The 57671-nt window shown below is 42.5% G+C and carries 32 protein-coding genes (2 of these 32 running past the window's edge); 17 read left to right on the forward strand and 15 right to left on the reverse strand.

The features are described 5' to 3' along the window. Nucleotides 1-132, forward strand: partial view of a LytR/AlgR family response regulator transcription factor gene (locus HWV58_RS09840; protein ID WP_175633942.1) — the 3' portion only. The gene continues 564 nt to the left of window position 1, outside the view; the window shows 132 of its 696 coding nt (coding positions 565-696); the start codon falls outside the window, past its left edge; the stop codon is at nt 130-132. Nucleotides 133-142: 10 nt separating this feature from the next. Then, complete coding sequence (locus tag HWV58_RS09845; RefSeq protein WP_175633943.1) at nt 143-916, forward strand: response regulator; 774 nt, start codon at nt 143-145, stop codon at nt 914-916. A 35-nt stretch (nt 917-951) separates the two neighbouring features. Here the strand turns inward: HWV58_RS09845 and HWV58_RS09850 are convergent, their stop codons facing one another. Beyond that, nucleotides 952-1785, reverse strand: a complete 834-nt coding sequence (locus tag HWV58_RS09850; protein ID WP_175633944.1) for an alpha/beta fold hydrolase — start codon at nt 1783-1785, stop codon at nt 952-954. Nucleotides 1786-1938: 153 nt separating this feature from the next. Here HWV58_RS09850 and HWV58_RS09855 point away from each other — a divergent pair, with 153 nt between their 5' ends. Then, on the forward strand, nt 1939-4017 hold the full coding sequence (locus tag HWV58_RS09855) for a CehA/McbA family metallohydrolase domain-containing protein (protein ID WP_175633945.1): 2079 nt from the start codon (nt 1939-1941) through the stop codon (nt 4015-4017). A gap of 233 nt (nt 4018-4250) precedes the next feature. Here HWV58_RS09855 and HWV58_RS09860 read toward each other — a convergent pair whose 3' ends face one another. The 9 genes from HWV58_RS09860 to HWV58_RS09900 form a co-directional block, all read right to left on the reverse strand. Next, nucleotides 4251-4757: a hypothetical protein gene (locus HWV58_RS09860; protein ID WP_175633946.1), complete on the reverse strand. Its 507-nt coding sequence runs from the start codon at nt 4755-4757 to the stop codon at nt 4251-4253. Then, nucleotides 4750-6018: a condensation domain-containing protein gene (locus HWV58_RS09865; protein ID WP_175633947.1), complete on the reverse strand. Its 1269-nt coding sequence runs from the start codon at nt 6016-6018 to the stop codon at nt 4750-4752. The genes HWV58_RS09860 and HWV58_RS09865 overlap by 8 nt, the downstream gene beginning before the upstream one ends. Beyond that, a complete protein-coding gene (locus HWV58_RS09870) occupies nt 6015-7304 on the reverse strand; it encodes a condensation domain-containing protein (protein ID WP_175633948.1) in 1290 nt (429 codons plus the stop codon). Before HWV58_RS09870 ends, HWV58_RS09865 begins: the two co-directional genes overlap by 4 nt. Before the next feature lie 136 nt (nt 7305-7440). After that, a complete protein-coding gene (locus tag HWV58_RS09875) occupies nt 7441-8655 on the reverse strand; it encodes a glycosyltransferase (protein WP_175633949.1) in 1215 nt (404 codons plus the stop codon). A 10-nt stretch (nt 8656-8665) separates the two neighbouring features. Next, nucleotides 8666-9868: a glycosyltransferase gene (locus HWV58_RS09880; RefSeq protein WP_175633950.1), complete on the reverse strand. Its 1203-nt coding sequence runs from the start codon at nt 9866-9868 to the stop codon at nt 8666-8668. Further along, nucleotides 9847-10644, reverse strand: a complete 798-nt coding sequence (locus tag HWV58_RS09885; protein WP_175633951.1) for an alpha/beta fold hydrolase — start codon at nt 10642-10644, stop codon at nt 9847-9849. Before HWV58_RS09885 ends, HWV58_RS09880 begins: the two co-directional genes overlap by 22 nt. After that, nucleotides 10632-10931, reverse strand: a complete 300-nt coding sequence (locus HWV58_RS09890; protein WP_124560137.1) for an acyl carrier protein — start codon at nt 10929-10931, stop codon at nt 10632-10634. The genes HWV58_RS09885 and HWV58_RS09890 overlap by 13 nt, the downstream gene beginning before the upstream one ends. Beyond that, nucleotides 10919-15154, reverse strand: coding sequence for a type I polyketide synthase (locus tag HWV58_RS09895; RefSeq protein ID WP_175633952.1), 4236 nt, complete (start codon nt 15152-15154; stop codon nt 10919-10921). Before HWV58_RS09895 ends, HWV58_RS09890 begins: the two co-directional genes overlap by 13 nt. Nucleotides 15155-15176: 22 nt before the next feature. Then, complete coding sequence (locus HWV58_RS09900) at nt 15177-22211, reverse strand: type I polyketide synthase (RefSeq protein ID WP_175633953.1); 7035 nt, start codon at nt 22209-22211, stop codon at nt 15177-15179. A gap of 784 nt (nt 22212-22995) precedes the next feature. Between HWV58_RS09900 and HWV58_RS09905 the strand changes: the two genes are divergently transcribed. Next, nucleotides 22996-24324: a rhamnogalacturonan acetylesterase gene (locus HWV58_RS09905; RefSeq protein ID WP_175633954.1), complete on the forward strand. Its 1329-nt coding sequence runs from the start codon at nt 22996-22998 to the stop codon at nt 24322-24324. A gap of 12 nt (nt 24325-24336) precedes the next feature. Next, nucleotides 24337-26679, forward strand: a complete 2343-nt coding sequence (locus tag HWV58_RS09910; protein ID WP_217706970.1) for a glycoside hydrolase family 127 protein — start codon at nt 24337-24339, stop codon at nt 26677-26679. Between the two features lie 297 nt (nt 26680-26976). Here HWV58_RS09910 and HWV58_RS09915 read toward each other — a convergent pair whose 3' ends face one another. The 5 genes from HWV58_RS09915 to HWV58_RS09935 are packed head-to-tail and all read right to left on the reverse strand — an operon-like array spanning nt 26977 to nt 34397. Continuing rightward, the gene (locus HWV58_RS09915) at nt 26977-27951 is read right to left on the reverse strand and encodes a glycoside hydrolase family 43 protein (RefSeq protein ID WP_235972693.1); all 975 of its coding nucleotides are present in this window, start codon (nt 27949-27951) and stop codon (nt 26977-26979) included. A 2-nt stretch (nt 27952-27953) separates the two neighbouring features. After that, entirely contained in the window at nt 27954-28889 is a 936-nt protein-coding gene (locus HWV58_RS09920; protein WP_175633956.1) for a glycoside hydrolase family 43 protein, read from the reverse strand. Between the two features lie 4 nt (nt 28890-28893). Continuing rightward, nucleotides 28894-30831, reverse strand: coding sequence for a glycoside hydrolase family 97 protein (locus tag HWV58_RS09925; protein WP_217706971.1), 1938 nt, complete (start codon nt 30829-30831; stop codon nt 28894-28896). A gap of 6 nt (nt 30832-30837) precedes the next feature. Beyond that, nucleotides 30838-32382 (reverse strand): alpha-N-arabinofuranosidase, encoded by a 1545-nt coding sequence (locus HWV58_RS09930; RefSeq protein WP_175633957.1) that lies wholly within the window; start codon nt 32380-32382, stop codon nt 30838-30840. Between the two features lie 14 nt (nt 32383-32396). Next, complete coding sequence (locus tag HWV58_RS09935) at nt 32397-34397, reverse strand: alpha-L-arabinofuranosidase C-terminal domain-containing protein (protein WP_235972694.1); 2001 nt, start codon at nt 34395-34397, stop codon at nt 32397-32399. 370 nt (nt 34398-34767) lie between these two features. Between HWV58_RS09935 and HWV58_RS09940 the strand changes: the two genes are divergently transcribed. The 12 genes from HWV58_RS09940 to HWV58_RS09995 all read left to right on the forward strand — a co-directional run. After that, a complete protein-coding gene (locus tag HWV58_RS09940) occupies nt 34768-37284 on the forward strand; it encodes a hypothetical protein (protein ID WP_175633958.1) in 2517 nt (838 codons plus the stop codon). A 48-nt stretch (nt 37285-37332) separates the two neighbouring features. Then, nucleotides 37333-39177: a rhamnogalacturonan lyase gene (locus HWV58_RS09945; RefSeq protein WP_175633959.1), complete on the forward strand. Its 1845-nt coding sequence runs from the start codon at nt 37333-37335 to the stop codon at nt 39175-39177. 1 nt (nt 39178) lies between these two features. Continuing rightward, entirely contained in the window at nt 39179-41077 is a 1899-nt protein-coding gene (locus HWV58_RS09950; protein WP_317174792.1) for a rhamnogalacturonan lyase, read from the forward strand. 6 nt (nt 41078-41083) lie between these two features. Continuing rightward, on the forward strand, nt 41084-41848 hold the full coding sequence (locus tag HWV58_RS09955; RefSeq protein WP_175633960.1) for a rhamnogalacturonan acetylesterase: 765 nt from the start codon (nt 41084-41086) through the stop codon (nt 41846-41848). A gap of 162 nt (nt 41849-42010) precedes the next feature. After that, nucleotides 42011-42802 carry a rhamnogalacturonan acetylesterase gene (locus HWV58_RS09960; protein WP_175633961.1) on the forward strand — a complete coding sequence of 264 codons (792 nt, stop codon included), beginning with the start codon at nt 42011-42013 and terminating at the stop codon, nt 42800-42802. Between the two features lie 94 nt (nt 42803-42896). Further along, complete coding sequence (locus tag HWV58_RS09965) at nt 42897-45800, forward strand: exo-beta-1,4-galactosidase (RefSeq protein WP_175633962.1); 2904 nt, start codon at nt 42897-42899, stop codon at nt 45798-45800. Nucleotides 45801-45819: 19 nt separating this feature from the next. Further along, nucleotides 45820-46947 (forward strand): glycoside hydrolase family 88/105 protein, encoded by a 1128-nt coding sequence (locus HWV58_RS09970; RefSeq protein ID WP_175633963.1) that lies wholly within the window; start codon nt 45820-45822, stop codon nt 46945-46947. Nucleotides 46948-46952: 5 nt separating this feature from the next. Beyond that, nucleotides 46953-49454 carry a glycosyl hydrolase 115 family protein gene (locus HWV58_RS09975; protein WP_175633964.1) on the forward strand — a complete coding sequence of 834 codons (2502 nt, stop codon included), beginning with the start codon at nt 46953-46955 and terminating at the stop codon, nt 49452-49454. A 4-nt stretch (nt 49455-49458) separates the two neighbouring features. Then, nucleotides 49459-51909, forward strand: a complete 2451-nt coding sequence (locus HWV58_RS09980) for a glycoside hydrolase family 31 protein (RefSeq protein WP_175633965.1) — start codon at nt 49459-49461, stop codon at nt 51907-51909. Nucleotides 51910-52096: 187 nt separating this feature from the next. After that, nucleotides 52097-52405, forward strand: a complete 309-nt coding sequence (gene rhaM, locus HWV58_RS09985) for an L-rhamnose mutarotase (RefSeq protein WP_175633966.1) — start codon at nt 52097-52099, stop codon at nt 52403-52405. A 1-nt stretch (nt 52406) separates the two neighbouring features. Continuing rightward, nucleotides 52407-55181, forward strand: a complete 2775-nt coding sequence (locus tag HWV58_RS09990; protein ID WP_235972695.1) for a glycosyl hydrolase — start codon at nt 52407-52409, stop codon at nt 55179-55181. Between the two features lie 689 nt (nt 55182-55870). Continuing rightward, on the forward strand, nt 55871-57671 hold the 5' portion of the coding sequence (locus tag HWV58_RS09995) for a fasciclin domain-containing protein (RefSeq protein ID WP_175633967.1). The gene runs 392 nt beyond the window's last position; 1801 of the gene's 2193 nt are visible here — the first part of the coding sequence; it begins with the start codon at nt 55871-55873; its stop codon lies beyond the right edge, outside the window.

Raw genomic sequence — 57671 nt, forward strand, 5'->3', positions numbered from 1 at the left:
CACCGCTCATTTATTGTTAACATTGGAAGAATAGACACGATGGAGGGCAATACTTTGGTTATGCATAAAAATTTTGTGCCGATAGCTGATGCTTATAAAACCATTTTGAATAATAGAATGCAAATACTTTAAAAAGCCATTGATGACAGCTAATCGTGATAAAGATAAGATGACGCATACCAGCATTGATGTTTTAATTATTTGCAGGGAGGTTGCCGGGCAAAAAGAACTTACTAATTGCCTTAGCGAATTTGATGTGAGTTTTAAAGTAGTCACGAGCGAAAATACTGCTTTGCTTAATTTAAACGATTGTATTTTTAAACTGGTAATGGCAGACGTGGAAATACTTGAAAGTGGTGAATTTAACCTGCTACATAAAATACGCCAAAATTTACTGCTGAACATACCTGTTGTAGCCATTCTTCCGCACCATGCAGAAGCCCTACAAGCAAAATGTTTTAATGCGGGCATCAGCGGTTGCTTTACCAGGCCCATTTCAAAAATAGAAGTAATGGGAATATTAACCCAGTTTTTATCGAAAGAAACAGACCTGATTAATGGGGACAGGCGCAAGACTGAGTTTGAAATGATTGATTTAACTTACCTGAAAGAGGTGAGCATGGGAGATGCAGGTTTTGAACAGGAGATGGCCACTAAGTTTATTGCCATAATTGCGGATGATTTGAAAGCATTAAAGGAGGCTCTGGCTGCAAGTAATTACAAACAGCTTAGGCGGGTAGCCCATCAAATGCTCACTACCATTTCAGTAATGGGGCTGGGTTCTAAAATAAGTAGCAACCTTCGTTCTATCGAATTTGATGATTTAAGTGAAGAGCAGTTAAGCCAGCAAGTACAATTTGTTAGTGCAATCTGCACAAAGGCCAAAGAAGAAGTGCTGACATTTTTAAAGACTTAAAATACCGCTAATCTTTTCTCTGGCCCTTCTCTTAATTAAGCATATTGATGATCAGGATTTAATCTGAACCTTTTGTCGCCAATAAAGTCTTTTATTTCCCTGATTGTTTCTTCTGGCTCGCTGATGTGCGGGAAATGGCCTGTAGCTTTCATTACCACCAAAAAGTTATCAGGCGTATTTTTATGGATATATTCACCGGCAGTTAGCGGGGCCATTATATCGTGCGAACTTTGTAATGTAAGGCTCGGGATTTTTAGTTTTCTCAAATTATCCCGGCAATCGGTTTTAAAGGTAGCCATGGCAAAGGCTAAAGCTACGCTGGGTTCGGTAGATTCAAAACACTCCTGTAAAAACTCGGCAAGCTCAGGCTGCGATGGCTTATCCATTACCACTGGTGCGAGTGCTTTGCTCCACCCCACATAATCTGCGGCAATGTGTTCGAAAATCGTTTCAATATCTTCGGTGTTAAACCCACCGATGTAATCCCTGTCATTCAGGTACCTGGGTGATGGGCCAATAAATACCAGTTTTTTAAAGGCTTCGGGCATTTGTAAGGCAGCAATCATACCAATCATGCTGCTAACTGAATGGCCAATAAAGATAATATCTCTCAATTCGAGTGCTTCAATGATATCAATCACATCACAGGCATAGCCTTCTAAAGTGGCATATTTTCGCTTGTCGTATTGGCTCATATCTGAATCGCCTGAGCCTACATAATCGAATAATACAACTTTATAGTCGTTAAGGAATGCATCGGTTACGAATTTCCAGGAACTTTGGTCGCAACCAAATCCGTGGGCAAATATGATCACCTGGCTACCTTCGCCAAGGATTTTTACGTTATTTCTGATGAGCGTGGGATGCAAAATAGTTTGGTTTTTAATGTTTCATTAAGATAAACAATGTTATCTGATTTTTCCAAAAAAAAGAAATAATGAACAATATGTAACGATAATGCATGAACATGCTATAATTTATTTGTAATCATTATCTTGCCTTACTAAAACGATTAACCAAATATGAAGAATAATATTGTTATCTTGCTTACGCTCTGCTTTTCAGCTTTTTATGCGAAAGGACAGGTTAGTTTTAAATCATTCAAAAATAACGGAGCTACGGCTGTTTCCAATAAAAAGGAGCTGGTTTTAACCTGGCCGGTTGGAAAAGGAGATATAGGAAAAATAGTTTTAAACCTCGAGAATACCCAACCGTTGTTTAGCAGTTTGCAGTTGGGGAAAAGGGGAGCTTTAAAAGAAATTGCAGCGAACCTCGATCCGGCATTTGTATTGAGGGTAGGCAAACGTACTTTAAGCCCTTCGAGCGGGGGCTGGGATGTGTTTTTTGACCGCGTACCTACACGACCATATACTACCAACGCTGTAAAATTTGAAAAGGGAGCAGCCAGCGTCAGCACTCAGGGTAGCCAAACCATAATTAAAATAGCGGGCCTAAGTGCCGAAACTTTTAGGGGTGCTTTAGAAATTACGTTATATAATGGGAGTCCGTTGTTTAATGTTGCTGCGGTAGTTTCTACTGCAAAAGATTCTACAGCAATTCTGTACGATGCGGGTCTGGTTAATAAAAAAGACATATGGGCTAATATTGCGTGGTCGGATGTGAAAGGACAGCTTCAGGCTGAGAAAGCCGTTGAAGCAGATGCAGCTAAAAATTTAGAAGTAAAATACCGTACGGTAATCGGAGAAAATAAGGCTGGCAGTTTGGCTTTGTTTCCGGCCCCACACCAATATTTTTATCCCCTGGATGAAGCCTTCAATCTTAAATTTACCTGGAAGGGCAGTAATTATTTAAATCTGATTCCATGTTTTGGTATTGGTATTCGTCAGGATCCTTTGGGGGATAAGCGTTATGTGCCCTGGTTTAATGCGCCACCAAATACACAACAGCGCCTTAATTTTTTCTGTTTATTGAGCACTGGCAAAGCAGGTGCGGTTTTGGATGAAGTTAAAAAGTTTACACATAACGATTCCTATGTTCCGTTGGCAGGTTACAAAACCATGGCCAGTCATTTTCACAATGAATTTATTTCGGATGTGGTACTTAGCGGGAAACCTGTACCAGAAAAACCTGAATTTGTTGAGGTGCTTAAAAAATCGGGATTAAATATTGTTAAGCTGGCCGAGTTTCACGGACCAGGCCACCCAAAAGGACCAGATTCTATCCGTTTAAAAGAACTGGATGCGTTGTTTAAACAAACCAAACGATTATCTGATCCCAATTTTTTACTGTTACCTGGCGAAGAAGCCAATAATTTTTATGGCGGGCATTGGCTGGCCTTTTTCCCTAAGCCGGTTTATTGGATCATGTCGAGGAAAAGCGATAAACCTTTCGAGAGCAACGATCCAACCTATGGAAAAGTTTACCGGATTAATGATAAAGCCGAAATGCTGAAACTGCTGGAACAGGAAAAGGGTTTAGCCTGGACGGCGCATGCCAGAACGAAAGCATCAACAGGTTATCCGGATAAATATAAGGAGGAAGATTTTTTTAAGTCAGAAACCTTTTTGGGCGCTGCATGGAAAGCTATTCCTGCTGATCTTTCATTGCCAACATTAAGTAAAAGGGTATTGAACCTGATGGATGATATGGCTAACTGGGGACTGAAGAAACATGTAATTTCTGAAGCTGATATATTTACCATTACTGAGCAAAACGAAATGTATGCGCATTTAAACGTGAATTATTTACAGCTGGATAAGGTGCCGAATTACGCCGATGGATGGCAGCCGGTATTGGATGTGATGCGACAGGGGAAGTTTTTTGTTTCTTCGGGAGAAGTATTAATCCCGGCATTCAACATTAATGGGAAGGGTGCGGGAGAAATCTTGAAAACTGATGCTACCGGTAAAGCCAGCGTTAATATGCAGTTGAAATGGACTTTTCCTTTAAGCTTTGTAGAGATTGTATCGGGCGATGGGCAAAAGGTTTACCGTAACCGGATTAATTTAAATACTACGCAGGCATTTGGTCAAAAAGATTTCAAATGGCCGGTTAACTTAAAAGGCCGTAAATGGGTAAGGGTAGAAGCCTGGGATATTGCAACAAACGGAGCTTTTACACAGATGGTGTGGTTGGAGTAACAATTATTATCGTCCCGATTTGTAATCGGGATGTATGAGCATGGCAATTTTATCGCCGGTTGATGATCTAATTTGCATTAGAAATGCATTTCTCGTTAATCCTGGTTACAAACGAGGACTAGATTGTGGTAATTGATTAAATATTTTAGAAAGGATACACAGATGGGAAAAATACTCGATCTATCTGTGTTTATCTGTGCGCATCCGTGGCAAAAAAGAGAAAAGACTGTGTACTACGGCGCATCAATCTTAAACCTTCTAATAGCGAGGTAGAAAAAAGTAAGGGAATATAAACCGGCCAATAAACCTGCACAAACCGCAGATGGGGTTATGCCGAAATCGTGGTTTGGAGGAAATGAAAAATGCAGGGTAAGCATAAGCGCAAAAACAACGGCAATACTACAGAGGCCATTAAGGCCTGCCTTCTTCAGGATGAACGGATAGCCCGTTATTTTTTCGTCCGCTTTATAATGAATGGCTTCCGAATGCTGTAATTCCTTTATCTTCTTCAAAATATCGAGGGTAATCATAAAAGGAAGCAGCAATGACATGGGCAGTAAGAACCGGGCTAAATTTTGCTCGCCACTAAATAAATGTACCGAATTTTGTGTTTTAAAGGCAAAATAAGGCACAACAGTATTGAGCACCATATTGGGAATAAGGTGTATTAACAGGTTTTTGCGCACAAATTTGTGCCAGTTTGATACCTTGGCTTGCGCCTCTAATTCTACATCAGACATTAGCCAATTCCTTTATATTTTCGCTAATCAGTTTCATCGCCTGATCTTTTACCTGCCAGGCATCAAACTCCCTTAAAAAAGACTCGTTAGACATAAACGAGAAATCCATTTCACCATTAAATGTGCTCAGCACTAAAGTATTTGCATTGCGCCAGGGAAAAGCAACCGTAGGGCTGTAAATGGTAGCAATGCTAAAGTTTTTATAGTTTTTAGCAATGTTTAGAAGCCCCATATTGCTTAGGGTAATATCGTGCGTGCCTTTGGTTGTTTTCAAAAAGCCAATCATTTTATTTACCGATGAATGAAAATATTCGCTCATGTTTAAAAGATCGTGAACTTTCATTTCTGTAATCTTAGCTTCCAGATCGTTTTTTAATTTACGCGCTTTGGTCCAAAAGGTATTTTCCTGCTGATCGAGCTTTAATTCTACAATCGGGGCAAAGGCAAACATGTTATCTTCCTTTATGGGTGCTACAAAGCGCCTGATATCAACCGGACAAATTACCTTGCCATGCGCTTTATCTTGCTGTAACTGTTTAAAGGCTTCCATAAAAGCTACACAGATTGCAGCATGCACCGAGGTTTTTTCAGTTTTACATTTCAGCAACAGGTTTTGGGTGTCTGAAGCATTTATTTTCCAGCTAATGGCATAGTTAAGCCGGTCGCTATTGTTGTAAGAAGTAGATTTAAAGAAGAAAAACAAGCGGCCCAGGGCTGCAAAAATTTTTCCTTTAAAGTGGCTTGTCTTGCTGGTATTAAAATCATCGGGAAGCAGTTCTTTAACTGAGGTAAAAGATTGGTAGGGAACCAGTTCTTGTTCAGGGTTATCAATCAACGCCATTAACTCGCGCATTAGATTTAAAATAGTGGTTCCATCGCAAATACAATGTGGGAGTACCAATAAGAGATCTGATTCGGTTTCGCCCTGTAGCCAAACCACTCTTGCTAAAGGCTCATTTGTGGAATTAAAGAGTTTATACCATTCTACTTTCGATTGCTGCAGCCAGTCCTGATCTGATGAACGCACCGAAACCCTCACCGGGATTTTACCCATGTTTTCGTTTAATACAAAATAGGGCTCCTTTCCGCTGTTATCAATATTCATGCGCAGCAGTGGATGCTTTTGCTGGATTTTATAAAGTGCCTGATGCAGGTCTTCTTCACCGATTTTGCCGTTAATTTTAGCTCCAAAAACACAGTTTAAAGGTGTCTTTGAATCAACATGCATAATTCTTTCGCCTAAAATTAATCTTCTTTTCATGCGATTGCGCTTAAAACTTCAATGGGTTGTACGATCTGGCTTTTAAGGATGGATATTACCTGCTGTTTGATGGCTTCAGCTTCTACAAAAGGTAAATAACCTTCGCTGGCCACAAAAGTAAAGTCCATCTGGTTGCGGTAGGTAGAAGCAATCATGGTTGTGGTGTTGCCCAAAGGCCCCATTACCGAAGGACTGTATATACTTTCTATTTCAAAATGCTGGTATTGGTGAGGGATGTCGATTTTACCCAGGTTAGAAAACATACAATCGTTGCTCGATTTACCGTATTTTAAGAAATTGGTGAAGTTTTTAAGCGCCGGGTGACAAGCTTCCATCATCATCATTAGGCTGTATGGATTGAGTTTGGCCGATTTATCGTTCACCTCTTTTTGCAATGCCCTTACATTTTCGAGAAAGTCTTTTTCGGGCAACAGTGAAAGCACAATCATTAAACCAAAGGCAAAAATGTGGTCTTTTTTTATGATCGGATTAAAGTTTCTGATATCAACCGGAAGCGATATTTTGTTAAATGCTTTCTCTTTTCTTACTGCTTTAAAAGCGGTTAATACGGCAGCACTAAGCAATGTGTTTACGGTAAACTGATTGGCTTTGCAGAATTTAATAATGTCTGTGGTAAATTCCTGATCGAATTTCCAGCGGATCATAAAATCTTTTTTGCGTTCAACAGCTACTTTTTTGATCGGGATCATCCACAGGGCAAGTGTGGCAATTTTACCGATGAGACCGTTTTTGATGCGGCTGTGGTAACTGTTCAATACCTTTGCCGGTATTACATCTTTTACGCCCATAATGGGGATTTCCTTGCCAATATCAGTATCCGGATCATCTAAAAGCTGAAGCAGCTCTGTTAAAATAGAAAGTGCTGCGGTGCCATCGCAAAGGCAGTGGTGGTACACCATCAGAATTTCGGATACCTGATTTCCTTTAATCCAGGTAATGCGGCAAAGTGGTGCGGTTGAGGCATCGAATAAAGTTTTCCACTCTGCTGTAGATTCCTGCTCCCAGTGTTCATCACTTAAGCGCTCTACAATGCGTATAGGGATTTTAAAAACCTCGGTAAGGTTGGTTACAAACCAGGGCCTTTTATCTTCATCAAAGCGTATGGCTGCAGTTAACCAGGGGTGTTTTTTCTGGATTTTGAACAGGGCAAACCTTAAATTATCTTCCTTTATTTCTCCCCGGATTTTGAATGGTATTACAATGTTAAACGGGCCTTTGCCGTCTCCGTATAACATCCTTTCGCCAAATAGCAGTTTTCTTTTCATTTAGTTAGTGTTGTATTAGATTCGTCATGCTGAATTTATTTCAGCATCTCTTATTATTCTTTGAGCCCTGATCCCGATGTTAAAATCGGGACAGGGTGACGGCCACGGGGATGGTTGTCACCAGAGTTGTCAACTTCTAGGCAAGCGGGCCATCAAAGTTGACAACTCTATTAACTTCAGCAAAATCCTCCAGCAATTGCACCGCTTTATCATTGCCACCGGCAGCTATAAAGGTTTCTCTTATTTTTTGTGCTGCCTGGCGGTATTTTGGGTTTTCCAATAACTCAAAAACAGTGTTTCTCAAATCGCTGATACGTAGACGTTTGTAGCGGATGCTTACTCCACAACCTGCGCCTTCAATTAATTTAGCCGTATGGAAATGATCGTAGGCAATGGGGGTAATCAACATCGGCAAACCGTTGGTGAACGTATCGTTTACGGTATTAAAACCACCATGGCAGATTACGGCATCCATGTGGGGCATCAGTTCTGACTGCGGTACAAAACCATTTACAATAAAGTTATCGGGCCATTTTTCGAAAATATCCGGATTGGTTGCGGCTACAATGGTTACAGGTTCGTTTTCGAAAGCGGTAATCAGTTTCTGGAAAAATTCCTTACGGATATCAACCAGTAGCGTACCTAAAGAAACAAATACTTTTGGCGTAGTGGCCTGGCTTAAACGTTCCCAGTCGAATGGTGCTAAATTTGGCCTGCCTTTTACGGGCCCAACAAAATGCATGTGCGAAGGTTTTTTTTCAAAACCTGCAAAAGCCTGCGAGGTGAAAACCATGTTCAGCTCGTGCGAGTGGATGTGGATATCATCGCTGTAAATACCCACTTCTCTTTGCAAACCTTTAATCAGGTTTTGCTGCCATTCGAATATTTTAGGTGCACTATTAGCAGTATCGCCCATCACATCTGGAGGAACAGGGGTAGTGGTAACCGATGGAATACCTTTTAAATGTGCACTTAATGCACCGGCAAAGGTAATGCAGTCGTTAATGATCACATCGGGTTTCCATGCATCTACAAAGTTGTTCAGTCCTTTCATCATCATTTTAGCAAAAGGCACATAAGTTTCTTCGAGGGCCAGTTTCATCACCTCCGGACCAGAACAGGCAGGTCCATCATCCTGACGTTTTAAAATGCGTTGTATTTCATCAGCATATTCTACCAGATCTTCTTCCGGGTAAATAAATTCGCCCCCTTCGGGCAAGTGTACCTGTGCAAGCGGAGTAATGCCAAGCCATTTTACTTCATGGCCACGGGCCAGTAAACTTGCGCCAATACTTAAAGTCGGGCTGATATGGCCAAAGAAAGGCGGGACAACGAAAAGGAATTTTGACATATTGTATAATTTAACTGATGAATACGTTTGAGGTTCTGCTGCTTAAAGTTTCCAGTAAATCGGCAGCACTTTCTGTTCCACCGGCCTGGATAAAGGATTGTTTAATCTGCTCAGCAGCAATTTTGTAACTATCGTTCTGCAGCACTTTGTTTACGGCTTCTTTAAGGTGGCTGGCTTTAAAACGGTTAAAGTTTAAACGTTCTCCGGCACCAACCCTGAAAACACGTCCGGCTACGTGGCTTTGGTCGTAAGCAATCGGGATTACCACCATGGGCAGTCCGTTCATTAAAGTTTCGCAAACGGTATTGTGTCCGCCATGGCAAACTACAGCATCAAGGTGTGGTAAAAGTTCCAATTGTGGTACCTGGCGCTGCACGGTAAAATTAGCCGGCCACTCATCAAATAAAGCAGGATCGGAAACCACTACCACATGCAGGTCTTCATTAGCAAAAGCCTCGATTACCTTGGCAAAAAATGCTTTTTTATGTTCGTGATCGAAGGTGGTACCAATGCTCACCAGTATTTTAGGTTGGGTAATGTTCTTAAACGCATCCCAGTTAAAAGGAATAGTTGTTTTGCGATGGTTAAAAACAGGGCCTACAAATTTAAAATGTTCAGGTAGTTCCATCTCACCAAAGAAATCACGTGAGGTAAGTACCAAAGTGGCGAGATCGGAGCAGGCAATAGAACCGCTTGCCGTAATGCCGAATTCTTTTTGCAGCTCCACAATCTGGTTTACTTCCCATTCGTGCACTTTTGGCAACTCATCCATTACTTTTATCGCTGCCGGAGCAGTAACCGAAGTAACGTAAGGGTAGTTTTTGTTGGTTGCGGCAATGGTACCGGCAAACATCTGGTGATCGGTAATTACCAAATCGGGCTTAAACTGATCAAGCAGACCGGCAATACCTTCGTAACTGTGCCTGTTTAGCGGAATCAATACTTCTTCGTACAGAAATTTGATGCTATCGATACCGTACACAATCTTTTTGGCAATGATATCGAGGTATTTTTCTGAATCTTTTTTCTGCTGGTCGTTCTGGTCGTAGCTGATTACGAGCAACTCGCCGCGCTCAGGGAGTTTATCGCCCAGCGATTGATCTAAAGTAATCCACGCTACACGATGACCTCTTTCCAGTAAAGCTGCCCCCATACTCAGGGTTGGGTTGATGTGGCCGGTTAGGGGAGGAACTACAAAAACGAATTTTGCCATCTGTGTTTAATTTTATTTTTCTTGAAGAAGTTTAATAAGGTTTCTGCAATAACTAATGGTTGCTGGATCGGAATATTATGATCGCCCGGAACGGCAATTAAATCTGCATTTTCGATCATTCTATCAAGGTGTTTACCTGCGTTTAAACAATTGGAATCTGTGCCATATAATAACAGGGTAGATTTTTTTATGGTTCTGATTGCCGGGCTGCCGAAAAAGTCTTTTTCGAGTTCCATATCGGTTTTGATAGAGGTTTGATAAAAGAGGTACTCGTACATGCGGTGGTTACGTTCCATCTGCCTTTTACCCATTTTCACTTTGGTGGTATCGGTAAAATTTTCGACGTAATGCTCCAGAAACTCGCGGCTGTACTCGTCAATAATACCCCTTGTTTTATCATCGTTCGGATCGGGTGCCTCTATTACAGCCAGCTTGTTTATGCGCTCCGGAAAACGGATGGCCATTTTTAAAGCAATCAATCCGCCAAAACTATACCCGCCCAGATGCACTTTTTGCAGGTTTAATTCCTTCATCAGTTCAAGCAGATCGTTGGTCATGCTTTCGAGATCGTAACCGAACAAAGTTTTTTCGCTCATGCCATGGCTTTTCAGATCATAAAGTACCACATGGTATTTGGTGGCCAGCAATGGTGCGATATTAAAATAATAGACAGACAGGTTACTGAACATCCCGTGAACGAGGATGATGGTTTCAGCAGCCCCTTTGTTGAGTTCCTGAATATGAACCGATTTGCCGTTTACCGTTATGACTGGCATTCTTCGATATAAGAGATGATCATACCCAGGTTTAAATTGATCAGCTGATCTAAATCCATTGATGATAACCAGCCCGTAAAATCGATCTGCTCGCCAAAATGAGCTTTGATTTTTTCGGAAAAAGACACAATTTCGATGCTGTCCATTTCGAGGTCTTTGGTGAAAGAACTTTCGGGGGTGATATCCATTTCTTCAACAAATTCTTCGCCGATTACTTCAGTGATAAATTTTTTCATGAGGTCGAAAATTTCTTCGCTGCTCAGTTTCGTAGTTGCTATAGTGTCCATCCGATGATATAGTTTTTATGTTTGATTGTTTTAATTGTGATGTTATTGATGCGTAATTCTTCGCCATTTACCTCTGCTACGGTATAGGCTTTTGGGTTGCCCTGTAAACCTTTGCCCAGGTATTTTCCGTAGGCTTCCTTAGCTACCCAGAAACGGGTTGCCCATTCAATTTTGTCGCGGTTTTGCAGCAGTGCCATTTCGTGATCGTTAAAAACGAGATCAAAAAAGCCTGCACTGCGTTCTTCTATGTGTTCGATATCGATGCCAACGGGTTCGTTAAATCGGGCAATGCCAACGGCATCAGTACCTTTATGCGCAATAGAAATATTGATATTAACGGTTAAACCGCCTTTAACATAAGGTTTTCGGTGTTCGTCTGAATAAATTTCGAAAGTAATCGGATAGCAGGCCTGGTTTTTCTGCGTATTCAGTAAATTTCTTACCGCATCTTTTGCAGCTACGCGACTGATCATCCAGGTTCTTCTTTTATTGGGCAAAAGGTTGTTGTGATGTTTCTTTTCGGTTTGGTTGAAATATCTTTTGAGGATGAAATCCCACGACACCACACGTGTGTAGGCATTACCGAAAAGAAAAACACCTGGCGCAACCTCTTCCGATAAACGGTTGTGCAGTGGCGACATCGATACATTCCAAAGTGGTTCGTCGATTTCGAGTCTGCGGTTCTGCCAGCCTGAAATAATCAACCAGGTTAGGCCATCTCTTTTCATCACGATATCGGCTGTGGCAAATTCATCGTTGATTTCGGTAAGCACGCAGGTACATTCGAAAGTACCTTGCTGATCGGCCATATCGCCGAAAAATTCAATTTCCTGGATTTTAACAGGAAAAGCAATTCTATCCTTCTCTAAAGTAAGCTGCAGCCATAAACCGAACAACTGACCTGCATTATCCAGTAAAGAACCTTTTCCGCCTGCAGCTTCGATAATACCGGTAATTCCTTTTTCGCCAACAGCGACTAGTTTTTTGATACCCTGATAATCCGGTCCGTGGAACATGTGCGCGTCGTAAATCTGTGCAGAAGTACGGTCGATATCCAGTAATTTTCCGATGTCGAAATTCCGGTTTGGAGCAGGACTTAACTGCGCTGCAAGCTGTACTTCAGCATTGGCGAAACGTTCGAGGTTAAGGTAAACCCTTTGTTCGTCTTTCCACTCGCCCGTTACGGTTTCCTGGAAAGGTTTAACTACATTCATCCATTGAAAAACGCGCATATTCATAATTTTCTGCACTTTTTCTTCGGGCGATTGCGCATTGGCTATTTCGGCAAACACTTCAAAAATCATGGTCATCGGAATCACCGGGTCCATATCTTCTACGGTTGGCCAACCTTTTGGCTGCCTCAATAGCGAGTGATCGATAAGGTAAGGGCAGTTCTCCAAACTCACATCCAGCGTTTTACTAAAGGCTTGTCTAACTGGTTTTACCGGCGCAGCTGGTGCCCAATTGCCTGGCTGATCAACCTGCAACGCGGCATTTTCAAAAAGCCCGATCATTTCGCTTTGCATGTTGATCATTTCCATTACATTCTCGTTAAAAGCCTGTAAAACGGGATGTTTGGCCTCTACAAAAGTTTTAGGCTGCACAGGCTGAGCTTGCTTAATGGTTAAACCTTTAAGCGTTTGCAGGTTATGGATAATCGGCGAACCGAGTTCGAGTTTAATGCCTTTGTTTTTTTGTGGCGGCGTTGATTTAATGTTGCCAAGGTAATTGAGCCCGATTTCTTTTCCTTCGACAAAAAGTGCCGCCAAAACCCTTTGCAACTGCGTAATACCCGAACGGATAGGCACGTTTGCACTAATGGTACTAAAATCTTTGCCCCTTAGCGTATCGTCGATAAAGCCTACCAAACCACCAGAACCTACCTGGATAAATACACGTGCGCCCTCAGTATAGAGTTTTTCGGTAAGCTCGCGGAAACGCACCGGTTTAATCAGGTGTTCGGCACTTAACTGGCGGATGGCCTCAAAACCTTCGGGATAAGTTTCTAAAGTAGTAGCCGACCAAAGTGGCGTTGTGGTTTTTCTGAACTGCATATCCTGCATGCCTTCGAGAATCAGGCCCAACTTATCTGCCACAAATGGTGAGTGGAAACCCGATTGAAAAGGCAGGATCTGATGGAAAATCTGTTTCGCTTTTAATATCGGCACCAGCTCATCGAGCGCATTTTTACTGCCACAGAGAATTACCTGTTGCGGACAGTTATCGTTCGATAGGTACAAATCAGCGATACTTTCTATAATGGGTTGGAGGTTAGCTAAACCTGCACCAACGGCAATAAACCGCGAATCTTTAAGCTCAAAAGTTTCGGGGTTAAGTACATTCAATAAATTCATTACCGAACTTTCTTCGGCAAGTTCCGAAGATCTTGCTGCAAGCCATTCGCCAAGACTGTGGCCTGCGTTCATATCCGATTTAACACCCAATTGTTTTAAGGCCTGGTCTAAAACGCTGCTTTTGTTCAGGATATTGAGCGCCTCGCTTAAAAGTCCATCCTGTTTGTCGTTCTCATCGATATTGATGTTGAAATAATCGGCTACCGATTTAATTTCGCCACCGGCAAGCCCGTCTAAACCTGGGAAAACGAAGGCTATTTTGCCATCGTTGGCCAATAAAGGCGAATTGGTGTACCAGATATCTTGTTTATTCCTCCAGGGAGCATTTTTAGCTACAATTTTCAGGGCTTTTTTAATCCTTTCTTCACTCGGATTAAACAGTACCAAACGGAAATTACCCTGCCCGATGCTGTAATCACCATTTTCGAGTGATTGAATCAAGCCTTCATGACTAGGCCGAGCAAGCACCAAAACTTCGTCTTTTTTAGGACGATCGTAAGCGCTTAGTACCACGTGGGCATTGATTCCCCCGAAACCAAAGGCATTTACAGCAGCAAGTTTTGGTAAACCCGACTGGTTCCAGTCGGCAGCTTGCTGTACGGCTGAGAAACGGGTTTCTGCCAGTTGCGCAATGGGTTCATCGCAATGCAAAGTAGGAGGAATGATGCCATGATACAGTGCCAAACTCGATTTAATCAAGCCGGCAATCCCGGCTGCGGGCATGGCATGGCCGATATTTGATTTAACCGAACCGATACCCGCTTTTGGCAGATCTGCATCCTGACCAAAAAACTGTTTCAGGGTTTCTACCTCGGTTTTATCGCCAAGTGGTGTGCCGGTACCGTGGGCTTCTAAATAACCAATATTTTTACTTTCCAATCCGGCATTTTTCCATGCTTCGGTAATGGCTTTTAACTGGCCTTTAACCGATGGGCTCATTACACTGGTTCCGCTGCCATCGCTGCTGATGCCCACACCTTTAATTACCGAATAAATTTTATCCTGGTCGCGGATGGCATCTTTGAGTCGTTTAAGCACCACAAAACCGCATCCTTCGCCAATAATCAGGCCGTCAGCATTTTGATCGAAAGGTTTAATTTTTTCCTGTTTGGATAAAGCGCCCAGTTGTGAAAAAATACTCCAGAAAGCTGCATTCTGACCCAAATGTACACCGCCGGCAATAATCATATCGCAACGGCCGCTATTCAGTTCCTGCACACCATGATCAACTGCAATGAGCGAACTGGCACAGGCTGCATCCAGCGTAAAGGCCAAGCCGCCTAAATTAAGCCGGTTTGCCACTAACGAGGCCACTAAATTAGGGATCAGTCCCATGGCCGTATCGGCGCTGAAACGGCCTTTACGCAATTGAAACTCATGCTTTACCTTTTCAATTTCGGCCTCGCTCAATTGTGGCATCAAATCTTTCATTATGCTCGAAATCTGTTCTCCTGTACGTACAATTTCGATGGCACGGGTTGCCCCGGGACCTATATAATTACCTTTACCAATAATGATCCCGGTTTTATCGAGGGAATAATTTTTTTCGAATACCGCTGCATCTTCGAGTGCCTGATGAACCAGATCGAGGGTTAACAAATGATCAGGTTCAGTGCCTTCAACCGCTAATGGTAAAATACCAAAACGCTGCGGATCGAACTGGTGATCAGGGATAAAACCACCCCGGTTGCAGTAAAAACGATCAACACCGCCCAGGTTTTTGTTGAAATGTACCGGATCAATCCGATCGGCCGGAACCTGTTGTGTGGCATCTACCCTGTTGATGATATTCTCCCAAAAGGTCTGCATATCCTTCGCACCTGGAAAAATGCATGACATTCCAATAATTGCTATGTCGCTTTTCTTCATCTTTTTCGCTTAGGGGATCTTTCTATGTCCAGGTGTTTCCAGCCATGATCAATACCTGGCTTTCTTTACCATATTTTAGTTCGTTAAGGAAAGTTTCCATTCCATCCTGTAGCGGGATCAATGCAATTCCCCTGCGCTGGTATTCTTTCTCCAAAGTTGGCGAAACCATACCTGCACCTTTCCAGGGGCCCCAGTTAATCGCCATTACCTTACCCTGTATTTTCTGTTTCAGGGCCCAGGCATATTTATCCATTACACTGTTTGCAGCTGCATAATCGGTTTGTCCACGGTTTCCATAAACAGAAGCAATGCTCGAGAAAAGGATTACAAACTGGGTTTCAGGTCGTAATTGCTCTGCAAGCACCCTTAATGGGGTCACTTTGGTATCGAAAACGCGACCAAATGATTCGGATGTTTTGCTGTGGAAGAGCTTATCTTCCAGTAAACCTGCACCGTGTACCACACCATCAATACGCCCGTGTTCTTCGTAAACCTGGTTAATCAGGCGGGTTAAAGCTTCTTCATCTTTAAGATCTAGCGATTCGTAAACCACGGTAGAACCACCTTCTTCTAAAGTGGCAATGCAACGTAAAATCTGGTTGTTTTTATAAATCCTATTGGTTTCCTGTTCAATTTCTGCAGGTTTTTTAATTTCTCCCTGTTTAATCAGGTATTGCCTGATCTCATCTTTGGTTTTTAATGCAGCACTGGGCTCGTTTGCAGAGGAAATCGGATTTGCCGAACGGCCCACCAGGATATATTTACAAGGATAATCTTTGGCAAAATGGATCGTTAATTCAGCTGTGATACCTTGTGCGCCGCCCAATACCAATACCACGGAATCTTTATCTAAATGGATATGTGCATCGGTTTCGGTGCTTAGCTGGGTTGGGATCAGCTCCATAATGTGACGCTTATGGTCGTTGTAGATAACCTCAGAAGGTTTATCCGGGTTTAAAATTTCGTTCAGCGCCATGTTGGCAATTTCATCGGCCGACATTTTGGTTTCCAGACTGATGAAGCGGCATTTGGTGTGCTCATATTCGCGATCCAGGCTTTTAAAGAAACCCGAATAACCCTGGTAATTCCTTAAGAAAGAAATATCAGACTGATCGTTAAAATACCGCTTGGTATCAGCTATCAGGTACACCCATTTAACGGTGTCGAAATTGAGTTTTTTAATGGTTGCAAAATGATCCAGGATGCCCGATTTCTTTTGTGCTTCGAACATGTTCATGATGATGAGTCCCTGATAGCCATCCAAAGGATCTTCGAAATTGACTACATCGGCAATGGCACCATGTTTTTCTAAAAGCTTTTTGATTTTGACGGCTTGTCCGCCACCATCATCAGTTAAGGCAAAACGTTGTCCTTTTAAAATGGCGGCTTCGGTAACGGTTAAGGCCGCAGGAGTAAGCTCAAATCTCAAACGCGATAATTTTTCTTTAACGGTCTGATCGTCGATGCTCTCCTCAATAAGCTTTTTTGCTTCGATAAGCACCTCCGAGCTTTCGGCTTCTACATCTGCAATCCAGTTTACCAGGCTGCTTAAGGTTTTAATCGCGGCCAGTTTTTCTGTTAAATCATCAGTCTGTTCGCTTGCACTGCCAAAATCAATTTTTTCTTTCAGGGAGGCAATAATTTCCATTCTTTTTATCGAATCGATACTCAAATCGGCTTCAAGATCTAAATCCATGCCCAGCATTTCTTTAGGGTAACCGGTTTTTTCGCTCACCACATCTAAAATAACGGAGGTTAAGTCGTTTAAGGAAAGTTTAGCCGGTTCGGTTTGACTAACTGTCTGGGCAGCTTGTGGAGCGGCTGTTGCAGTGGTTTTGGATTGCGAATTTTCAGTAATCCAATTTACCAGGCTGTTTAAGGTTTTTAGTCCGGCCAGTTGCTCCATTATTTTATCTTCAGGCAAATTGAGCTGGGCAAAACCACCCAGTTCGGCGCGAAGTGCACCGATAATTTCTACCCGTTTAATCGAATCGATACTTAAATCGGCTTCGAGGTCCATTTCCATACCGAGCATTTCCTGCGGGTAACCGGTTTTATCGCTCACAATTTGCAGTAACACGAGTTTTAGGTCTTTTTGTTCCGTAACCGCGGCAACCGCCTGGATAACCGGAGCAGGTTGTGCGATTTGTTGTGTTACAGGGATGGTTTCAATATGGATGGGTTGAGGGGCCTGATACGTATTTAAAGGCTGTTGGTAATGCGCTGGCAGGGCAGGTACCTGACCTAAAAAAGAAAGCATTACATCGCGTTGCGCTTGAATCATTGCTTTCATGCTTTGCAGGTATTCCTGCATCATCAGGTCCTTGGCAGAACCAAAAGCCTGTTGATTTTCTGTTGGGGTAATGGTGTTATTCATAAGCGTGATAGGTTTAGTAATAGGAGATGCACCGTAAGCGGGGAGCTTGCCGGTTGATGGAACAGCATGCTGGCCGTTAACCTGCCAAATGGCCGGACTTTTTTTGTATAATGCAGGCTCATCGATTTTAATCAGTTTAGCCTCGCGGCCTTCAAAAAGTTTTTCGATCAATATTTCGCGACCTGTAGCCATGTAGCCGGCCAGTGTGCCGAGCAGATGGCTTAATTTGTTCTGTCCCTGATCTTCGGTATGTAAAATTACCTCATCCTGGCCGATGCAGGCTTTAGTGAGGCCACTTAATACCTTGCCCGGGCCAACCTCAATAAAAATGCGCGCACCTGCTGCGTACATGCCCTTTAATTCATCTACGAAAAGAACAGGCTGGATTAAATGATCGGTTAACCGTTCTTTAATGGCTGCTGCTTTGGTTGGATAAATTTTGGCTGTGGTGTTAGACCATACCGGAATTTTAAGATCGTTAAAGTTTACATCTGAAAGCACCTGTTGGTAAAGCACTTTCGATTTGCCAACCAATGGGCTATGGAATGCGCAGGCTACTTCGAGCGGACGGAAAGATATTTTAGCCGCTTTTAAAACCGCCGACAGTTGGGCAATGCCCTGAGTACTGCCTGCAATTACACATTGTGTTGGGGCATTAAAGTTTACGGCATAAACTCCCTCAATATCGTTTAAGTATTGTGCAAGGTTTTCTTGTTTCGTACTTACGGCAAGCATGGTACCCGGATCGCCGTTTTCTACAGCGTTTAAGATCGCCAGTGCTCTTTCGGCACTTAAATGCACCAAGTCCTTTTCGTCGAAAGCACCAGCAAAACAAAGTGCAGGCAGTTCGCCATAACTATGGCCGGCAACCATATCGGGTACAATGCCCAGCGATTTCAGGAAGCTGGCAATAGCAAGGTCGACAATGCCAAGCAGGGGCTGCGCCATGCGGGTATCTTTTATGCGTTCTTTCTGTGCTTTTGCTTCGGCTTCGGTAAAAACAGTATTGGGGAAGAGTATTTTCTCATACTCCGGGTAATCTTTTAACAATTTTCTCATCTGCGGAAAAACCACAAATAGGTCTCTGGCCATGTTTACACGCTGACTGCCTTGTCCGGGAAACATGAAGGCCACTTTACCATCCTGTTTTTTAGTGAGGTAGGTATCTTTGCTTTCAACGCCGGATAAAACAAGATCGATTTTCATCACCAGATCTTCGGCATGGTTGGCTACAATGCTCAATTGAACAGGTTTTGCATCTGCTGTTGCCAGGCTGTAGGCAATATCTTTCAGTTCGATCTGATCATTCAGTTCCAAAAGGTTTTTTACTGAAACGAGACGGTTTTTAGCTTCCTCGTAGCTGTCGCCCCTGAAAACAAATAGTTCTGATGGCCACGATTTTAAGATCGGATTTTGATCTGCTGTATTTTTTGCACTTTCTAAAACGGCATGGAAATTAGTTCCGCCAAAACCGAAGGCGCTAACACCTGCGTAACGTTTTTCTTCCATCCATAAACCGGCCTCGGTATGGAAAGCGAAAGGACTGGTTTGTGCATTGTAAAAGCTATTGGGTGTTTTTAAGTTAATGGTTGGAGGTTTTATCCCATGGTAAACCGATAATGAGGTTTTGATTAAACCCGCAATACCAGCGGCACATTTGGTATGGCCAATCTGCGTTTTTACAGAGCCTAAATGCGTTTGTCCTGCTGTTGCACCCGATTGGTTGAGCATATCGGTTAGTGCGCTGATTTCAGTTTTATCGCCAACTACGGTACCTGTACCATGTGCTTCTACCAAACCGATTAAAGATGGGGTAATTCCGGCCTGACTGTAAGCTCTTTCGAGCGCATTTACCTGTCCGTTTTTACGTGGAGCGGTTAAACCCAGGCTTTTTCCATCGCTCGAACCACCTACGCCTTTAATAACAGAGAAAATGGTGTCGCCATCTTTTAGTGCGTCTTCGTATCTTTTCAGCACCACCATTGCAACACCTTCGCCGAGGGCAATTCCATCAGCTTCGGCATCAAAAGTGGCACAGCGGCCTTTTTTAGAAAGGGCATGCGTGCTCGAAAACATCAGGTAATCGTTAATGCCATTGTGGAGGTCTGCTCCGCCCGCCAAAACCATATCTGATTTTTCTAAAAATAACTCCTGGCAAGCGAGGTCTATTGCCGCAAGCGAAGACGCACAAGCTGCATCAACGGTATAGTTTCTACCGCCAAGGTTCAATCTGTTGGTAATCCTGCCGGAAATTACGTTGGCTAAAATGCCCGGAAAAGAATCTTCGGTGGTTTTAGGCAAAGCAGCGTCAACTTCGGCAGGCATTTCGCCAAAAACCTGCTTGTAATAGCCCCTAAAGCTATAGCTGTTGGCCAGATCGTTTCCACCTTCTGCACCAATAATAACCGAAACATTTTCGTTATCCATGCCTCCATCGGCATAACCTGCGTGTTGTAATGCCTGTTTGGCCACCAGTAAACTGAGGAGTTGTGTAGGCTCTATTGCCGCTAACGATTGCGGTGGAATACCAAATTCGAGTGGATCGAAATCGATGGTTGGAATAAAGCCTCCCCATTTGGAGTGCGACATATCACCGGCTGTTGAATCGGGGTTATAATAAAGTGCTTTGTTCCATCTTTCGTCGGGTACTTCGGTTACCGAATCTTTACCTAAGATAATGTTGCGCCAGTATTCTTCGAGATTTTTTGCGCCAGGGAAAATACAGGCCATGCCTACAATGGCTACATCTAATGCCTGCGCCTTATTTTCGGGAGGAGCAGGAAGTTTTGCCTCTAAAATATGCTTATAGTTTTGATCGGCTACATCCTGGTGAAGATCCAGTAATGATATTATTTCTTTTTGCATCGGAGCCACCTGACCGATCATATACATGCCCAGGTCGGTTTGCCCGGCCTGATCAATTTTAACCAGTTCGTTGCCACGTCTTTCAATTCCTTTAGCAGCAATACGCAAACGTCCAACGTTTAGGGTTTCGAGTTTCGACCAGATTTCTTTTTTATCCAGTCCAGCGGCTTGCATTTTTTGTTTTTCTTCATTGAAAAAAGTTGCGAAAGGAGAGTTTAAACACCGGGTTTCGTGCCCTGGAGCAGTTTCAAGCAATACGGTTTCGCTGGCATTCAGGGCTTCCTGTTGAAATTGATCCAAGATGGCACCCGAGCTTACGGCTTCTTTGGTGTATAAATAGGCTGTACCCATCAAAACACCGATTTTCATTCCTTTAGCCGCTAAAGGAGCAGCCATTACCGAGATGAAAGCAGTAGAAAAAGCATCGTGGATTCCACCTGCAAAGAAAACGCTGATGCTTTCTGGGTTTTCTTCCTTTAGCAAACGTTCTATTTGTTTTTCCCACAATACCATGCTGGATAAAGGCCCAACATGACCACCGCATTCGCGGCCTTCAAATACAAAACGTTTGGCTCCTTCTTTCAAAAACATATCGAGCAGCGAGGCTGAAGGCACATGTAAAAAAGTTTTGATGCCTGCCTTTTCGAAAGGTTTGGCCTGCGAAGGCCGGCCGCCTGCAATTAATAAAACAGGAGGTTTGGCCTTTAAAATATATTCCTGCTGTTCATCCCTGAGTTCCTGTGGAGCAAAACCTAAAATACCAACACCCCAGGTTTTTTCGCCTGCAAACTTTTTGGTTTCTTCGATCAGGTTTTTGGCCGATTCGCCTTTTAATAAGGATAGTGCGATGAACGATAATGCACCAGCTTCCGAAACAGCATTTGCAAATGGTGCTACGTCGCTCACCCGGGTCATAGGTCCTTGAGCAATAGGGTAGGTGATGTTTAAATCCTGGGCAAGCGAATTGTGCGGCTTAATTACATTGATGGCCTTTGCTTGTTTAATGTGCCCGTAAATAGCTTCCTGAAGGCCAAAAATCAGTTTGTTTAGCTTTTTATATTTGTTTACAAGATCTGCTGATAGGGCAATATCCTGACCCATTGGCAGGTAATGCTTTTCTAAATCGTAACCTTTGAAGTAATGCTGTAGGGTGAGGTAGTCCGTATCATCAGCCAGGGCTGGCGAATTTGGCCGAACAAGCACACGGCAGCCATCAATTAATTTGGTTTCGGTGCCACTTAATTTTCCGAAGATGTTTTTTAAAGCTGCAGGTGCCGAACATTCGGAAAACATAGCCAGTTGACTATCGAGAATAATACCGGCAGCTCCCTGCGCCATTAACGATGCCGCTGTATGGATGCCTACACCACCCTGAATCCAAACCGGAAGGGTGACTGCTTTAATAACCCGTTGAAAAAGTATGAAGGAAGACTCGTAAGCAACACAGCCAGCGCCTTCATTTCCTTTTACAATAATGCCATAAGCGCCATTTTTTTCTGCTGCGAGGGCTGATTCAAGATCGAAAACTTGATAAATTATTTTTGCGTTCTTTGGTGAAGGAACCGACAAACCAAAAGGAGCAATAATGAGGCTTACCTGCTGTGGTAAACGGATATCTGCTAATGCCTGCGAATGAATGCAGACCCCAAAATCAGACAATTCGGATTGTATGGTTGATTGAAGGGCTAATTCAGCTTCTTCAAGACAATGTCCAAGGCTTAATACTGGAAAGCTACCTGCTTTTTGTAAATCGGAAACCAATCTACTATCGGGGATTTCGAAAGGCGTTACTCCAATGATGGCGTGTTTGTTCATGGCTTTAGATTTGAATCTTCTACTTTGTTTGGTGGATGACTTTATGTGCGGCATAATGGTTCTTTATGCCGACTTTAATACACAGCAATACAGCTTTTTAGCGCTTGAAATAGTGTGTATGATTAATTAGACTAAGGTACAAATTGGTAGGGTCAGATTTTCAGAAATGGAGCTGAATGAATGAAGTGAATGACTGGAAAAGACTAAAGTTTTCGTTTTAGGCTAAAATGAATTTTCTGAACAGGAAGACTATTGTTTATATGAAATTGATGTGTTTTTAAGGTTTTTCGGGATTTGGAAGCTAAAAATTAAGCGGTTATTGATTTAATATTATCAATTGATTAATTCGTATGGTTTATTTGTTAACTGATTGCTTTATTACTGCTTAAGCTTGTGTTTTTCTAAGTTGTTGATTAGTGATTGTCCTCATTTTTGCAGATTTACCTGTGTTGATTATGTTTTCTTTGTCATTTTTTAGGCTTCATGTCTCATCTGAAATTTTTACCTGAAAATTCCATAAAAACACTAAGTAGGTTTAATCATACAAATATTTAGTTTTAATTCTGGCTTATTAAGGCTGCTTTGCTGGCTTTTTCTCAGATAAGTGGCATCTATAAATATTAAAAACATCATTAATTAAAAGATCTCCGTATTAATGGTTTAATTGGGAATTGTTTTTATATATTCGTTTTATAATCGTCAATAAGACGTTTAATTTAACCAGATTCAAATCAGGATGTTATACGCCTTGGGTTACCATGGCAGGCCTGTATCAATTTAGATTATGAGCATTCAGCATTTTATAAAACCATTTGTTGTTTTAGGGCTATTGGCTAACCTCTCGCAGGCCCAGCAGAAAACCAGTTACAAATTCGATTTTGGCCCAGGCAAGGTTGCCCAGGGTTATACCCAGATTTTACCTGGCGATGCCTACAGCAGGGAAAAGGGATATGGATTTGATTTTGACTCGAAAGTAAGTGCTGAAAACAATGGCGGTAAAAATCTTTTAACCAGCGATCTGGTTAAAAGTGATAAACCTTTTTATTTTTCGGTGGCTTTACCCGAAGGGAATTATAAAGTGATCGTAACACTTGGCGACCCTAAAAATGCAGCACTGAGTACTGTAAAAGCCGAGTCGCGCAGGCTTATGCTCGAAAATATCAAAACTGCCGCCGGCCAATCGATCAACAAAACCTTTGTGGTTAATATTAAAGATAAAAATATTGCAGGTGGACAGGTTGTTGGACTAAAACCACGCGAACTGACCAAGCTGGATTGGGACGATAAACTGACTTTGGAATTTGATCACCAAACGGCCCTGCAGGCCATCGAAATTACCAAAGCAGAAGATCAGATAACGGTTTTTCTGGCTGGAAATTCGACGGTTGTGAACCAGGACGATGAGCCCTGGGCCTCTTGGGGGCAAATGATTCCCCGCTTTTTTAAACCCGGTGTGGCTATTGCTAACCATGCAGAATCGGGTTTAACATTAGGCTCTTTTGCAGGGAGCAGGCGTTTAGCTAAGATCTTAAGCATCATGAAACCTGGCGATTACCTGTTTGTCGAATTTGGTCATAACGACCAGAAAGAAAAAGGACCAAACGATGGTGCCTATAAATCGTACACCGAAAGGTTAAAGACCTTTATTAGCGAGGCAAAGAAAAAGGGTGGTATTCCGGTTGTGGTAACTTCTACCAGCCGACGGTCTTTTGGCCTGGAAGGGAAAATTGTAAATTCTCTGGGCGATTTCCCCGATGCGGCACGTAAGGTAGCTGCCGAAGAAAAAGTTGCCTTGATTGATCTTAATGCCATGACAACAACTTTATTTAATGCCCTGGGCGAAGAACCTTCTAAAAAAGCATTTGTACATTACCCGGCCAATAGTTACCCTGGGCAGGATAAAGCACTGGCCGATAATACCCATTTTAACCCTTATGGAGCTTACGAAATTGCACAATGCATTATTTTAGGCATTAAGGAGCAGAAACTGGGCATTGCGAAATACCTGATTAGTGATCTGCCGAAATTCGATCCGGCGAAACCAGACGACGTAAACAGCTGGCACTGGCCCGAAAGTCCGAAAAGTAGCGTGGTCAAACCTGATGGCAATTAACAAATGGAGAAGATGAGAACAATATTGATCTTGCTGCTTTTTTCTTCGGCGGTTACCGTTTTTGGGCAAAACGCATTACAGCCATTTGCCTTAAGCGAAGTTAAATTATTGGAAGGCCCCTTTAAACGGGCGCAGGAAACCGATTTAAAATATATGCTGTCGCTCGATGCCGACCGGCTGCTTGCTCCATATTTACGGGAAGCCGGGTTAACACCTAAAGCGCAGTCGTATGGCAATTGGGAAAATACGGGTTTGGATGGTCATATCGGCGGCCATTATTTATCGGCCATTTCGTTAATGTATGCCGCTACCGGCGATATACGTTTAAAGGAAAGATTGAATTATATGGTTGCGGAACTGGCCAAATGCCAGAATCGAAATGGCGATGGTTATCTGGCGGGTATTCCGGGAGGAAAGGAAATCTGGAAAGAAATTAAAGCTGGTAACATTAAGTCATCTAGTTTCTCGCTTAACGGTAAATGGGTGCCTTTGTACAATATCCATAAAATTTATGCAGGTTTATACGATGCTTATGCAGTTGCCGGCAATGTACAGGCCAAAGAGATGCTGATTAAATTAACCGACTGGTGTGTGGATCTGGTGGCCAATTTATCCGATCAGCAGGTGCAGGAGCTTCTTAAGAGCGAGCACGGTGGTTTAAACGAAACTTTCGCACATGTGTATGCCCTAACCGGCGATCAAAAGTATCTTAAATTGGCAAGACGATTTTCAGATCAGTCTATCCTTAAACCGCTTTTAAAAAATACGGATGCGCTAAATGGTTTACATGCCAATACGCAGATCCCGAAAGTGATTGGTTTTGAGCAGATTGCTTTGCTGGATAAAGATACTGCCTGGGCCAATGCAGCCAGTTTTTTCTGGAAAACGGTGGTACAACATCGTACCGTAGCCATTGGGGGGAACAGTGTAAGGGAGCATTTTCATCCCGCGAACGATTTTTCATCGATGACTGAATCGCGCGAAGGGCCCGAAACCTGCAATTCCTATAACATGCTAAAGCTAACCAAACAGTTATTTTTGGCTGCTCCTGCTAACACTTACCTCGATTATTACGAACGTACACTCTATAACCATATTCTCAGTTCGCAAAGGCCAGCAGGTGGTTTTGTGTATTTTACACCAATGCGTCCAGGGCATTACCGTACCTATTCGAGTCCGCAGGAGAGTTTTTGGTGTTGTGTAGGCTCTGGTCTGGAGAACCATGGAAAATACGGCGAGCTGATTTACGCCCATAATGCGAATGATGTATATGTAAACCTTTTTATTCCCTCAACCCTAAACTGGAAGGAGAAAGGCCTTCAGCTTACACAGCAAACACTTTTTCCTGAGGCTGAAAATACTACGCTCCAATTTAAGCTGACAAACAAACAGCGTTTTGCTTTGCATTTCCGTAAACCCGCCTGGTTAGGACAAGAAAAAATGACGGTTTTGGTGAATGGGAAAAAGGTAGCGGTAAAAAACGATGTTAACGGTTATTGCAGTATCGACCGTGTTTGGGCTAGTGGTGATGTGGTTAATATTGCCTTACCAATGCATACCACAACTGAGTTTATGCCGGATGGTTCGGATTGGGTAGCTTTTCTTCGCGGTCCGATTGTATTGGCTGCAGCACTCGATACCTTAGGTGAACCCAATTTAACAGCCGATGATAGCAGGATGGGGCACATTGCCTCAGGCGCTTTATTTCCAATTAGCGATGCACCATTGGTTACAGGGAGAAAAAATACTTTAGCAAAAGAAATTACACTAACAGATCGGAGCACTTTAACTTTCAGTGCGCAAAATGCGATTTATCAACCTAAATATAAATCGTTAAAACTGGTGCCATTTTATACTTTGGCCGAAAAACGTTACGTGGTTTACTTTCCATATAGCAGTGCAGCGGCATTGCCCGAACGTGCGAAGGCGATTAAACTGGCCGAAGAGGAAAAGATGATATTGGAGCAGAAAACGGTCGATTTGGTTAATACCGGCGAACAACAACCAGAGTCGGATCATCATTTTAAAGGTGAGCAAACCGATAACGGTACTTTTAAAGAAAGACATTTTAGAAATGGAAAAGGATGGTTTAGCTACTCGCTTAAAAATAAGGATTTACTGGCTACGAAGCTGAGTTTAACTTATTACGGAAAGGAAAAGAACAGAAACTTTTCGATCTGGATTAATGGTGTTGTTATTGAAAACGTAAAGCTTGATGGGAGCAGAGGGGAGGCTTTTTATACCCACGAGTACGAAATTCCAAAGGCATTGCTAAAAGCAGATTTAGAGCTGAAGTTTGTCGCGGATAGTGGTTCAGCGATAGCGAATGTGTATGAAGTGAGGTTGGTGAAGTAGGTTTGTATAATCAAATACGATCGTCTTCCTGAACTTGTTTCAGGACCTCAATTTAATGGTTTTATTCGAGGAAGAAGAGATGCTGAAACAAGTTCAGCATGACGTACTGGAATGATTTATTTCCTGCCCGTAGAGCCCTTCGGAACGCTACGGACAGATTGATTTAGATTGCTCCTCTTATGGTATCGTCATTTCGAGCGGAGAGTAACGAAGTCGAGAAATCTTTATAGATAGATTTCTCCGTTTCGCCAACTTGCAAAAAACCGGTTGGCTCCAGTCGAAATGACGATCCTATCACTACTTAGCTTTCTTAACCCCTTCGCTGGTCATTACTACACGTTTCATCGTTCCGTCGTTGTTATAATTCAGGTAGTCGATGCATACCGAGCGCCTGTAGCTACCTCCATCGGTATTGATAGCACCATTGTGGTAAATGAAGTACGATTTGCCTTTAAAATCAATAATAGCTTGATGATTGGTATTCGAATTTCCGGCAATTTCGTTCAAAATGCCTTTATATTCCCAGGGGCCATTAATGTTTTTACTCATCGCATACACAATTTTTTCAGGGAATTGAGAAGCATAAGACAGATAATACCATCCTTTTCTTTTGTGTACCCATGGTGCTTCGGTAAACTCAGGTACATCTACTTTCTGGATTGGCCCATCCAGTTCGATCATGTTTTTTTTCAGTTTGGCGTAATAACATTTTTGGTTGCCCCAAAATAAATAAGCCTGGCCATCATCATCAATAATTACCGTTGGGTCGATATCATCCCAGCTAATCTTCACATCAGTGGTCATATCATTGGTGATTAAAGCTTTCCCAATGGCATCTTTAAAAGGACCTCTCGGGTTATCGGCAACTGCTACACCGATAGATTTGCCATGAATGGTACCATGGGTAATGGCCACATACCAATAAAATTTACCATCCCTTTCAATTACCTGCGAAGCCCAGGCATCGTCTTTCGCCCATGCAAAATCTTTTACATTGAGCGGCGATTTATGTTCTTTCCAGGTAACCATATCGGCAGACGAATAGCACAGCCATTCGTGCATCTCGTAAGTGTTTTTAGGCTTTGGGGGTACATCGTGCCCGGTGTATAGGTAAACCGAATCGCCATATACAAAAGCAGCCGGATCGGCAGTATATTTATCGGTAATGATTGGGTTGCCTTTGGCTACAATGACCTGCTCTTGCGCTTTAACTGTAAAGTAGGTAGATGCGAGCATTAAAATCAATCCGCATCTTTTAAAATTCTTTACCATACTTATTGTTTTAATAATTCTTTAAGTTCTTTTTCTTTAATGCTAAGGATGGTCCCATGCCTTAAACCTTTTGGTAGGCTGATTTTATCCGAAACATCGCTCCAATTTTTTAGATCATCAGATTGTATTGCACCATATTTATGATCGCGGTATTTATCAAAATACACCATCCAGTTGTTACCGGTTTTAAGGGTAGTTGGTCCTTCTGCCCAGTAATTTCCGGTAATCGGGTTTCCAGCTTTGCTGTAAGGACCAATTAGTTGATCGGAATAAGCAATTTTGATGTTTTTTTGTGCAGGCTGGCGGGTTTCATCCTTTAAAAACATGATAAACCTTTTGCCCTCTTGCACAATAGTTGCATCAATTACATTAAAGCCCGGATCGTAAAGCAGTTTGGTTTCCGAAAAGGTTTTGAAATCTTTAGTGGTAACATAATACATGCGGTGGTTATAGCCGCTCTCCTCTGTCGAAGCTGTTTCGTTAAATTTACCGGTTATGGTAGTTGCCCAATAAATCATGTAGGTTTTCGTCTGGCTATCGTAGGTAATTTCGGGTGCCCAGGTATTGCGTGCGCCCGCTTCTTTTGCCATAACGGGTATAAATTGTTGTTCGCTCCAGTTGATGAGATCTTTAGAGCTGGCATAACCAATTCCTTTATCTTTCCAGCTAACTGTCCATACCATGTGAAACAAACCATCTGCCCCACGGATGATACAAGGATCGCGCATCAACTTGTCGTTACTCACAGTAGGGCTAAGGAAAGACTGATCATTTTTCAATGCTGTCCACTTATAAGCATCGGTGCTGTAGGCCAGGTGAAGCCCATCTTCGCCATTGCCCTTAAAGTAGGCGAAAAGATAAATTTCCTTTTTAGCCTGTGCCTGCACATTTAGAACAGCCGAAATAAGCAGTAAAGCGATATAGAATAGTTTCTTCATGATTTTATTTTTGCGTTACAACAATTACAAAACCACCAAATGGTTTCATCTTGATGGGAGGAGGAGATTTAATGTCGATGCTTCCGGTTATAAAATCAGCACCTTGCTCGGCATCTGTAATGATTTCAGCCTCTTTTGCGTTGAATTTTGAAAGATCAAGATAGACTAGTTTATCCGAATTTTCGCCATTTATACCCGCGATATACCATTTCGAGCCTGCTTTACGTGCCATTACAACAAATTTACCAGGGTAACCATCCATAAATTTAGTGTCTTGCCAGCTTGCCGGAAAAGTTTGCAAAAATGATTTTACGTAAGCCGGTACAGTAGCCATTCCTTCCGGAGATTCGGCCAGGTGCTGCACGCCCGATTGAAAAATTACGGGTAAAGCCAACTCGAATGCACTGCTGGTTTTACGGTTAATGTTTGCAATTTTATACAAAGTCATAGGCGTAAAATCCATCGGATCGAAAACATTGCGGGTAAAAGGAATGGTGGTGGCATGCATCGGCTCTTCGTTGGCATTGTTCTGTTCGAAGGTGATAAATTCCATACCCTTAATCGATTCCATGGTCATTAAATTAGGGTAGGTTCTTTGCCAGCCTCTCGGTAATGTTGCGCCATGACAGTTTACGCTGAGGTTGTATTTCGCTGCATCTTCAAATATTTCGAGGTAATAGCGAATCATCGATTGGCCATCGCCACCAAAGAAATCTATTTTAACACCCTTAATACCCATTTCCTGTAAGCGTGCGAATTCTTTTAGCCTTTCTGCGCGGTTGTTGAGCTTATTTTTTGGGGTATATTTCACCGTATTCCAGTCGCCGGCCGAGTTGTACCATAACAGCAGGCCCACCTTTTTTTGTTTGGCATAATCGGCCAGTTCCTTCATTTTCTCGTAGCCGATATTGCGGTCCCAGTTAACATCAATTAAGCAATATTCCCAATGCATATCGGCTGCAAAATCGATGTATTTCTTTTGGATATCGTAGGTGATGGAATTGTCTTTTAACATAATCCAGCTCCACGAAGCTTTACCCAGCTGAAAATTGGCCGGATTGATGTTCGTTTTTGCCGGATAGGCCAGATCGGTACCCAGACTGGATTCGGTAACCGTTTTTAAGCTGCCTATGGCAATAATACGCCATGGAGTGTACCAGGGTAAATTAGATTGGGGATTTACATTTTGACCGGTATAAGCTTCTCTCTTATCAGGCAAACCAATCTGGTAATTGCCTTTTGCCGAGTTTTGCTGCAAGCGGGTAGCACAGTAATTACTATCCAAACCGGTTTCAGAAACCAGTAGCCACGTATTTTTATAATTGAATAGTGCTGGATAAACCCAGCCTGCGGCAGTTGGTGCTGCTGTACCTACGGCTATATCTTTCTGGTAATACTCTTCGTAAGATGGATTGGTAGCTTCCCATCCTGTTTTAGCCACCGACATGGGCTGCATCCAGGCTTTCGAACTTCCGAAAAAGTGAAAGCTGGTTTTTTCTTCGGTAATTTGTTTGGTTTGCGTATCGCGGTCAGGGAAATAATAACGGAAAGCTACGCCATCGTTCGATACCTGAAAAATAACATCTATTTTTTTTGAAGCGGCATTTTGCAGGTGAAAAACCCTTTTTTGCGCCAGATACTGATGGTTTAAGCGTTTACTGTTCTGCAAAATATAGCTGTCTTTTACCTGCTCATTTTTAGATACTGAAAACAGCGAGAGGTTTTTACTGAAATCCTCATCAGCTCTTACCAGGCCCAGCGCAGACTGATCCAGCACTTTTTCTGAATTTTTGCTGATGGAGTAAAACAAGGCTTTGTTTTTGATAAATACAGAAACCGAAAGGGATTTATCGGGACTGTTTACCTGATATTGCATTTGTGCACTGGCCATTTGTGTTAAAGCCAGCATTAAAAAAACGGTCTTAAATAATATATTTTTCATTTTTGATTATTTTAATTCAAGAACCACAACCGATTGAGCGGGTAATTCTACCTTTAAAGTGTTCCCTGATTTTTTTGCGCCGTTAAATTTGGCATTGTGCACTTTATCGGCATTTGCAAAACTATTTACATCGGTTAGTTTGGCCGAAGTTAAGATCTGCCCGCTAACTGTGCTCCATTTCAAACCATCTAAAGCTGTGCTTAAAGCAATTTTCCTGTTTGGATCGAGGTTAACCAACGAAATATGAATCGCACCGCTTGCATCCTGCGAAGCAGAAACGTTTAAGGCTGGAATTTTTTGGTCGCCTACGGTATAATCAGGACTGGTAAAGGCAATTGGTAAGTATTTAGCATCCTGGTGCACCTTATACAAATCAAAAACATGGTAAGTAGGGGTGAGGATCATTTTATCCTTTTCTGTTAAAATTAAGGCCTGCAATACGTTTACAGTTTGTGCCAGATTGGCCATTTTTACACGGTCAGAATGGTTGTTAAAGATATTTAAAGTAGTGCCTGCAATAAGTGCATCGCGTAAGCTGTTTTGCTGATACAAGAAGCCTGGATTGGTGCCGGGCTCTACATCCGTCCAGATTCCCCATTCGTCTACCACTAAGGCCACTTTCTTTTTCGGATCGTATTTGTCCATAATGGCCGAGTGTTTGGTTACCAGTTCTTCCATTTTTAAACAGTTTTTCATGGTCGAAAAATACTGGGCTTCATCAAATTTGGTAGCCGATCCTTTTACTCCCCAATTACCTGTTGGGATGGTATAATAATGCAAAGTTAGGCCCCACATCTGGTTGCCAATATTTTTCATGCAGGTTTCGGTCCAGTTATAATCGCCCGAGTTTGCACCGCTGGCAATTCTTTTTAACGGTGCACCCGGATAGTTGCGGGCATAGGTTGCATACCTGCGGTATAAATCAGAATAGTAAGCTGGAGTCATATTGCCGCCGCATCCCCAGCTTTCGTTTCCTACACCCCAAAATGTTACTTTCCATGGTTTTTCTCTTCCATTTTGGCTGCGGATGGCGGTCATTGGGCTCACCCCATCAAAATTCAGGTATTCTACCCATTTGGCCATTTCTTCAACGGTTCCGCTGCCCACGTTGCCCGCAATGTAAGGTTCGCAATCAATCATCTGGCAGAGATCTAAAAACTCGTGTGTTCCAAAGCTATTGTCTTCAGTTACGCCGCCCCAGTTGGTGTTCACCATTTTTGGGCGCTGGTTTCTTGGTCCAATACCATCTCTCCAATGGTATTCATCGGCAAAGCAACCGCCTGGCCAGCGCAGGTTAGGTACTTTAATTTTCTTTAAGGCATCTACAATATCGAGTCTGATCCGCCCTTTATTTGGAATGGTTGAGTTTTCATCTACCCAAAAACCATCGTAAATACAACGGCCAAGGTGCTCAGAAAAATGTCCGTAAATGTGTTTGCTTACCACCTGGTCGCCTCCGGCTTTGATGGTGAGCTGTGTTTCATTTTGTGCCTGCGCCAGGATAGAAGTGCCCAGCAAGGCTATACCGGCGAATAATTTTTTGATCATCATTTTGTAGCGTATATTTAATTGAATGGGATTTTTATTACGTTAAAAGAGTAAGGCTTTAAAGTCATGTTCAGGTTTTTGCCTTTTAAGCTTACTGCGCTGGTTTGCGGACTTACAGCAAGCGGATTTTCGAAAGAATTAATCTGCTTTAAATTCGTATTGGCCAGTTCTTCACTGGTGCCCTTGCTTTTCAATTTAAGTTTCCCATCCAGGTTAAAATCAATAGCCTGAGCCTGATCTGAGTTATTGGCGATTTTAATAATCAGCTCTTTTCTGCCTTTATCCGTTACCGCAGAAGCGTATAATCCATCCTGGCCGGTAATGTTTTTATCGCCTAAAGTAATGGCTACCACATCTGTGCCTTTATTGGTCGAAAAAAGTTTTTGTACATAATAATCAGGCGTGCCATACGATTTCAGGTTATCCACCCAAATCATATCAGGAGCCCACTGCCAAGCATCGATATGCGCAAAAAGCGGGGCATAAGAAGCCATTTGTACCACATCGGCATTGCGCTCCAAGCCCGTCATTAAAGAGGCAGATGCCAGCGCACTTTGCCAGTTGTTTTTATTATTACCGGTAATATTGCCACTGGCATGTACAGCATATTCGCCTACAAAAACCTTTGAGCCGTTACGTGGATAATTGTCGTACCTGCCGGCATTTTTTAAAAACCAATCGGCCGGGCGATAATAATGTTCATCGATGAAATCGGCATTGTTGCTTCTTAAAGTGTTGTTTAACAGGTTAAAGCGATCGCCTTCAGGGTCGGTTCCCGAACTGTTGATGAGTTTAAAATCAGGGTATTTGGCTTTGATGGCTTTGGTAAAAATCGCTACCCTTTCTAAATATTGAGGTCCCCAGTTTTCGTTACCCACGCCCATCATTTTTAGATTGAAAGGTTTCGGGTGACCTAAATCGGCGCGCATTTTGCCCCATTTGGTGGTGATATCGCCATTGGCAAATTCAATCAGGTCTAAAGCATCCTGTACATAAGGATCAAGTTCATCAAGTGAAGCCACTTCGGCCGAGTTAAACTGGCAGGCCATACCACAGTTTAAGATTGGTAAAGCATCCGAGCCAATATCTTCGGCCAGTTGAAAATATTCGAAAAAGCCCAAACCGAAGCTTTGGTAATAATCGGGTGCTGGGCGGTGTGCAAACTCGGCATTCCAGCGGTTCATAATCAATTGCCTGTTTTCAATCGGGCCAATAGTTTTCTTCCATTGGTAACGGTTGGCCAGATCGGTTCCTTCTACAATACAGCCCCCAGGGAAGCGGATAAAGCCGGGTTTCATATCGGCCAGTAACTGTACCATATCTGCCCTTAAACCTTGCGGACGGTTTTTCCAGGTATCGCCGGGAAACAAGGAGATCATATCCAGATCGATATTTCCATTGCCCTGAAATAAAATAGAGAATTTGGCTTTAGGGTCGGTTTCGGTAGCCGTAAAGCTAGCCGATTGCTTTTTCCAGTCGTTCCCCGTTTGATCAGGAGTTAAGCTTCCTTGTCCAATTACCTTGTTGTTGGCATCTTTTAACAGGAGTACGAGTTTAACCCCAGGCTGGGCTTGACGGTACATGACTGAAAAATCGTAACGCAGGCCTTTTTTTACACCAATTCCTTTAAAGCCCTCATTAACAAGTTCAAAATCGTCGGTTTGTTTTTTTACCTGTAAATACCGGGGATTAGCGGTATTCACCTCCTTACGGTTTACCACCAATATCTCGCCTTCCTGCGGTCTTTTTCTTTGAATACTCCAGCCCATTAAAGGTTTGGCAAACTCGAACGAACGGTTTTTGATGAGCTCGGCATAAATACCACCATCTGCACCAAAATTAATGTCTTCGAAAAATACACCCCACATATTGGGCTGTACTTTGGCCACAGATTGATCGATGCTTACTTTAATGGTTTTGGGTGCCTGTGCAAATGCGTTGGGCGCTAAGCCAAAGCCGGTTAGGCCATACATCGCGCACGCACATATTGCACCCTTTAAAGGAGAATTTAATTTCATACGGTTTAATATTTGGAAGATTCTAATCGTAAAAGTAAAATATTTAGAATAATAAACGTTAATTTAACATTTATTTTTTTGTTGCTTGTCAATTTTGTTCATAAATTCTAGCATATTAGCATTCACAATAATTATATGACGGGCGAAAATTAGCCAGGGAGTAGTAAAAGGGTTTAGTAAAGTAACTTTTTACTTGATGTTTTTAATTTGTTTTAAAGAAACCTTTAAAATCTTTCTTATAACATATTGTCATGCTAAAAAAGCAGGATACTACAGGATGCACGTTAAAAATATACTAGTTACATTCGGCTTGAATCAATTAACCGTTGTTACCACGCTTCTGTTAACATTCGCTAACCAATTGCACACGATGAGCCTTCTTTACGCCAATATTTCTGGTATTGATGATGTTTTTTGCAGGACTGTTTGTGCCCGGAAAGCAATTTCATTCCATCTAAAAATTAATATGGATTTCAAAAAATATCTTTTGCTTACGCTGCTAAATGTATTTGCATTTTATGGTTTCGCACAGCAAAAAAGCGTATCTGCCAACACCGATCCGAAAACACTAAAGCTCTTTTTTGAAAAGGCCTACCTGCAAACCGATCGGGCCTATTACAGCACCGGCGAAACGGTTTGGTTTAGCGCCTATCTGGTTAACGGAAAAAGTACAAGTTTAACTGCTACCAGCAATAACCTGTATGTAGAGCTGGTTTCTTCAAAATCGCTTGTGCTCGATAGTAAAATTATCAGAATTGATGGCGGTTTGGGCAAAGGCGATTTCGAATTGAAAGATTCCATTCCTTCAGGCTGGTACAATATCAGGGCATACACCAGCTGGATGCGGAATTTTGGTAATGATTTTGTGTTTCAGAAAAGAATATACGTAAGCAATAATATTGTAGAAAACGCATCTTATTTTACCCGTAACGCGGCGAAAAAGAACGATGAGGCAGCAACAGCCAAATCAAAATCGATTGCATTTTTCCCCGAAGGTGGCTCGCTGGTTGAGGGCTTAACGAGCGTGGTCGCTTTTAAAACCAACGATGAACTGGGAAACGGGCTAAAAGCAACCGGAAGTATAATCTCATCCAAGGGCGATACCGTTGCCACATTTAACAGTACCGAAGCCGGAATGGGCATTTTTGCCTTAACACCTCAACCAGGCGAAAAGTACCGCGTTGCCGGCTATTATGGCCAGGAAAAATTTTCGGCTACGTTGCCGGCTATATTGGGTAAAGGCCTATCGCTGCACATTACTACCGATTCGGCCAATATTAAAGCAATAATTAGTGCCAATTCTCCCGTTTTCGCCGAATTAAAAGATAAAAGTATATCCATTCTGGTTAAACATGCCAGTGATGTAATTTACTCAGGTGCTATCAAACTCAGCAAGCCTACGGTTTCGGTGAGCATCCCAACCAAAGGTTTTCCAAAGGGAATTTCGGCACTTACACTCCTTGATGACCAGGGCAGGCCTAATTGCGAAAGGCTCGTATTTATCCAGGGTGATGAAAATATCCAGATGGCCATAACGGCAGATAAGGCCACCTACAAACCCCGCGAGAAGGTGACTTTAAAGCTTAAAACGAGCAATACGCTTGGTCAGCCAGTTAAAACTACCCTCTCTCTGGCGGCTGTTGATGAAATGATTCCGGATGACGGGCAAAATATCATGGCTTATCTGTTGCTGCAATCGGAGGTTAGGGGAGAGGTTAAAAATGCTGCGCAATATTTTGATCCAGGCAATCCATCACGGTTAAAACAGCTCGATTTACTATTACTTACCCAGGGTTGGAGAGATTATTTATGGAAAAAGCTGGCCGATTCGAGTATTAAAATCAGCTACATGCCCGAACCAGGTATTACCATTAAAGGTTCGGTAAGAGAAAAACTGGCCAATAAACCACTGGCCAACATGAACATCACTTTATTTGGCTCTAATTTTACAGGCGATAAGCTTTTTACTACCAAAACCGATCAGGCAGGAAATTATTTTCTCGACGGCTTAAAATGGTTCGGCAACCAGGCCATTAAAATTTCATCAAAAGACGATAAAGGCAAAAAAGGAGGCTGGCTGAAGATCGATACCTTAATTAAGCCCTTAAACCTGGCTTCGCTAAAAATGCCACAAACGGGTATTCCAAATCCTTTAAATGTAGAGTTGGGTAAACGCATGGATTATAACCGTACCTATAAATTTGGCGATTCCATTACCCTGAGCGAAGTGGAAATTAAAGCAGCAAAGAGCAGGCAGGTGAATCTTTTTGAAGAAACTTTAACCACATTCGGTTATCCCGAGCAGGTTTTTAACATTACTGCTGCCGATTATTCGTATAAAGGACTGGAACATTTTCTGTTAACCAAGGCCAATGGCGCTATGCCGGCAGATGAGGGCGATAGTATCAGTAACGAAGGGATAACTTTTATCGCCAACGGGAAAAGAATAAGGCCCAGGATTAAGGTAAACAACAGGGAAGAACTGGTAGCTGAGCGACTGGATTACTACAGTTTAACCATGGATCAGATTAACCAGGTGAAAATTCAGCACTTAATTGGAAGTACCGGTAACGATGTGTACCTCATAAGCCTGAATTTAAAAGACGAGGCGCTGCTTGGCTCAAATTTAAACCTGTTAAATGTTAATTTGAACGGATACTACAATGCCCGTACTTTTTATTCGCCCAATTATGCCAATCCTGCTACGCAAAGTAAAGATTTAAGAACCACTATATTCTGGAACCCCAGTATAAAAACAAACGAAAACGGAGAGGCAACAATCAGTTTTTACAATGGTGATAACAAGAGCAATGTGCGCGTTAAAGCCGATGGAATTACAGATAAGGGCGTTGCTGTGGCGACCAAAATCGGATATAAAGTTCAATAACCAATTAACACACAGATATGTATAAACTATACTTTCAATAAAACAGTTATGAATATCAAAATCTTCATTTTCTGTTTAATCGGCTTTACATTTTATTCCGGAGCCATTTTTGCCCAGCGCCAGATGGAAAAACTGGGGCGTGGGCTAATTGCCGTACGCCAGAATAACGATTCGGTTTATGTAGGCTGGCGCGTATTGGGCACCGATCCCGATGATATTGCTTTTAACCTTTACCGTAAAACCGGAACCAGCGAAGCCATAAAGCTGAACCACGACCCAATTACCCAAAGCAGCAACTTTATTGATGCCGGCGTTAAGTTTGGTGTGGCCAACAGTTATTTTGTTAAACCGGTTTTAAAAGGCCATGAAGCTGAAGCCAGTAAAGCTTTTACTTTGGCTGCTAACCAACCTGTTCAGCAATATTTAACTATTCCTTTAAAAACGCCTGCTGGCTACAGTCCAAACGATGTTTCGGTGGGCGATTTGGATGGCGATGGCGAATACGATATTATTGTGCACCAAACCGGCCGTGGCCGGGATAATTCTTCAAACGGATTGACAGACCCGCCCATTTTTCAGGCTTACAAGCTGGATGGAACTTTCTTGTGGGAAATAAACCTGGGGAAAAATATCCGTGAAGGGGCTCATTACACGCAGTTTATGGTGTACGATCTGGATGGTGATGGCATAGCCGAAATGGTTTGTAAAACTGCTGATGGCACGATAGATGGCAAAGGAAAAGTAATTGGTGATGCCACAAAAGATTATCGCAACAGCAATGGTAAGATATTGGATGGCCCCGAATTTTTAACCGTTTTTAGCGGCAGAACAGGCGAAGCCCTGGCCACTACCGATTACATTCCTGCCCGTGGCGATATTGGAGCCTGGGGTGGTAAAGGTGGTAATGGCAAAAACGACAATACCGGTAACCGCGTAGATCGGTTTAATGCTTGTGTAGCTTATTTAGATGGCATTCATCCCAGTGTGGTAATGTGCAGGGGCTATTACGGCCGGACAGTTTTAGCTGCCTGGGACTGGCGAAATGGTAAATTAAGCTCGCGCTGGGTATTTGATAGTAAAAATGGACAAAATCCCTTTTCAGGTCAGGGAAACCACAATTTAACCGTTGCCGATGTAGATGACGATGGTAAAGATGAAATTATTTATGGTTCGATGTGTGTTGATGATAATGGAAAAGGTTTGTACACCACGGGTTTAAGGCATGGCGATGCCATTCATGTTTCAGATCTTGATCCCGAACATCCGGGTTTAGAAGTTTTTGGTGTACATGAAATTGAAGAAGGTACAAAAGGTCCTGGTGCAGCAGTTTATGCTGCTAAAACCGGCGAAATATTTTGGAAAGGTTCGGATGATGAAGATGTAGGCAGAGGCGTGGCCGATAATATCGATAATACCCGTTATGGCGCACAGATGTGGTGGTCGGGATCGAACGGGTTATATGACATTAAGGGGAACAGGATTGGCGATCAGCCGCGGTCTACCAATTTCCTGATTTATTGGGATGGCGATTTATCGCGCGAACTTTTAGATGGCAACCACATTGATAAATACAATGGCGGGCGGCTTTTTACGGCCGATGGCTGCGTATCGAACAACGGAACGAAATCGACTCCGGCTTTAAGCGCCGATTTATTTGGCGATTGGCGCGAGGAACTGATTTTGAGAAGCTATGATAACCAGAGCTTACGCATTTATACCACCACTATCCCAACCGAACACCGCAATTATACATTGATGCACGATCCGCAATACCGTTTAAGCATTGCCTGGCAAAACGATGGCTATAATCAGCCACCACATACCGGTTTTTATTTCGGCTTCGGGATGAAGAAAGCCCCAAAACCCAATATTGTACTTGTAGAACCTAAATAACATGCGTACCATTAAACAAGCTTTAATTTTTTGCTTCGGATTGCTTTTATCGGCAGCAGCAATGGCGCAACGCCAGATGGAAACATTGGGAAGGGGCGTAGTGGCGGTACACATGCCCGGCGACAGCGTTTTTGTAAGCTGGCGGCTGCTGGGTACCGATTCTGATGATATTGCCTTTAACCTTTACCGCAGAACGGATCATAGCCAGGTAGTAAAATTAAACCAGATACCCATAACCGGTGCCACAATTTTTACCGATAAAAAAACAGATTTTACAGTAGATAATGAATGGTTCGTAAAGCCGGTTATCCATGGAAAAGAACAGAATGAAAGTGCTGCTTTTGCCTTACAAAAAAATACCGCTGCCAAACCGTATTTGTCTGTCCCCCTAAAAACTTTAGCTGGTTATACACCTAACGATGTTTCAGTTGGCGATTTGGATGGCGATGGAGAATATGAAATTGTTTTACACCAGGCAGGCATTGCGCATGATAATTCCCATCCTGGTTTCACCTCCGAGCCTTTACTGGAAGCCTATAAACTGGATGGTACCTTTTTATGGCGCATAAACTTGGGCAAAAATATTCGCGAAGGGGCACATTATACCCAGTTTATGGTGTACGATCTGGATGGCGATGGCAGGGCAGAAATAGCTTGCAAAACAGCAGATGGGACTGTGGATGGAAAAGGAAAGGTAATCGGCGATTCGACCAAAGACTGGAGAAATAAGAGCGGATATATTTTAGCCGGCCCGGAGTTTCTGACTGTTTTTGATGGCTTAACCGGCGCTCAAATTACGACCACTAACTTTATTCCTGCCCGCTCTCCTAATCTCAATCCTTCGCCCGAAGAACTAAAAAAGACCTGGGGAGATGCTTATGGAAACAGAATGGACCGTTTTTTAGCTGCTGTAGCTTATCTCGACCGAAAACACCCCAGTTTAATTATGAGCAGGGGATATTACACCCGTACTTTTATAACGGCCTGGGATTTTAACGGAAAAAGCCTCCATAAAAAATGGACTTTCGATAGTGCTGAATCTGACAATAAGCGATATAGCGGTCAGGGAAACCATAATTTGAGTATTACCGATGTAGATGGCGATGGTAAGGATGAAATTATTTATGGCGCCATGACCATCGATGATGATGGAAAAGGATTATATACCACCGGTTTAGGCCATGGCGATGCTTTACACGTTGGCGATCTGGACCCCGACAGGCCCGGATTGGAAGTTTTCGATATTCAGGAAAGGTTTTCGGATGCCGGGGCAAACTTCAGGGATGCCAGAACCGGAGAGGTTTTGTGGAAGAAAGCTTCGGTAAGTGCTGGGGCGGATGGCGAAGGACCGGGGAGAGGACTGGCGTTAAACATCGACCCCAGATACCGGGGATCCGAGTGCTGGGTGGCCGGGGCAGGAATCACAGGTATGTTTGATGCTAAAGGCAACAAAATTTCGAATACCACCCCAAGCGTTAACTTCGGTATTTTTTGGGATGGCGACTGCCAGAGCGAACTTTTAAACAGCACTTCGATTGATAAATGGGATTATGAAAATGCTAAAACAATTCGCCTGCTGAACGCCAGGGCCTACAACTGTTTATCCAATAATGGAACCAAATCTACCCCTGCATTATCGGCCGATATTTTGGGCGATTGGCGCGAGGAAGTGATTTACCGTACTGCCGATGCCAGCGAATTGAGGATATTTACCACTACCATTCCAACCACGCACCGCTTTTACACTTTTATGCACGATCCGCAGTACCGCTTAAGTATTGCCTGGCAAAATGTAGGCTACAACCAGCCGCCACATACCAGTTTTTACATGGGCGATGATATGAACCAACCGCCAAAACCCAATATCAAACCAATTAAAAACCACCGCAATTTTCAATAAATCATCATGAAAAAATATAGCTACATCCTAACCGGAGTAATCATTACCCTTGCCACGCTTGCTTTTGTTGCACCACATAAACCAGCTTTGCATACCATTGGCGATTCTACCGTTCGCAACTCCAATAAAGAAACCTGGGGTTGGGGAACGCCCATAGCCGAACTTTTCGATACCACAAAAATCCACGTCGAAAATAACGCCATGGCTGGCCGGAGTACCCGTACTTACCTTTCAGAAGGTCGCTGGGATAAGGTTTTGGAAACATTAAAGCCCGGCGATTTCGTGACCATGCAGTTTGGCCATAACGATGGCAGCGCACCCGACACCACAAAAGCAGGGAGAAGGGGTGTTTTAAAAGGAACTGGCGAAGAAACCAAAGTTTTAACCTGGCCCGATGGGAAAGTAGAAACCGTGCATACCTATGGCTGGTATATCCGCAAATTTGTGCGCGAAACAAAAGCAAAAGGAGCTACGCCGATTGTTGTTTCCATAATTCCGCGAAACATTTTTAAAGATGGTAAAGTAGTACGTGCCAGTAACGATTTTGGCAAATGGGCAGCAGAAGTAGCCAAACAAGAAAATGCTTATTTCGTCGACCTGAATCAAATTACCGCTGATAAATACGACGCGCTTGGTCCGGATAAAGTGAAGTTATATTTCCCCGGCGATCATACCCATACCAATTTAGAAGGCGCAAAAGTGAATGCTCAATCGGTAGTAGAGGGAATTAAGTCGCTGAAGGATTGTGATTTGAAGAAGTATTTGCTTTGAAACAAAACCTCGCAGGTTTTTTAACGAACTTCAAATTAAACCTGCGAGGTTTATGTAATAGATTTCTCCATTCCGCTACGCTTCAGTCGAAATGACGATCCCAAATATCTATGCAATCAATTAATCTGTGTAATCAAGCCCGAAGGGTGTAAACATTCAAAAATGAAATCAACTAAATACCTATACCTCATTCTCTTAACCGCGTTCATTATTTTTTCTTCCTGCATTGTTTTAAAGCAGCAGGCTAAACCCACTTTATTCCTCATTGGCGATTCGACCGTAAAAAACGGAAAAGGCAAAGGCGATGGTTCTTTGTGGGGCTGGGGAAGTTTTATTGGCAACTTGTTCAATACCGATAAAATAATAGTCGAAAATGATGCCCTGGGTGGAACCAGCAGCCGTACCTTTCAAACCAACGGCCTTTGGGATGCTGTGCTGGTGAAAATTAAAAAAGGCGATTTCGTAATGATGCAGTTCGGGCATAACGACAGCAGTCCGCTAGATGATACTGCCCGTGCCCGTGGCACCATAAAAGGGATTGGTATGGAAAGCAAAGACACCTACAATCCCATCAAGAAAAAGCAGGAAACCGTTTATACCTACGGCTGGTACATGCGCAAATTTATTAACGATATTAAAGCCAAAGGTGCAACACCGATTATCTGTTCATCAATTCCGCGTAATCCGGTTAAGGATGATCAGGTCGTTTTAGCTAACGATAGCTATGCTACCTGGGCAGAAGAAGTGGCCAAAGCCGAAAAAATCGATTTTATCCCCTTAAACAAAATCATTAAAGATAAATACGCTGCCTTAAGTGCCGCAGAGGTTAAAACCTTTTTTACCGAGAAAGATCATACCCATACCAACGAAGCAGGCGCAAAATTAAACGCCGCGGCTGTTGTAACGGGATTAAAGTCTTTACCAAATAACAAGCTTAACCAGTACCTCAAATAATACCTAAGCAGGATACTACAGGATGCCAACATGCGATTATTGTCTTATTTTAACAGCCTAACCAAATACCAGCGGTGCTAAAACCGTCCTATTTATGCAGATACAAGTTAACCGAATTTTAAAAGTACTCATGGGCATTGCTTTCATTATTTTGAGCATTGCGCAAAGCCATGCCCAAAGTATTTCGCTGGCAGGCAAATGGCGTTTCAAAATTGATGCGAAGGATGAAGGTTTAAAAGGGAAATGGTACTCAACCGTTCTTCCCGAAGCTATTCAGGTGCCCGGGTCAATGGCCGAAAATTTAAAAGGTGATGATATTACCCTTAAAACAAAATGGACGGGCAGTATATACGATAGTTCCTATTTTTTTCATCCACGTTTAGCCAAATATCGCAAAGCCGATAACCTTAAAATACCTTTTTGGCTCACACCGGCTAAGCATTATACTGGCGCGGCATGGTATCAGAAAGATGTAGAAATCCCAGCCAACTGGAAGGGTAAAAGGATGGTACTCTCTTTAGAATATCCCCATTCAGAAACACGGGTTTGGATAGATGATATGGAGATAGGCACCCAGTTTACTTTTGTGGTAGCCCAGAATTTTGAACTGCCCGCAAATTTAAAAGCCGGAAAACATACCATTACCTTATTAATCGATAACCGCATCAAGGCCATAAATGTGGGGCAGGATTCGCACAGCTTGACCGATCATACCCAGGGCAACTGGAATGGTGTGGTAGGCAAAATGGAACTGGTGGCAGGCTCGCCCGTTTATTTTGAAGATATACAGGTTTACCCCGATTTAAAAAATAAATCGGCTAAAGTTAAAATTCAGCTTAAAGCCAGTGCCAGCCAATCTGCTACCGGAAAAATTACACTTTCTGCTGCAACTTTCAATACCAAAAATGTAATGCAGGTTAAACCCGTAATAGCGCCCTATCAAATTACCAATGGCGAAGGTACATTGGAAATCAATTTGCCAATGGGCGATAAAATAGCCACCTGGGATGAGTTCGATCCGGCACTGTATCGTTTAACAGCTGCTTTGGTTTCGAAAGATGGTAAAAAGGACGAGAAAAAAGTACAGTTCGGGATGCGCGAGTTTAAGGCTGTAGGCAGATCTTTTGAAATAAACGGCAGACCGGTGTTTTTGCGGGGTACCGTAAATAATTGCGAATTTCCTTTAACGGGCTACCCTTCAATGGATGTTGCCGCCTGGATACGCATCTTTAAAATATCTAAAGCCCATGGCTTAAACCACATGCGTTTCCACTCCTGGTGCCCGCCCGAAGCCGCTTTTATTGCTGCAGATCAGATCGGATTTTACCTGCAACCTGAAGGACCAAGCTGGGCCAATCATGGATCATCAATCGGAGATGGTAAACCCATTGATCAGTTTATTTACGACGAAACCAACCGCATGACTAAAAACTATGGCAACTACGCCTCTTTTTGTATGATGGCCTATGGAAATGAGCCACGCGGCAGGCAGGTAGAGTACCTCACCAAATTTAATAATTACTGGAAAGCCAAAGATTCGAGAAGGTTGTACACAGGCGCATCGGTAGGCGGTAGTTGGCCGGTTATTCCGAACAACGAATTTATGGTGCGTGCAGGTGCCAGAGGGTTGGACTGGGGCAGGAAACCTGAAAGTATTTCAACCTATGCCAAACAGATTGAGCAGTTTACGGTGCCTTTTGTAGCACACGAAATGGGACAGTATTGTGCATTCCCGAATTTCGACGAAATAAAAAAATACACCGGGGTTTATCGCGCAAAGAATTTCGAAATGTTTCAGGAAGACCTTAAAGATCACGATATGGCCGATCAGGGGCACGACTTTTTAATGGCTTCGGGTAAATTACAGGCACTTTGCTATAAAAATGAAATCGAAAAAGCATTACGAACACCCAATTACAATGGTTATCAGCTCTTATCTTTAAATGATTATCCGGGACAGGGCACAGCACTGGTTGGTGTTTTAGATGCTTTCTGGGACGAAAAAGGATATATCACGGCTAAAGAATTCAAGCGTTTTTCTAATAGTACCGTACCTTTATTAAAAGTTTCGAAATTTGTGTTTACCAATGCCGAAACCCTTGAGGCTGCGGTAGAAGTAGCGCATTTTGGCAAAGCACCTATTGAAAATGCAAAACTTTCCTGGACGGCAAAAGATGACAGCGGTGCTATTATTGCAAAGGGTAATTTCAGTCCTAAAACTTTAGCGGTTACCAACTGCATTGCTATCGGAGAGATTAAAATTCCTTTAAATACCATCACCAAGGCCGAAAAACTAAAACTGGAAGTTACAGTTGATGGAACTGAGTTTGCCAACGATTGGAATTTCTGGGTCTATCCGGCGCAGCTGCCAGAGGTTAAAAGCGACGTATATTATTGTACCAGTTTAGATGATAAAGCCCAATCGGTTTTGGCCGCAGGTGGCAATGTTTTCCTCAACGCATCAGGCAAGGTGGTAAAAGGGAAGGAAGTGGTGCAAACTTTTTTACCTGTTTTTTGGAATACTTCCTGGTTTAAAATGCGCCCGCCTCATACTTTGGGCATTTTATGCGATCCAAAGCATGCGACTTTTAACAGTTTTCCAACCGATTTTCACAGCGATATGCAATGGTGGGAAATTGTAAACAAAGCGCAGGTAATGAACCTCGAAGATTTTCCAGCTGGCTTTAGGCCCATTATACAGCCAATCGATACCTGGTTCTTAAACCGTCGCCTGGCGCTGGTTTTTGAAGCAAAGGTGGGTAAAGGAAAGCTGATTGTTTCGAGCGCGAACCTATCTCCCGATCTGAAAGAAGCTCCGGCAGCACAGCAACTTTATTTCAGCTTGCAGCAGTACATGTCGTCAAACCAGTTTAATCCAAAATATGAAGTTGCTTTTAGCACCGTGAAAGATATCTTCGAAAGTCCGTCGAAAATTCAGTTCGATACCTTTACAAAAGATAGTCCGGATGAGTTAAAAGTTAAACCTAAAACCAATTAATTAAGATAAGCGAAATAACATGAAGAAATTTGTATTCAGCACCGCAGTAATATGCAGCATAGCCACCCAGGTACTTTTCGCCCAGAAAATCCCGAATAAAAAAGAGGTTTTAAAGGTGTTAAAATCTACCAACGCTTATTTCATGAATAAGTGGCCTGATGCCGGCAAATCGATCATAACCAATAAGGAAAGACCAAGCAACATCTGGACAAGGGCTGTTTACTACGAAGGCCTGATGAACCTGTATAAAATTAATCCTGAGAAGGAATATTACGATTATGCTGTTCAATGGGGACAGAAACACAATTGGGGTTTAAGAAATGGCATTGCCACAAAAAATGCCGATGATCAGGCTTGTGGGCAAACTTACATTGATCTTTACCTGATTGATAAACAACCTGAGCGCATAAAAGATATCAAGGCTTCGATAGATCTGGTGATGCAATCGGGCAAAGTTAGCGACTGGACCTGGATTGATGCAATACAAATGGGTATGCCTGTTTTTGCTAAACTGGGCAAATTATACAACGATACCAGCTATTACAATTACATGTACAAAATGTACCTGCATTCGAAAAATACCGAAGGTGGTGGCTTGTACAATGCAAAAGACGGACTCTGGTGGCGCGATAAAGATTTTGTACCACCGTACAAAGAACCAAACGGCGAAGATTGTTATTGGAGCAGGGGTAATGGATGGGTGGTTGCTGCCCTCGTACGCGTTTTGGAAATTATTCCAGCAAATGAACCACACCGCAACGAATATTTAAAAACATATCAGGAAATGATCAAAGCACTGGTGCCTATTCAGCGTGCCGATGGTTTTTGGAATGTGAGTTTGCACGATTCCACGCATTTTGGTGGCAAAGAAACCTCCGGAACAGCATTATTTACCTACGGCATGGCTTGGGGCGTAAACCAGGGCATTTTAGATAAGGCCACTTATTTGCCAATTATTACCAAAGCATGGAATGCCATGAGCACAGAGGCCGTTCAGAAAAATGGTTTCATCGGTTATATGCAGGGCACAGGTAAAGAACCTAAAGATGGGCAGCCGGTAAGCTATACCAGCATGCCTGATTTTGAAGATTATGGTTTGGGCTGTTTTTTATTGGCCGGAACCGAAGTATATAAGCTTAAAAAGTAGGTAGCATGAATTTCAGAAATTTAGCGGGTTTATTGGTATTGATTTCCTTCTTTTTGCTGCCTGAACAAAGCAGGGCACAAAAAGCAGGTATCGCTGTTTCTGAAATTAACAGTGCTTTAGCTTTCCCTGTTGTTGATGGCGAAAAACCTGCAGCCATTTACATTGATGAAAAGGATGCTGAAGTGGTTCATATTGCTGCCGAAGCTTTTAAAGCTGATATTCAGTTGTTAACGGGGCAAACCGCTCAGGTTTTGAAAAATAATACTGCTTTAAGTGTTTATCCTATTATTGTCGGTACAATGGGGCAGTCGTTTTATGTCGATCAACTGGCCAGGTCAGGGAAAATCAACAGCACCAGTTTATCTGGCAAGTGGGAAACCTTTTCTGTTTCAGTTATCGAAAATCCGGTAAAAGGAGTGAAAAGAGCTTTGGTTATTGCTGGCAGCGATAGAAGGGGCACGGCTTATGGTGTTTTTCAGCTGTCGCGGATGCTGGGTGTTTCGCCCCTTTGTTGGTGGGCAGATGTTAAACCGGCAACTAAAAAATCACTCTACGTAAAAGCCGGGCAGCCTTTGCTAGAATCGCCATCAGTTAAATATCGTGGGATTTTTATTAATGATGAAGACTGGGGTATCCAACCCTGGGCGGCTAAAATGATGGATACAGATGTAAAAGACATTGGCCCCAAAACCTACACCAAAATATTCGAATTGCTGCTCAGGCTAAAAGCCAATTATATCTGGCCGGGTATGCACCCTTCAACCAAAGCATTTTATTATTATGCCAATAATCCCATAATGGCCGATAAGTACGCTATTATTTTAGGCTCGAGCCATTGCGAACCCATGCTGCGCAACAATGTTTTTGAATGGGCGGAGAATTTTGAGCACGAATATGGCAAGAAACCGGGCGAGTGGCGTTACGATCTCAACAAAAATGAAATTGCAAGTTATTGGACCGACCGCGTAGAACAGGCTAAAAATTACGAATCGGTTTATACCGTTGGGATGCGTGGCATTCACGATGGGAGTATGCCCGGCCCAAAAGATAAAAATGAAAAGGTAAAATTGCTGGGCGAGGTAATTGCGGATCAACGCAGTATTTTGAGCAAAAACATCACTAAACCTATAAGTTCCATTCCACAGATTTTTTGCCCTTATAAAGAAGTACTGTCTTTATATCAGGCGGGTTTAAAACTACCTGATGATGTGACGATTGTTTGGGCGGATGATAATCACGGTTATATCCGCCAGCTTTCTAATCCCGTAGAGCAAAAACGATCGGGTGGGAGCGGTGTGTATTACCATATCTCGTACTGGGGCGCACCGCAAGATTACCTTTGGCTTTCCTCTATTTCTCCATCGCTTATGGCTTACGAGTTAACCAAAGCCTATCAGTATAATGCCGACCGCCTTTGGGTAATTAATGTGGGCGATATTAAACCTGCAGAAATGGAAACCCAGTTTGCAATGGATCTGGCCTGGAATGTAAACCAATGGAAACCCGAAAATGCCAATCGATATACTGAAAGCTGGGCTGCCGAAACCTTTGGTGCCGAATTTGCAAAACCGATTGCCGAAATAAAAGAAGTTTATTATCGCCTGGCGCAAGCCGCCAAACCCGAGCATATGGCCAGTGTTAATTTTACCGACGAAGAAGCAGACGAAAGATTAGCCGCTTACGAAAAGATTTATCATCAGGCCAAAAGTTTAGCTGATCAAATTCCGGCCAGGTTAAAAGATGCTTATTTTGAGCTGATCCTTTACCCGGTTGAAGGGGCGATGCTGATGAACCAGAAAATTTTATACGCCAAAAAAAGCTTGGTCTTGGCTGCAAACGGAGATCAATCGGCTTTAAGCTATTCGAAAAAATCGAAAGCAGCTTTTGATCAGATTCAGGTAATTACCAAAAAATACAATGAAGAAATTGCAGGCGGCAAATGGAACGGAATGATGAGCTGGAAACCACGTGATTTGGCCGTTTTTAAAATGCCCAAAGTAGCAGATACAGTAGCGACACAGTCATCGGCCCCTAAAGCGAAAGCCGAAGATAAAATAACCGTTCGTGCAGCTGAATATCTCGCAAAATCATCGCCAAAAGAACTTTCATTACAAATCCTTAAAGGACTCGGTCTGGGTGGCAATGGCATTTCTGTGCTTCCTTTTACATTTAAACCTTTTAGCGAAAAAGACTTGCAAAATGCACCTTTTGTTAGCTATAACATTGATTTTAAAACGCAGGGTGAACACCAGGTTGAGGTGAAGTGTTTACCTACCCAGGGCGTTAATAGCGGTATAAAAGTGCGTTATGCCATTTCGGTTAATGATGATCAGCCTCAGGTAATTAATATTTCTCCGGCTTCAGAAAATAACATCTGGAAACAGAATGTATTGCAAGGTTACGCTTCGGGTATAACCAAACATCAGGTAAATAAAACAGGTAAATCAACAGTTAAAATCTATATGCTCGATCCGGGATTAGTGCTTAACCAGTTGGAAATAAAATAATACAATGAAGAAACTTATAGTCTTTGCCCTCTCCTTAATTTTTGCCCTGTCTTTTGCCCAGGCGCAAAGTATAGGCGATTATAAATCCGGTTTTAAAAAAGCAGGAAATATCATTTCATTTTCGACCACCAAAGGGGAGGTGAAATTTGAATTCTGCACACCAGAAATATTCCGCATCAGAACCAGCTGGAACGGTAAATTCGAAGCCGATGAAAACCTGATGGTAATTCAGTACAAATGGGACGATGTTAACTTTAAAGTTTCGGATAAGCAGGATCATTTTTTGCTAACTACCGCCAAACTGACTGTTAAATTGTATAAATCGCCGTTTAGACTTGATGTTTATGATACCAAAGGTAAATTGTTAAGCAGCGACGCAAACAACGCAATAACTAAAGTAGATACCAGGGTTGGCGTAACCAAAAAACTGCAGGCCGATGAGCATTTCTTTGGCTTTGGCGAGCGCATGGATTTTATGGACCGCCGTTTCAAAAAAGTAACTTTAAATGTTGGACGGGGTAAAGGTTTGCCACATGCTATCGGCGCTTACAACATACTGGAAGCCAATTATTGCCCGGTTCCGTTTTTTATGAGCACAAAAGGATATGGCATTTTTCTGCATAATTCTTTCGCTACCGAATGGGACATGGGGGCTTCGAAAAGAGACCAGTACAGCTTTAAGGCGGCTGATGGAGAATTGGATTATTATTTCATGTATGGACCAACTTTCCCTGCTATTTTAGATTACTATACCAGCATTACAGGTAAATCGCCAATGTTGCCTCAGTTTGCCTTAGGCTTACATGCGGGTACTTATAGTGGTGGCACCTGGGGCTACGAAGCACAAACTTCCGATCATTACGTGGTTGAACTGGCAAAAAAATACAGGTCGCTGGGGATTCCCGTTGATTTGCTTTGGCTCGATTCGACCTGGCGCTTATTTGGCGAAAACGGTGGAAAAGGTGCTACTTCTTTTGAGTGGAGGGAAACTTTTAAAGATCCAAAATCGATGTTCGATAGCATTTATGCTATGAACTATAAAATGGTAGGCTTGCACCTTCGCCCGAGGTTTGATAATGCCAAAAAATTAAACCTGTTAGATCAGGCCAGGGAAAAAGGTTATACCTATCCCGAAAATGGTAAACCGGGCGAATTTGTAAACTTTTTTGATGAAAAGGCCACACAATGGTGGTGGGATAATGGCGTAATGCGCGTTGCAAAATTAGGCGCTAAATTCCTGAAAACAGACGAAGGAAGTGCTTTTGGTGCACTCGCCAACGAAAGTGAAAAAGTAGGGCCAACAGGAAAAGATGCAGAGCGCCTGCACAACCTCTTTCCGGTGGCTTATGCCAAAGCACCGTTTCTGGAATTTGAAAAATTTAATGGCTTTAGGGGATTAAATCAAACCCGAGAAGGTTACTCAGGCATACAGCGTTACCCTTACATTTTTGCCGGCGACTGGCCCAGCGAATGGCAATATTTTGCGCCCGTTATTAAGGCAGGTTTAAATGTAGGTTTATCAGGCGTAGGCTCATGGGCACATTGTATGGGCGGTTTTGAACATCAGTCCGATCCCGAATTGTATATCCGTTGGGTTCAGTTTGGAATGTTCAGTCCCATTGCACTGGTTTTTGGAATGGATCATCCCGGCTATAAAGAACCCTGGAAATATGGTGAAGATGCCCTGCGTAATTTTAAAAAATACGATTTGTTGCGCTACCGTTTGTTCCCTTACCTCTACACCAGTATGCACCAGCAATACCAAACAGGTTTACCGATGATGAGGGCTTTAGTGCTAAACTATCAGGATGACGAAAATGTGTACGAAATTGGCGATCAATATTTATTTGGCGATAATTTAATGGTTGCGCCCGTTACAACCAAAGGTGCTATTACCCGCTCGGTTTACCTGCCCGAAGGTACCTGGTTTAACTATTGGACAGGGGAGCAATACAATGGTAAAAGTTATCATCATGTTGTAGCGCCTTTAGATACCATTCCATTGTTTGTAAAAGCTGGCAGTATTATTCCGATGCAGCCAGAAATGGCATACAGTGGCGAAAAACCGGTTGATATAATTACGCTGGATGTTTTTCCCTATGGTGAATCTAAATATGAACTCTATGAAGATGATAATTTAAGCGCAGCCTATAAAAAAGAAGATTTTGCTTTAACCACCATTACCGCTTCGTTAAAATCGACAGGTTTTACACTCAACGTGAATAAGCCTGCCGGGAATTTTAAAGCAACTAGCCATAAATACATGGCTAAAATACATTGGACTGGAAAAACAGCGCCTACAACCGTTACCGAAAACGGTACGCAGTTAAAAATAGAGAAAACACCAGGCGCATTGGATAAAACAGGAGGCTGGTTTTACGATATTAAAAACAAAATACTTTGGGTCAAATCTGTCGGAGATAACAGCGCTGATTTGAATATTGTAGTAAATTAGGCAGGTTGGTCAAGGACACTAAGCATGGCAGATGCGTCTGGCGCTTTCGTCATTCCCAACTTGATTGGGAATCGTAATGCCTTGGTTGGTTTTGGAGGTAGCGTAAAGATTCCCGCCTGCGCGGGAATGACGACGACTTAAAATAAACGGGTTTTAACAAAACCACTAAAAAAATAAAATCGAAAACATGAAAATTGCATTTAAGATGAAACTTAAACCCGGTTTTGAAACAGAATACAAGAAGCGCCATGATGAAATCTGGCCTGAACTCGTAACTTTGTTAAAAGAGAATGGCATCAGCGATTATTCTATCTTTTTAGATGAAGAAACCAACACGCTCTTTGCCGTTCAGCAGCAAAATGGAAGTTCATCGCAAGATTTGGGCAGCACCCAAATTGTGCACAAGTGGTGGGCATACATGGCCGATATTATGGAAACCAATGCAGATCATTCTCCAAAAACATTCCCATTAGAAATGGTATTCCATTTAGATTAAAATGATGCAATTACATAAAATCTTTCCTGTCCTGCTGCTTGGTACCCTAACTTTTGGGATAGCCAAAGCACAAAAACCAGTAAAAAATACAGGTGGCTGGCCTGTTATCGAAAAGCAAATGAAACCTTGGACCCGCTGGTGGTGGATGGGCAACGCTGTCGACGAACAGAATCTGAGTGCCGTATTGCAAAAATATAAGGATGCAGGATTGGGTGGGGTAGAAATTACCCCTATTTATGGCGCTAAGGGCTATGAAAAACAATATCTTGATTTTTTATCGCCTGCCTGGATGAATAGCTTACATTTTACCGTTAACAAAGCCAATGCCCTGGGGTTAGGTGTAGACATGAATACAGGCACAGGCTGGCCATTTGGTGGTCCGCAAATTAAGCCCGAAAATGCCGCCACCAAATTAATTGTTCAGCAATATGCCCTGAAAGCCGGTGAAAAATTAACCGAAGCCATTAAAGTTAAAGAAGCCAAACAGGAATTTGCACAGTTACAAGCTGTAACCGCTTATAGCGAAAATGGCCAGGTACTCGATCTACTTTCAAAAGTTGACGGAAACGGCAACTTAAACTGGTCGTCTGGTAGTGGAAACTGGGCTATTTATGCTGCCTTTGCAGGTAAAACCAGGCAAATGGTTAAACGTGCGGCACCCGGAGGCGAGGGTTTTACTTTAGATCATCTGGATAAAAATGCTGTAAATGTTTACTTAAAAAGATTTTCAGATGCTTTTGCCGGAAAACCACAAGGCATCAGGTCGTTTTTTAACGATAGTTACGAAGTGTATGGCGCCACGTGGACACCCACTTTTTTGCAGGAATTTAAGAAAAACAGGGGTTATGATTTAGCCGGCTACCTTAAAGATTTAAGTAGTAAAGACTCTACCGGCGAAAACATAGCCCGTTTAAAATCCGATTACAGGGAGACTATGGACGAACTTTTGCTCCATAACTTTACCCAAAACTGGACCGATTGGGCACACGGCCTTCAATCGAAAACCAAAAACCAATCGCATGGTTCGCCGGGTAACCTGCTCGATTTGTATGGAGCAGTTGATATTCCCGAAACAGAAATTTTTGGTTCCAGCTATTTTCCAATTGCCGGACTCAGACGCGATGCCGGCGATGTCAGAAACGTAGATCCCGATCCGATCATGTCTAAATTTGCTTCATCAGCAGGGCATACAGGAGGCAAAAAACTCATTTCATCAGAAACTTTTACCTGGCTTACCGAGCACTTTAAAACTTCTTTTTCGCAGTGCAAACCAGAGGTAGAGCAGTTGTTTTTATCGGGTATTAACCATGTTTTTTACCACGGTACCACCAATTCGCCAGCCAATGTGCCCTGGCCGGGCTGGTTGTTTTATGCTTCGGTAGAAATGAATCCAAACAACAGTTTATGGCCGCAGGCGCAGGGATTAAACAATTATATTGCCCGCTGTCAGTCTATTCTCCAGTCGGGGCAAGCCGATAACGAAATTTTGATTTATTGGCCGGTTTACGATGTTTGGAATAAGGCCAAAGGCCTGGATATGGCGCTGAAAGTGCATGATGTAGACGAATGGCTGCATCCGACACCATTTTATAAACTTGCAAAACAGCTTTCAAAATCGGGTTATGCCTACGATTTCGCATCCGACAGGTTGTTGAAGAAATCGACCATAAATGGCGAACAGATCAGCACCAGCAACGCAGCGGTTCCATACAAGGTATTGCTTATTCCGCAATGCGAAATTATGAGTGTTGAAACTCTAACCACGATTATACAGCTGGCCAATAATGGGGCTAAAGTGATTTTTCAGGCTTTACCGCAAGATGTTCCCGGTTTAAATAACCTGAGCGCCAGACAGGGGCAGTTAAAATCTATTTTGGCCAAACTTACTTTTACAGAAGGAAACGATGGTATTAAAACATTTAAAACCGGGAAAGGCGAAATCATACTAAGCAGTGATGTTGAAAAAAGCTTGCAATCAGTTGCAGTTAAACGCGAAGCCCTGACCGATTTAGGGTTACAGTTTATCAGGAGAAAAACCACCACAGGCAAATATTACTATCTGGTTAACCATACCGCTAAAGATATCGATACCTTTCTGGCATTGAATGAAGCTGGTTCGGTGTTGATTATGGACCCGCAAAGTACGGCGGTAGGTTTGGCTGAAATAAATAATGGAAAAGTGCGTGTACAGATTAAATCGGGCGAAAGCCTGGTGCTGCAGGTTGGAAGCAATGTAGCCGAAAATAAACCCTGGCTTTACCTCAATAAGGCTGCTAATCCAATAGCCATAACTAAACCCTGGAAGCTGCATTTTACCGCTGGCGGACCAGAAATTCCTGCCGATCAGCAGCTCAGTCAACTGGTATCGTGGACGGAATTAAGCGATCCTAAACTGCAGGCCTTTTCGGGAACTGGCGTGTATAGCTCTAGCTTTGATTTAAAAGAGAAAACGGCCAAAGAATATCTGCTAAACCTGAACCAGGTTGATGAAAGCGCAAGGGTATGGATTAACGGGCAAGAAGTAGGTATTTTGTGGAGCATCCCTTTCGAAACCCGTATTGGCAAATACCTGAAAGCAGGCACCAATACCATTAAAATAGAAGTGGTTAATTTAATGGCCAACCGGATCAGGGATATGGACATTAAAAAAATACCCTGGCGCAATTACCATGAAATCAATTTTGTGAACATCAATTATAAGGATTTTGATGCCACAAACTGGAAGGTAATGCCATCCGGATTAATAGGGCCGGTAACCATTACACCTTATCATTAAAAGAATGAAATTTAAACCTTCATTGTCATTGCTATAAAGGTTTAGTAGTTCGGTAATAGAATTACTAAACCTTTATAATTAAGAGAAGCCTTGATGCGTAAGCTTTAAGATTTCTGCCAACACCTATGGTGTACACACGTTTTTACCCACCTTAACGCCTCCCGTCATTGCCAACTTGACTGGCAATCTTAATGCACTCGTCAATCACCAAGTGCTCAGCGCAGCAAAATGATTTCAAGATAGATTTCTCCACTACTGTCGAAATGACGATCTCCCCCATATTCACATTTTTTGTTAAAATCATGTATGCGTAATCAGTCGAAAAATATTTAACATTTTAATTTTCGTTAAGATTAATCGATTTAGCGATCCAAAAACTGCTGTTTTACATTCATGCTAATATTTTACAATAAAAAGGCAGGATAGTACAGGATGGGATTTTTATTGCACGTTTTTATATTTAAGAAATAATTTTTCTAACCAGATAACCTTTTAACCAAAATTTAATTAACGAACGTTAATACCACTCTATGCAATAAAAATCTACGCATCATTTTTAGTCAATTTTTTATCTCTGCAAACTTCTAATTGATTTAGATACCTAGCTTTTTATTGCCCAGTATTTTTAATGGCCGTTATCCAATAAAATTGCTATGCGTATAATTTTACCCAGATTTTTAATCGTCTTTTTGACAGTTATCTTTTTTCTGAGCAGTTGCCGGAAAAAGGAATTTGATGAGTTTTATGGCCGTCCCGAAAATTTGGGCGATCCGATTTATCAACAGCTCCAGGCCAAAGGTACTTTCACTAAGTTTTTAGATTGTGTAGATAAGGCCGGTTACAAGGAAACTTTAAGCGCAGCAGGCTCGTGGACAGTTTTTGCACCAACTGATGAAGCTTTTGCTACCTACCTAAAAGATAATAACCTCACAGAAGTTTCGGTTGATCTCGCTTCGAAAATTGTACGTTATTCGATGATTTACGATGGTGAAAAGATAGAAAGGCTGAGCGATTTTTTCTCTGTTAAGGGCTTTGTGAAAAACAGTGCTTTCAGAAGAAGAACGGTTTACTACGATTTTGTTTACGATGGGAAAGACAATAGCGGTAATGCCATTAAGGTAATTGCGGCCAATCGCAATGGTTCTTACCTCTCCAGCGATTTCAACAATAAAAGTATCAGTTATTTCCTGTCGCCTTACATGACCTTTAATAGCCTCTCAGCGGCCGACTATAACTTTTTCTATCCCAACAGCAGTTACAATGGCAACAATATTGGCGCAGCCAGATTAGTAGACGGGCAACAGAATATCATCGCCGAAAATGGGGTAATCCATGTGGTAGACCGCGTGTTAACGCCTCCACAAAGTATCGATCAATACATCAATGAAAAAGCCGATTACAGTGTTTTCAAAGGCCTGTTGGATAAGTTTGTTACCTATTCCTTAAATACCGATATCTCTCACCGTTACGAAGTCCTCACAGGTAAAGCGGCTAACGTTTATGCCAAAACATACAGCATTTTACTGGCTTTTTCGCCAAACAACGAAAATTACCTGAAAGTTGATGCCAACGATGCCCAGCAGGGTTCTTACAGCATATTTGCACCTACCAATGCCGCGGTTAATACTTACGCACAAAATGTTCTGCTTAAATACTGGAAGAAAAAAGGTGTAAATAACCTCAACGATTTATACGTGGTAGCACCAGATGTGATTAAGGATTTTGTGAATTCGCACCTGTTTACCACTACTGTTTGGCCGAGTAAGTTTAGCACTACGCCTAACTTCCTGAACGATATTACTACCCGTACTACCGCCGATGTAATTGATAAACAAGCATTAAGTAATGGCTTTTTATACGGCATTAATAAGGCGCAGAATGCAAGCGTGTTCTCTACCGTTTATGGTAACATTAATCTTGATCCTGATTACAATGTGATGAAACAGGCGCTCATTTATTTTGGTTTAACCACTGCGCTTAAAACGCCAAGCCTCCGCTATGTTGTAGTGATGATCCCCGATGTAACTTTAAGAAAAATGGGATTCAATTACGATCCTTTTTATGCATCGGCACCGATAAGGGGAGATTTGGTTGCCTTAAGACGCATTTTGCAAACCCACATTATTCCGCTGGGGAACAGGGATATCCCAAATTTTGCAACGGGTTCAGGAGTTTTAGAAACTTCGAACGGCGAATACATTAAATATGCATCGGGTAAATTGCTTTCTGCAGGTACGCAAGACAGTACCCTGGTTGCCAAACAAACAATTCCGGTCGATTCTATCGGCACCACTCCGGTTAATGGTGCTGCGGTATATGGCAAAGAGGCCCTTACCTATACCGTATTGCCTATCAGCAAACACATCGAGAAATACGGTACTTTACCAGCCGATCCTTATTATAATTTTTTCCAGTACCTGAAAGGAAGCATATTGTATACACCGGCAACAGGCGCAATAAGTGGAATTACTGATGGTGTTTTCTATACTT

The sequence above is a fragment of the Pedobacter ghigonis genome, assembly GCF_903166585.1.
In the GTDB taxonomy this organism is placed as follows: domain Bacteria; phylum Bacteroidota; class Bacteroidia; order Sphingobacteriales; family Sphingobacteriaceae; genus Pedobacter; species Pedobacter ghigonis.

Coding starts and splice junctions, on each gene's coding strand:
- HWV58_RS09845 (WP_175633943.1), top strand. CDS start 143: ATGACAGCTAATCGTGATAAAGATAAGATGACGCATACCAGCATTGAT.
- HWV58_RS09855 (WP_175633945.1), top strand. CDS start 1,939: ATGAAGAATAATATTGTTATCTTGCTTACGCTCTGCTTTTCAGCTTTT.
- HWV58_RS09860 (WP_175633946.1), bottom strand. CDS start 4,757: ATGTCTGATGTAGAATTAGAGGCGCAAGCCAAGGTATCAAACTGGCAC.
- HWV58_RS09865 (WP_175633947.1), bottom strand. CDS start 6,018: ATGAAAAGAAGATTAATTTTAGGCGAAAGAATTATGCATGTTGATTCA.
- HWV58_RS09870 (WP_175633948.1), bottom strand. CDS start 7,304: ATGAAAAGAAAACTGCTATTTGGCGAAAGGATGTTATACGGAGACGGC.
- HWV58_RS09875 (WP_175633949.1), bottom strand. CDS start 8,655: ATGTCAAAATTCCTTTTCGTTGTCCCGCCTTTCTTTGGCCATATCAGC.
- HWV58_RS09880 (WP_175633950.1), bottom strand. CDS start 9,868: ATGGCAAAATTCGTTTTTGTAGTTCCTCCCCTAACCGGCCACATCAAC.
- HWV58_RS09885 (WP_175633951.1), bottom strand. CDS start 10,644: ATGCCAGTCATAACGGTAAACGGCAAATCGGTTCATATTCAGGAACTC.
- HWV58_RS09890 (WP_124560137.1), bottom strand. CDS start 10,931: ATGGACACTATAGCAACTACGAAACTGAGCAGCGAAGAAATTTTCGAC.
- HWV58_RS09895 (WP_175633952.1), bottom strand. CDS start 15,154: ATGAAGAAAAGCGACATAGCAATTATTGGAATGTCATGCATTTTTCCA.
- HWV58_RS09900 (WP_175633953.1), bottom strand. CDS start 22,211: ATGAACAAACACGCCATCATTGGAGTAACGCCTTTCGAAATCCCCGAT.
- HWV58_RS09905 (WP_175633954.1), top strand. CDS start 22,996: ATGAGCATTCAGCATTTTATAAAACCATTTGTTGTTTTAGGGCTATTG.
- HWV58_RS09910 (WP_217706970.1), top strand. CDS start 24,337: ATGAGAACAATATTGATCTTGCTGCTTTTTTCTTCGGCGGTTACCGTT.
- HWV58_RS09915 (WP_235972693.1), bottom strand. CDS start 27,951: ATGGTAAAGAATTTTAAAAGATGCGGATTGATTTTAATGCTCGCATCT.
- HWV58_RS09920 (WP_175633956.1), bottom strand. CDS start 28,889: ATGAAGAAACTATTCTATATCGCTTTACTGCTTATTTCGGCTGTTCTA.
- HWV58_RS09925 (WP_217706971.1), bottom strand. CDS start 30,831: ATGAAAAATATATTATTTAAGACCGTTTTTTTAATGCTGGCTTTAACA.
- HWV58_RS09930 (WP_175633957.1), bottom strand. CDS start 32,382: ATGATGATCAAAAAATTATTCGCCGGTATAGCCTTGCTGGGCACTTCT.
- HWV58_RS09935 (WP_235972694.1), bottom strand. CDS start 34,397: ATGAAATTAAATTCTCCTTTAAAGGGTGCAATATGTGCGTGCGCGATG.
- HWV58_RS09940 (WP_175633958.1), top strand. CDS start 34,768: ATGAGCCTTCTTTACGCCAATATTTCTGGTATTGATGATGTTTTTTGC.
- HWV58_RS09945 (WP_175633959.1), top strand. CDS start 37,333: ATGAATATCAAAATCTTCATTTTCTGTTTAATCGGCTTTACATTTTAT.
- HWV58_RS09950 (WP_317174792.1), top strand. CDS start 39,179: ATGCGTACCATTAAACAAGCTTTAATTTTTTGCTTCGGATTGCTTTTA.
- HWV58_RS09955 (WP_175633960.1), top strand. CDS start 41,084: ATGAAAAAATATAGCTACATCCTAACCGGAGTAATCATTACCCTTGCC.
- HWV58_RS09960 (WP_175633961.1), top strand. CDS start 42,011: ATGAAATCAACTAAATACCTATACCTCATTCTCTTAACCGCGTTCATT.
- HWV58_RS09965 (WP_175633962.1), top strand. CDS start 42,897: ATGCAGATACAAGTTAACCGAATTTTAAAAGTACTCATGGGCATTGCT.
- HWV58_RS09970 (WP_175633963.1), top strand. CDS start 45,820: ATGAAGAAATTTGTATTCAGCACCGCAGTAATATGCAGCATAGCCACC.
- HWV58_RS09975 (WP_175633964.1), top strand. CDS start 46,953: ATGAATTTCAGAAATTTAGCGGGTTTATTGGTATTGATTTCCTTCTTT.
- HWV58_RS09980 (WP_175633965.1), top strand. CDS start 49,459: ATGAAGAAACTTATAGTCTTTGCCCTCTCCTTAATTTTTGCCCTGTCT.
- rhaM (WP_175633966.1), top strand. CDS start 52,097: ATGAAAATTGCATTTAAGATGAAACTTAAACCCGGTTTTGAAACAGAA.
- HWV58_RS09990 (WP_235972695.1), top strand. CDS start 52,407: ATGATGCAATTACATAAAATCTTTCCTGTCCTGCTGCTTGGTACCCTA.